The 53,561-nt window shown below is 71.9% G+C and carries 62 protein-coding genes (2 of these 62 cut by a window edge); 30 read left to right on the forward strand and 32 right to left on the reverse strand.

What is annotated here, in order from left to right:
• Nucleotides 1–463, reverse strand: the 5' portion of a protein-coding gene (locus ACZ5D2_RS23650) for an AMP-binding protein (protein ID WP_468931844.1). Its footprint begins 284 nt before the window's first position; only the first 463 of its 747 coding nucleotides appear in the window; it begins with the start codon at nt 461–463; the stop codon falls past the left edge of the window.
• On the opposite strand from ACZ5D2_RS23650, the gene ACZ5D2_RS23655 reads away from it, so the two are divergent.
• A complete protein-coding gene (locus ACZ5D2_RS23655; protein ID WP_468931737.1) occupies nt 396–911 on the forward strand; it encodes a hypothetical protein in 516 nt (171 codons plus the stop codon). The genes ACZ5D2_RS23650 and ACZ5D2_RS23655 overlap by 68 nt on opposite strands.
• 50 nt (nt 912–961) lie before the next feature.
• Here ACZ5D2_RS23655 and ACZ5D2_RS23660 read toward each other — a convergent pair whose 3' ends face one another.
• Nucleotides 962–2,623, reverse strand: coding sequence for an alpha/beta hydrolase (locus ACZ5D2_RS23660; protein WP_468931740.1), 1,662 nt, complete (start codon nt 2,621–2,623; stop codon nt 962–964).
• 150 nt (nt 2,624–2,773) lie between these two features.
• Nucleotides 2,774–4,633: an AMP-dependent synthetase/ligase gene (locus ACZ5D2_RS23665; RefSeq protein ID WP_371678102.1), complete on the reverse strand. Its 1,860-nt coding sequence runs from the start codon at nt 4,631–4,633 to the stop codon at nt 2,774–2,776.
• A 412-nt stretch (nt 4,634–5,045) separates the two neighbouring features.
• Between ACZ5D2_RS23665 and ACZ5D2_RS23670 the strand changes: the two genes are divergently transcribed.
• The gene (locus tag ACZ5D2_RS23670) at nt 5,046–5,780 is read left to right on the forward strand and encodes an LppU/SCO3897 family protein (RefSeq protein ID WP_468931744.1); all 735 of its coding nucleotides are present in this window, start codon (nt 5,046–5,048) and stop codon (nt 5,778–5,780) included.
• 216 nt (nt 5,781–5,996) lie between these two features.
• Here ACZ5D2_RS23670 and ACZ5D2_RS23675 read toward each other — a convergent pair whose 3' ends face one another.
• A complete protein-coding gene (locus ACZ5D2_RS23675) occupies nt 5,997–6,947 on the reverse strand; it encodes a DUF1648 domain-containing protein (protein ID WP_371678100.1) in 951 nt (316 codons plus the stop codon).
• Nucleotides 6,944–7,291: a GntR family transcriptional regulator gene (locus tag ACZ5D2_RS23680; RefSeq protein WP_266839684.1), complete on the reverse strand. Its 348-nt coding sequence runs from the start codon at nt 7,289–7,291 to the stop codon at nt 6,944–6,946. Before ACZ5D2_RS23680 ends, ACZ5D2_RS23675 begins: the two co-directional genes overlap by 4 nt.
• Nucleotides 7,292–7,445: 154 nt before the next feature.
• Between ACZ5D2_RS23680 and ACZ5D2_RS23685 the strand changes: the two genes are divergently transcribed.
• The 5 genes from ACZ5D2_RS23685 to ACZ5D2_RS23705 all read left to right on the forward strand — a co-directional run bounded on the left by ACZ5D2_RS23685 (nt 7,446) and on the right by ACZ5D2_RS23705 (nt 9,947).
• Nucleotides 7,446–7,973: an RICIN domain-containing protein gene (locus tag ACZ5D2_RS23685; RefSeq protein WP_468931748.1), complete on the forward strand. Its 528-nt coding sequence runs from the start codon at nt 7,446–7,448 to the stop codon at nt 7,971–7,973.
• Between the two features lie 131 nt (nt 7,974–8,104).
• Complete coding sequence (locus ACZ5D2_RS23690; protein WP_371678098.1) at nt 8,105–8,479, forward strand: VOC family protein; 375 nt, start codon at nt 8,105–8,107, stop codon at nt 8,477–8,479.
• A 213-nt stretch (nt 8,480–8,692) separates the two neighbouring features.
• Nucleotides 8,693–9,106, forward strand: a complete 414-nt coding sequence (locus ACZ5D2_RS23695; protein ID WP_371678097.1) for a hypothetical protein — start codon at nt 8,693–8,695, stop codon at nt 9,104–9,106.
• Between the two features lie 49 nt (nt 9,107–9,155).
• A complete protein-coding gene (locus ACZ5D2_RS23700; protein ID WP_371678096.1) occupies nt 9,156–9,455 on the forward strand; it encodes a hypothetical protein in 300 nt (99 codons plus the stop codon).
• 72 nt (nt 9,456–9,527) lie between these two features.
• Entirely contained in the window at nt 9,528–9,947 is a 420-nt protein-coding gene (locus ACZ5D2_RS23705; protein WP_468931752.1) for a hypothetical protein, read from the forward strand.
• 10 nt (nt 9,948–9,957) lie between these two features.
• Here the strand turns inward: ACZ5D2_RS23705 and ACZ5D2_RS23710 are convergent, their stop codons facing one another.
• Together ACZ5D2_RS23710 and ACZ5D2_RS23715 are read right to left on the reverse strand one after the other, a co-directional pair.
• The gene (locus ACZ5D2_RS23710) at nt 9,958–10,821 is read right to left on the reverse strand and encodes a helix-turn-helix domain-containing protein (protein WP_468931755.1); all 864 of its coding nucleotides are present in this window, start codon (nt 10,819–10,821) and stop codon (nt 9,958–9,960) included.
• A 327-nt stretch (nt 10,822–11,148) separates the two neighbouring features.
• A complete protein-coding gene (locus ACZ5D2_RS23715; RefSeq protein WP_468931758.1) occupies nt 11,149–11,571 on the reverse strand; it encodes an ATP-binding protein in 423 nt (140 codons plus the stop codon).
• A 154-nt stretch (nt 11,572–11,725) separates the two neighbouring features.
• On the opposite strand from ACZ5D2_RS23715, the gene ACZ5D2_RS23720 reads away from it, so the two are divergent.
• The 4 genes from ACZ5D2_RS23720 to ACZ5D2_RS23735 all read left to right on the forward strand — a co-directional run bounded on the left by ACZ5D2_RS23720 (nt 11,726) and on the right by ACZ5D2_RS23735 (nt 14,297).
• Nucleotides 11,726–12,601 carry a helix-turn-helix domain-containing protein gene (locus ACZ5D2_RS23720; RefSeq protein ID WP_468931761.1) on the forward strand — a complete coding sequence of 292 codons (876 nt, stop codon included), beginning with the start codon at nt 11,726–11,728 and terminating at the stop codon, nt 12,599–12,601.
• A complete protein-coding gene (locus ACZ5D2_RS23725) occupies nt 12,598–12,789 on the forward strand; it encodes a DUF397 domain-containing protein (RefSeq protein ID WP_371678090.1) in 192 nt (63 codons plus the stop codon). The genes ACZ5D2_RS23720 and ACZ5D2_RS23725 overlap by 4 nt, the downstream gene beginning before the upstream one ends.
• 90 nt (nt 12,790–12,879) lie before the next feature.
• Nucleotides 12,880–13,209, forward strand: coding sequence for a hypothetical protein (locus tag ACZ5D2_RS23730; protein ID WP_371678089.1), 330 nt, complete (start codon nt 12,880–12,882; stop codon nt 13,207–13,209).
• 125 nt (nt 13,210–13,334) lie between these two features.
• Nucleotides 13,335–14,297, forward strand: coding sequence for an RNA polymerase sigma factor (locus ACZ5D2_RS23735; protein ID WP_371678088.1), 963 nt, complete (start codon nt 13,335–13,337; stop codon nt 14,295–14,297).
• Nucleotides 14,298–14,397: 100 nt separating this feature from the next.
• Here the strand turns inward: ACZ5D2_RS23735 and ACZ5D2_RS23740 are convergent, their stop codons facing one another.
• The 5 genes from ACZ5D2_RS23740 to ACZ5D2_RS23760 form a co-directional block, all read right to left on the reverse strand.
• A complete protein-coding gene (locus tag ACZ5D2_RS23740; RefSeq protein ID WP_371678087.1) occupies nt 14,398–15,738 on the reverse strand; it encodes a dicarboxylate/amino acid:cation symporter in 1,341 nt (446 codons plus the stop codon).
• 431 nt (nt 15,739–16,169) lie between these two features.
• On the reverse strand, nt 16,170–16,439 hold the full coding sequence (locus ACZ5D2_RS23745; protein WP_371681239.1) for a DUF4229 domain-containing protein: 270 nt from the start codon (nt 16,437–16,439) through the stop codon (nt 16,170–16,172).
• A 146-nt stretch (nt 16,440–16,585) separates the two neighbouring features.
• The gene (locus ACZ5D2_RS23750) at nt 16,586–17,110 is read right to left on the reverse strand and encodes a GNAT family N-acetyltransferase (protein WP_371678086.1); all 525 of its coding nucleotides are present in this window, start codon (nt 17,108–17,110) and stop codon (nt 16,586–16,588) included.
• A gap of 91 nt (nt 17,111–17,201) precedes the next feature.
• Nucleotides 17,202–18,365: an aminofutalosine synthase MqnE gene (mqnE, locus tag ACZ5D2_RS23755; protein WP_371678085.1), complete on the reverse strand. Its 1,164-nt coding sequence runs from the start codon at nt 18,363–18,365 to the stop codon at nt 17,202–17,204.
• Between the two features lie 55 nt (nt 18,366–18,420).
• A complete protein-coding gene (locus tag ACZ5D2_RS23760) occupies nt 18,421–18,876 on the reverse strand; it encodes an Lrp/AsnC family transcriptional regulator (protein ID WP_030232075.1) in 456 nt (151 codons plus the stop codon).
• A gap of 122 nt (nt 18,877–18,998) precedes the next feature.
• On the opposite strand from ACZ5D2_RS23760, the gene ACZ5D2_RS23765 reads away from it, so the two are divergent.
• Nucleotides 18,999–19,133 carry a hypothetical protein gene (locus ACZ5D2_RS23765; protein ID WP_279628676.1) on the forward strand — a complete coding sequence of 45 codons (135 nt, stop codon included), beginning with the start codon at nt 18,999–19,001 and terminating at the stop codon, nt 19,131–19,133.
• Here ACZ5D2_RS23765 and ACZ5D2_RS23770 read toward each other — a convergent pair.
• Nucleotides 19,130–19,813, reverse strand: coding sequence for a UbiX family flavin prenyltransferase (locus tag ACZ5D2_RS23770; protein WP_468931769.1), 684 nt, complete (start codon nt 19,811–19,813; stop codon nt 19,130–19,132). The two genes, ACZ5D2_RS23765 and ACZ5D2_RS23770, sit on opposite strands and share 4 nt — an antisense overlap.
• A gap of 87 nt (nt 19,814–19,900) precedes the next feature.
• Here ACZ5D2_RS23770 and ACZ5D2_RS23775 point away from each other — a divergent pair, with 87 nt between their 5' ends.
• Nucleotides 19,901–20,494, forward strand: coding sequence for a rhomboid family intramembrane serine protease (locus ACZ5D2_RS23775; RefSeq protein WP_371678083.1), 594 nt, complete (start codon nt 19,901–19,903; stop codon nt 20,492–20,494).
• Nucleotides 20,495–20,498: 4 nt separating this feature from the next.
• On the opposite strand, the gene ACZ5D2_RS23780 is transcribed toward ACZ5D2_RS23775, so the two are convergent.
• The 4 genes from ACZ5D2_RS23780 to ACZ5D2_RS23795 are packed head-to-tail and all read right to left on the reverse strand — an operon-like array spanning nt 20,499 to nt 23,552.
• Entirely contained in the window at nt 20,499–20,648 is a 150-nt protein-coding gene (locus tag ACZ5D2_RS23780; RefSeq protein ID WP_371678082.1) for a hypothetical protein, read from the reverse strand.
• Nucleotides 20,649–20,692: 44 nt separating this feature from the next.
• On the reverse strand, nt 20,693–21,616 hold the full coding sequence (mqnP, locus tag ACZ5D2_RS23785; protein WP_371678081.1) for a menaquinone biosynthesis prenyltransferase MqnP: 924 nt from the start codon (nt 21,614–21,616) through the stop codon (nt 20,693–20,695).
• Nucleotides 21,613–22,098: a hypothetical protein gene (locus tag ACZ5D2_RS23790; RefSeq protein WP_371678080.1), complete on the reverse strand. Its 486-nt coding sequence runs from the start codon at nt 22,096–22,098 to the stop codon at nt 21,613–21,615. Before ACZ5D2_RS23790 ends, mqnP begins: the two co-directional genes overlap by 4 nt.
• A complete protein-coding gene (locus tag ACZ5D2_RS23795) occupies nt 22,095–23,552 on the reverse strand; it encodes a menaquinone biosynthesis decarboxylase (protein ID WP_371678079.1) in 1,458 nt (485 codons plus the stop codon). The genes ACZ5D2_RS23790 and ACZ5D2_RS23795 overlap by 4 nt, the downstream gene beginning before the upstream one ends.
• A gap of 90 nt (nt 23,553–23,642) precedes the next feature.
• Here ACZ5D2_RS23795 and ACZ5D2_RS23800 point away from each other — a divergent pair, with 90 nt between their 5' ends.
• Both ACZ5D2_RS23800 and ACZ5D2_RS23805 read left to right on the forward strand, forming a co-directional pair.
• Complete coding sequence (locus ACZ5D2_RS23800; RefSeq protein WP_468931776.1) at nt 23,643–23,987, forward strand: PLD nuclease N-terminal domain-containing protein; 345 nt, start codon at nt 23,643–23,645, stop codon at nt 23,985–23,987.
• A gap of 78 nt (nt 23,988–24,065) precedes the next feature.
• Nucleotides 24,066–24,608, forward strand: a complete 543-nt coding sequence (locus ACZ5D2_RS23805) for a hypothetical protein (protein ID WP_371678077.1) — start codon at nt 24,066–24,068, stop codon at nt 24,606–24,608.
• Here the strand turns inward: ACZ5D2_RS23805 and ACZ5D2_RS23810 are convergent.
• From ACZ5D2_RS23810 to hemL, 8 genes are all read right to left on the reverse strand, one after another.
• Entirely contained in the window at nt 24,584–25,087 is a 504-nt protein-coding gene (locus tag ACZ5D2_RS23810; protein ID WP_371678076.1) for an SRPBCC domain-containing protein, read from the reverse strand. The two genes, ACZ5D2_RS23805 and ACZ5D2_RS23810, sit on opposite strands and share 25 nt — an antisense overlap.
• Nucleotides 25,088–25,112: 25 nt before the next feature.
• Nucleotides 25,113–26,195: a c-type cytochrome biogenesis protein CcsB gene (gene ccsB / locus ACZ5D2_RS23815; RefSeq protein WP_468931780.1), complete on the reverse strand. Its 1,083-nt coding sequence runs from the start codon at nt 26,193–26,195 to the stop codon at nt 25,113–25,115.
• Nucleotides 26,192–27,928 carry a cytochrome c biogenesis protein ResB gene (gene resB / locus ACZ5D2_RS23820; protein WP_371678074.1) on the reverse strand — a complete coding sequence of 579 codons (1,737 nt, stop codon included), beginning with the start codon at nt 27,926–27,928 and terminating at the stop codon, nt 26,192–26,194. The genes ccsB and resB overlap by 4 nt, the downstream gene beginning before the upstream one ends.
• A 13-nt stretch (nt 27,929–27,941) precedes the next feature.
• Nucleotides 27,942–28,718 carry a cytochrome c biogenesis CcdA family protein gene (locus ACZ5D2_RS23825; RefSeq protein WP_468931783.1) on the reverse strand — a complete coding sequence of 259 codons (777 nt, stop codon included), beginning with the start codon at nt 28,716–28,718 and terminating at the stop codon, nt 27,942–27,944.
• 4 nt (nt 28,719–28,722) lie between these two features.
• Nucleotides 28,723–29,367: a TlpA family protein disulfide reductase gene (locus tag ACZ5D2_RS23830; RefSeq protein ID WP_371678073.1), complete on the reverse strand. Its 645-nt coding sequence runs from the start codon at nt 29,365–29,367 to the stop codon at nt 28,723–28,725.
• A 77-nt stretch (nt 29,368–29,444) separates the two neighbouring features.
• Nucleotides 29,445–30,695, reverse strand: a complete 1,251-nt coding sequence (locus ACZ5D2_RS23835; RefSeq protein WP_468931786.1) for a polysaccharide deacetylase family protein — start codon at nt 30,693–30,695, stop codon at nt 29,445–29,447.
• Nucleotides 30,696–30,918: 223 nt separating this feature from the next.
• The gene (locus ACZ5D2_RS23840) at nt 30,919–31,593 is read right to left on the reverse strand and encodes a histidine phosphatase family protein (protein ID WP_371678071.1); all 675 of its coding nucleotides are present in this window, start codon (nt 31,591–31,593) and stop codon (nt 30,919–30,921) included.
• The gene (hemL, locus tag ACZ5D2_RS23845) at nt 31,590–32,912 is read right to left on the reverse strand and encodes a glutamate-1-semialdehyde 2,1-aminomutase (RefSeq protein ID WP_356213856.1); all 1,323 of its coding nucleotides are present in this window, start codon (nt 32,910–32,912) and stop codon (nt 31,590–31,592) included. The genes ACZ5D2_RS23840 and hemL overlap by 4 nt, the downstream gene beginning before the upstream one ends.
• Before the next feature lie 133 nt (nt 32,913–33,045).
• Here hemL and ACZ5D2_RS23850 point away from each other — a divergent pair, with 133 nt between their 5' ends.
• Nucleotides 33,046–33,657: a hypothetical protein gene (locus tag ACZ5D2_RS23850; RefSeq protein WP_371678070.1), complete on the forward strand. Its 612-nt coding sequence runs from the start codon at nt 33,046–33,048 to the stop codon at nt 33,655–33,657.
• A 74-nt stretch (nt 33,658–33,731) separates the two neighbouring features.
• Here the strand turns inward: ACZ5D2_RS23850 and ACZ5D2_RS23855 are convergent, their stop codons facing one another.
• Complete coding sequence (locus ACZ5D2_RS23855) at nt 33,732–34,262, reverse strand: EF-hand domain-containing protein (protein WP_371678069.1); 531 nt, start codon at nt 34,260–34,262, stop codon at nt 33,732–33,734.
• Nucleotides 34,263–34,389: 127 nt separating this feature from the next.
• Here ACZ5D2_RS23855 and ACZ5D2_RS23860 point away from each other — a divergent pair, with 127 nt between their 5' ends.
• On the forward strand, nt 34,390–34,896 hold the full coding sequence (locus tag ACZ5D2_RS23860; RefSeq protein WP_468931791.1) for a GNAT family N-acetyltransferase: 507 nt from the start codon (nt 34,390–34,392) through the stop codon (nt 34,894–34,896).
• Nucleotides 34,897–35,007: 111 nt separating this feature from the next.
• Here the strand turns inward: ACZ5D2_RS23860 and ACZ5D2_RS23865 are convergent, their stop codons facing one another.
• Nucleotides 35,008–35,907 carry an NADP-dependent oxidoreductase gene (locus ACZ5D2_RS23865; protein WP_468931847.1) on the reverse strand — a complete coding sequence of 300 codons (900 nt, stop codon included), beginning with the start codon at nt 35,905–35,907 and terminating at the stop codon, nt 35,008–35,010.
• Between the two features lie 161 nt (nt 35,908–36,068).
• On the opposite strand from ACZ5D2_RS23865, the gene ACZ5D2_RS23870 reads away from it, so the two are divergent.
• Genes ACZ5D2_RS23870 through ACZ5D2_RS23880 form a run of 3 tightly spaced genes read left to right on the forward strand, consistent with a single transcriptional unit; the run spans nt 36,069 to nt 39,048 of the window.
• Nucleotides 36,069–36,485, forward strand: coding sequence for a winged helix-turn-helix transcriptional regulator (locus ACZ5D2_RS23870; RefSeq protein WP_371678067.1), 417 nt, complete (start codon nt 36,069–36,071; stop codon nt 36,483–36,485).
• Nucleotides 36,486–36,525: 40 nt separating this feature from the next.
• Entirely contained in the window at nt 36,526–37,260 is a 735-nt protein-coding gene (locus ACZ5D2_RS23875) for a Mut7-C RNAse domain-containing protein (protein WP_468931794.1), read from the forward strand.
• 42 nt (nt 37,261–37,302) lie between these two features.
• Nucleotides 37,303–39,048, forward strand: a complete 1,746-nt coding sequence (locus tag ACZ5D2_RS23880; protein WP_468931796.1) for an FAD-dependent monooxygenase — start codon at nt 37,303–37,305, stop codon at nt 39,046–39,048.
• Here the strand turns inward: ACZ5D2_RS23880 and ACZ5D2_RS23885 are convergent.
• Nucleotides 39,036–39,473 (reverse strand): hypothetical protein, encoded by a 438-nt coding sequence (locus tag ACZ5D2_RS23885; protein ID WP_371678064.1) that lies wholly within the window; start codon nt 39,471–39,473, stop codon nt 39,036–39,038. The genes ACZ5D2_RS23880 and ACZ5D2_RS23885 overlap by 13 nt on opposite strands.
• A gap of 138 nt (nt 39,474–39,611) precedes the next feature.
• Between ACZ5D2_RS23885 and ACZ5D2_RS23890 the strand changes: the two genes are divergently transcribed.
• Together ACZ5D2_RS23890 and ACZ5D2_RS23895 are read left to right on the forward strand one after the other, a co-directional pair.
• The gene (locus ACZ5D2_RS23890; protein ID WP_356213868.1) at nt 39,612–39,944 is read left to right on the forward strand and encodes a YnfA family protein; all 333 of its coding nucleotides are present in this window, start codon (nt 39,612–39,614) and stop codon (nt 39,942–39,944) included.
• Nucleotides 39,945–40,029: 85 nt separating this feature from the next.
• On the forward strand, nt 40,030–40,797 hold the full coding sequence (locus tag ACZ5D2_RS23895) for an SDR family NAD(P)-dependent oxidoreductase (RefSeq protein ID WP_371678063.1): 768 nt from the start codon (nt 40,030–40,032) through the stop codon (nt 40,795–40,797).
• Between the two features lie 2 nt (nt 40,798–40,799).
• Here the strand turns inward: ACZ5D2_RS23895 and ACZ5D2_RS23900 are convergent, their stop codons facing one another.
• On the reverse strand, nt 40,800–41,477 hold the full coding sequence (locus tag ACZ5D2_RS23900; RefSeq protein WP_371678062.1) for a polysaccharide deacetylase family protein: 678 nt from the start codon (nt 41,475–41,477) through the stop codon (nt 40,800–40,802).
• Nucleotides 41,478–41,613: 136 nt separating this feature from the next.
• On the opposite strand from ACZ5D2_RS23900, the gene ACZ5D2_RS23905 reads away from it, so the two are divergent.
• Nucleotides 41,614–42,129, forward strand: coding sequence for a Uma2 family endonuclease (locus ACZ5D2_RS23905; protein WP_371678061.1), 516 nt, complete (start codon nt 41,614–41,616; stop codon nt 42,127–42,129).
• Here ACZ5D2_RS23905 and ACZ5D2_RS23910 read toward each other — a convergent pair.
• Nucleotides 42,119–43,312, reverse strand: coding sequence for an RtcB family protein (locus tag ACZ5D2_RS23910; protein WP_371678060.1), 1,194 nt, complete (start codon nt 43,310–43,312; stop codon nt 42,119–42,121). The two genes, ACZ5D2_RS23905 and ACZ5D2_RS23910, sit on opposite strands and share 11 nt — an antisense overlap.
• Before the next feature lie 187 nt (nt 43,313–43,499).
• On the opposite strand from ACZ5D2_RS23910, the gene ACZ5D2_RS23915 reads away from it, so the two are divergent.
• From ACZ5D2_RS23915 to ACZ5D2_RS23925, 3 genes are all read left to right on the forward strand, one after another.
• On the forward strand, nt 43,500–44,408 hold the full coding sequence (locus tag ACZ5D2_RS23915; protein ID WP_371678059.1) for a DUF3558 domain-containing protein: 909 nt from the start codon (nt 43,500–43,502) through the stop codon (nt 44,406–44,408).
• Between the two features lie 123 nt (nt 44,409–44,531).
• Complete coding sequence (locus ACZ5D2_RS23920; protein ID WP_371678058.1) at nt 44,532–45,347, forward strand: DUF3558 family protein; 816 nt, start codon at nt 44,532–44,534, stop codon at nt 45,345–45,347.
• 98 nt (nt 45,348–45,445) lie between these two features.
• A complete protein-coding gene (locus tag ACZ5D2_RS23925) occupies nt 45,446–46,789 on the forward strand; it encodes a DUF2637 domain-containing protein (protein WP_371678057.1) in 1,344 nt (447 codons plus the stop codon).
• A gap of 80 nt (nt 46,790–46,869) precedes the next feature.
• Here ACZ5D2_RS23925 and lysS read toward each other — a convergent pair whose 3' ends face one another.
• Nucleotides 46,870–48,597, reverse strand: coding sequence for a lysine--tRNA ligase (gene lysS, locus ACZ5D2_RS23930; RefSeq protein WP_371678056.1), 1,728 nt, complete (start codon nt 48,595–48,597; stop codon nt 46,870–46,872).
• Nucleotides 48,598–48,724: 127 nt separating this feature from the next.
• Nucleotides 48,725–49,585: a hypothetical protein gene (locus ACZ5D2_RS23935; RefSeq protein ID WP_371678055.1), complete on the reverse strand. Its 861-nt coding sequence runs from the start codon at nt 49,583–49,585 to the stop codon at nt 48,725–48,727.
• Between the two features lie 220 nt (nt 49,586–49,805).
• Here ACZ5D2_RS23935 and argS point away from each other — a divergent pair, with 220 nt between their 5' ends.
• The 4 genes from argS to ACZ5D2_RS23955 form a co-directional block, all read left to right on the forward strand.
• Entirely contained in the window at nt 49,806–51,578 is a 1,773-nt protein-coding gene (gene argS, locus ACZ5D2_RS23940) for an arginine--tRNA ligase (protein ID WP_371678054.1), read from the forward strand.
• Between the two features lie 198 nt (nt 51,579–51,776).
• Nucleotides 51,777–51,950: a hypothetical protein gene (locus tag ACZ5D2_RS23945; protein WP_468931806.1), complete on the forward strand. Its 174-nt coding sequence runs from the start codon at nt 51,777–51,779 to the stop codon at nt 51,948–51,950.
• On the forward strand, nt 51,947–52,159 hold the full coding sequence (locus tag ACZ5D2_RS23950; RefSeq protein ID WP_468931809.1) for a hypothetical protein: 213 nt from the start codon (nt 51,947–51,949) through the stop codon (nt 52,157–52,159). Before ACZ5D2_RS23945 ends, ACZ5D2_RS23950 begins: the two co-directional genes overlap by 4 nt.
• Nucleotides 52,160–52,312: 153 nt before the next feature.
• A protein-coding gene (locus ACZ5D2_RS23955; RefSeq protein WP_371678052.1) for an alkaline phosphatase crosses the window boundary here: on the forward strand, nt 52,313–53,561 show its 5' portion. It continues 299 nt past the right edge of the window; only the first 1,249 of its 1,548 coding nucleotides appear in the window; the start codon lies at nt 52,313–52,315; the stop codon falls past the right edge of the window.

Here is a 53,561-nt window from a genome sequence, read left to right on the forward strand (position 1 = left end):
ATGCCCGCCGTCCCGTTGAATCGCATCCCGAGTGCGAGGGTGCCGGGGTTGCGGTCGCCCGGTCCATGGCTTCGGCCAAGCCGGGATCGCGGGTGCTCCCGCGCAGATGAGGTCCTGGCTGACAGGGCCTGCCCGTCCGGCCGGGGCCGGCGGCGTACAGGGCCTCGACCTCGGCGGCGCAGCGTGCGGCCACCGCCCGGCGGCGCAGTTTCAGGGTCGGGGTCAGCGTCCCGTCGGCGACCGAGAGCTCCCGTCCGGCACCCGGAAGGACGACCGGACGGCCGACCGTTCCGGGGCGGACGGGTCCGGGGCGGTTGAGGCTGACCACCCCGCCGGACTCGGTCATCCCGTAGCCCCCGAAGACCCGGATGCCGCAGGCCCGCAGGAAGTCGAGGGTGGCGGAGGCGGTCGGGGCGCCGCCGGTCGGCGTCGGGGAGCCGGCCGTCGGCCGCCGGCGCCCCAGCCGTACGGCCTCCCTCGAACCGCTCCCGGCCGCGCTCGGTCCCCTCGGCCAGGGCCGGCACCACCGCGTGCACCTTCTCGACCAGGCGCGGCACGGACGGCAGGTGGGTGGGCCGGGCCTGCGCCGGCTCCGCGACCACGTCCTCCACCCGGCCCCCGAAGTAGCAGAGCTCCCCGCCCCGGAGCGGGGTGGTGAACTGGATGAGCTGCGCCAGCGAGCGAGAACCTGCGCGGCCTTCCCGGAGCTGAGGCTCGACTCCTACCTCAACCCGGAGGGCCGGGCCCTCGTCGCCGGGATGAAGGAGGACTGCGTCGCCGTCGACGCGATCGCCGGCTCCTTCAAGCGGATCTCCGACCTCACCACGCGCGACCCGCTCGCGCAGCCGGACTGGCGGGCCCGCCTGGACCAGAGCCTGCTCGGCGGGACCGCCCCGGCCGCGCCGGTGTAGCAGTCTGCCGGCCGCCGCGCCGCGAGACCCGCCGTCCGCCCCGCCGGGGGTCACTCCCCGGCGGGGCAGGCGGGCGTTCCGTGCGGGAGGCGGCCGTCGGTGAGGAAGGCGTTCACGTGGCGGCGTACGCAGGCGGAGGTCCCGTAGCCGGTGTGTCCGTCGCCCTTGTGGTCCACGATCACGGCCGAGCCCAGCCGGCGGGCCGTCTCCTCGGTCCACTCGTACGGGGTCGCCGGGTCGCCGCGGGTGCCGACGAGGAGCATGCGCGGGGCGCCGGGGTGGTCGATCCGGCGGATGAAGTCGGTGCCGGCGGGGCGTCCGTAGCAGGCGAGCACGGTTCCCAGCTGGCCCGGCCCGAAGACCTCCGACACCGCGCGGAACTCCGGCTCCAGGTCCCGGATCTCCCGCTCGATGGCCGCCGGGGCGGCCCGGTCTTCGCTGCGGTCGGGGTCGTCGGCGCAGTTCACGGCGGTGAGGGCGGCCTCGGCGTTGTCGGCGGGGACCGTGGCGTGCCCGTCGCCCGCGTCGGGCACCGGGCCGGTGGGGCCGCCGAGCTGCATCAGCCCGACGGGGTCGTGCCGCCGCTCGGCCAGGGCGAGGGCGTCGGCGAGGGCGGGCCAGGCGGCCGGCGCGTACAGGCCGGTGGCGATGGCGTCGGCCGCGTCCTGTCCGGTGAACCAGGAGCCGTCGTCCCCGATGAGCGGGTTCCGGTCGAGCCGCGCGACGAGGTCGTCGACCCGTTCCTTGGCGGTGCGGGCGCTGGTGCCGTAGACGCAGCCCGGACGGTGGGCGCACCAGGCGAGGAAGCGGTCGAGGGCGCGCTGGCGGCCGCGCGCCGAGGCGAGGGCCTGTTCGGCGAGCGGTTCGCCGAGGGTGTCGACCCCGTCGAGGACCATCCGGCCGGTGCGGTGCGGGAACAGGGCGGCGTAGACGGCGCCGAGCCGGGTGCCGTAGGAGAAACCGAGGTAGTTGAGCTTCTTGTCGCCGAGCGCGCGGCGGATGGACTCCATGTCGCGGGCCACCTGGACGGTGCCGACGTACGGGAACACGGGTCCGGAGTGCAGGGCGCAGCGGCGGGCCACGGCGCGCAGGGCGGCGAGCTGGGAGGCGGCGTCGGCCGGGACCCGGTCGCCGACCTCCTGGGAGCCGCCGCAGGAGACGGGTTCGCTGAGGCCGACGCCGCGGGGGTCGAAGGTGACGAGGTCGTAGCGCTCGCCGAGCTTCGCGAAGGTCTCGGGGTCGGCGGCGAGGGAGGTGGTCCCGCGTCCGCCGGGGCCGCCGAAGTTCAGCAGCAGCGAGCCGAGGGGGTGCCGGCCGGGGGCGGTGGCCGGGATCCGGGCGAGGGCCACCCGGATGGTCCCCTTGGCGGGGTCGTCGTGGTCGAGGGGGACGGTCACGGACCCGCACGTCATGCCGTCGGGCACGGGCTTGTCGGGGCAGTCCCCCCACCGTATGGACCCCGCTGCGGGGGACGGGGTGCCGGATCCGCTCCCGGAGCCGGGGCCGGGGCCCGCCCCGAGGGCGGAGGCCAGCACGACCGCACAGGCCGCGGCGGCCCCACGCGTACGCAGCCGGGCGCGGACGGGGGTACGGGGGCGGCCGGGCGCGTCGGTACGGGAACGGCCGGGCGCGTCCGTATGGGAACGGCCGGGCGCGTCCGTATGGGAACGGCCGGGGCCGTGCGAGCGGGTACGGCGGTGGGAACGGTGCACGGCACCCTCCTCGGGTGACCCCCCGGACCGGTCAGCCCAGCTCACACTAAGCGCGCCCCGCCCCTCCCGCCCCTCGGCCGCCACCGGAGGGGTTGCCCCCGGCCGGGGACGGTCCGGGGCGGTCCGGGGCGTGCCCGGCCGGGGTCCGCCTCACCGCTCCCTGCGGTACAGCTCCTCGATCTCCCGCTCGTAGTCCCGCGCGACAGCGCCCCGCTTGAGCTTCATCGACGGCGTCAGGTGCCCGCGCTCCTCGGTGAAGTCCCCTGGCAGGACGGCGAAGCGGCGTATCGATTCGGCCCGCGAGACCAGCGCGTTCGCCTCGTCGACGGCCCGTTGGAGGTCGGCGAGCAGGGCCTCGTCGGTGAGCAGCTCGCGGATCGGCACCCCCTGCTTCTTGTGCATCTGCCGCCAGTGCGCCAGCCCGTCCGGTTCGAGGGTGATCAGGGCGGTGACGTACGGCCGGTTGTCGCCGACGACCATGCACTGCCCGACGAGCGGATGGGCGCGGAGCCAGTCCTCCAGGGGGGCGGGGGCGACGTTCTTGCCGCCGGAGGTGATGATCACGTCCTTCTTGCGGCCGGTGATGGTGAGGTACCCGTCCGCGTCGAGCTCGCCGATGTCCCCGGTGGCCAGCCAGTCGCCGGGCTGCTGCGCGGCGACGTTCCAGTAGCCGGCGAAGACGTGCGCCCCGCGCAACAGCACCTCCCCGTCGTCGGCGATGCGCACCGCCGTCCCCGGCAGCGGCCAGCCGACGGTGCCGAGCCGGGGGCGCAGCGGCGGGGTGACGGTGGCGGCCGCGGTCGTCTCGGTGAGCCCGTAGCCCTCGAAGACCTCGATCCCGGCGCCCGTGTAGAAGGCGGCGAGGCGCCGGCCGAGGGGGGAGCCGCCGCTGAGGACGTAGCGGACGCGGCCGCCTAGGGCGGCGCGGACGCGGCGGTAGACGAGCGGGTCGTACAGGGCGTGCGCGGCCCGCGTGCCCATCGGGGGCCGTCTGCCCTCGCTCTGCGCCTCGCCGACGCTCTGGGCGATGCGGGAGGCCCGGTCGAAGGAGGCGCCCTTGCCCATCTTCTCGGCGGTGGCGCGGGCGGTGTTGTAGACCTTCTCCAGGACGTAGGGGATGGCCAGCAGGAAGGTCGGCTGGAAGCCGGCGAGGTCGGCGAGGAGGTCCTCGGTGGTGATGCTCGGCGCGTGTCCGAGTTTGACGCGGGCCCGCAGGCAGCCGACGGCGACCATCCGCCCGAAGATGTGGGACAGCGGGAGGAAGAGCAGGGTGGAGGCCGGGTCCTCGCTGACCGACTTGAAGACCGGGTGCAGCAGCTCCACCGCGTTGTCGACCTCGGCGTAGAAGTTGGCGTGGGTCAGCACGCATCCCTTGGGCTGCCCGGTGGTGCCGGAGGTGTAGACGAGCGTGGCGACGGACTGCGGTGTACGGGTGGACCTGCGGGCGTGCACGATCGCGTCGGGCAGGTGCTCCCCGGCCTTGACGAGCCGGGCGACCGCCCCGGTGTCGAACTCCCACAGGTGCGCGAGCCAGGGCAGGTTGGCGCGCTCGGCGCTGATGATGCGGGCCTGCGCGGTGTCCTCGACGGCGCAGGCCACGGCCCCGGAGTCGTGGATGATCCAGCGCGCCTGGAGGGCCGAGGAGGTGGGGTAGATCGGTACGGTCACCAGCCCGGCGGCCCAGCCGGCGAAGTCCAGCAGCGTCCACTCGTAGGTGGTCCGGGCCATGATCGCGAGCCGGTCGCCCTCCTGGAGGCCCTCGGCGATGAGCCCCTTGGCGACGGCGAGCACCTCGCGGGCGAACTCGGCGGCGGTGACGTCGCGCCAGGTGCCGTCGGGCTCCTTGCGGGCGAGTACGGGCTCGTGCGGGGCCTGGCGGGCGTTCTCGAAGGGGAGGTCCCCGAGCGAGCCGCTCACCGGCATCCCGGCGAGGGCGGGGACCGCCACCTCGCGCACCACCCCGGCGACGGTCGTCTTGAGGGGCTCGACCAGTTTCGGCTCGGCTTCCACGGCTGTTCTCCTCGGTCGTTCCGGGGTTACCGCCGGTAATCTACGCACGGGTAACGACCCCGAACACCCCCCGGACCGCTTCTTCACCCACCTCCCACCCCCTGCCCACACCCACCGGGGAGAATCGGCACCCCGTCCCCCCGCCCCCCTCCTGCTGGAGGACCCGCTGCTGGACGCGTACTTCTACGACGGCGACCTGCCGCACGCCGCCCTCACCCGGCCCGCGGCGGCCAGCCGTGGCCCCCCTGCCCGCCTCCCCCGAGCGGGCGGACTTCATCGCGGCCCACGGTCGGTAACCACCTGGCAACGGCCTGCCGGAACGCCTGCGTCAGGCCTCCCCCACTGGGCAGAATCCCCCGCGGGGGCCCGGTCGACGGCTTCCGCACGCCCGTCCACCGTGAGGAGTCCGCCGGTGTCTCCGCAGGAAATCCAGTTACCGCTCACCCCACAGCAGGCCGCCGAGGGCACGATCGTCACCGTCCCCCTGCCCAACGGCACGGCCCGCCTGCGCATCCCGCCGTCGCGCGACGGCGACCTGGTCCGCGCCCGCTTCGGCGAGAACGAGGTGCTGCTCCGGGTCCGGGTCACACCGACGGGGGCGCCGCCCGCCGCACCCGCAACGCCGAAGAAGTCGAGCCCACTGGGCTGCCTGCTCGGGCTGGGCGTCGTGGCGGCCGTGATCATCGCCATCGTCGTGACGAACGACGGCAAGGACGACGACTCGAAGAACACGGCCTCCCACACCCCCACGTACTCCGCCCCGACCACCCGGGACCCGTACCCGACCCCCACCGACACCTACGCGCCGAGCACTTCCCGCCCCACCCTCCCCACCCTCCCTGCACTCCCCCTCCCCACCCCCACCACGGAAGCCCCCACCCCCTTCGACAAGGGCACCTGCCTGAACGGCCGGCTCCCGGACTCGGAGACGGCCCAGCGGGTGGACGACGTCAAGGAGGTCTCCTGCTCGGCGTCGGACGCGCACTACAAGGTGATCCAGAGGTTCCCGTTCTCCTCGGACATGGAGCAGTGCAAGAGCAACCCCGACACCGAGTACGCCTTCTCGTACCGCTACACGCTCAACGGAAGCGTCATCAACCAGTACGTGTACTGCCTGATCGGCCTCGGCTCCTACTCCCGCTCCTGACGCCCGGACTTCCCCGCGACCCCTCAGCGGGGACCCGCCTCGGGGCTGCGTCCGCACTCGCACGGGGCCGGCCCGGTGACGCTGGGGCTCGCGACGTGTCGCGGGGCGGCCGGGCGACTCCGCGGCGGACGGGGCCGTCCACCGGCTGGGCGTCGACCGGGTTCGAGCCGTCCGGTGGGCCACCGCCGCAGCGCTGCGCAAGCGGGACGGGGAGGGTTAACGCCGTTCCGCAAGGAGGGAGTTGAGCAGCGCGGCCCCCCGCTCCGCGTCGTCCACGCTGACCGCGAAGTCCCGGCCCTTCGCGCGGATGACCAGGCATTCGCCGCCCCGCAGCATCACCGTCGTGCCCAGGCCGTTGATGCGGTAGCCCCAGCCGCCCGCCCGGGACGGGGTGCGGTGTTCCGTGCGGGCCGATTCGATGTCGCGCGCCGCCCAGCGTCGTACCGGCAGCCCCAGCGGGCCGAAGGCCACCTCCAGGCCGTCGCCCGTCACCCGTGCCCGGACCGACGAGCAGAGCAGCACGGCCAGGGCGGCGAAGCCGGTCGAAGCGACCAGCCCCCACGCCGCCGCGTCGGCCAGCCCGGACAGGGCCGACAGCGCGCCGGCCACCGCCACCAGGCCCAGCACGGCACCGGTCAGCCGCAGCCACGGGTTGCTCTCGCGGGAGAGCCAGACGAGCCGTTCGCCGTCCGGGATCTCCATCCGGGGCCCGGCGGAGGGGGGTTGCGCCCCGGCCGCGCCCCGGCGGCCCGCCAGCGCCCCGCCGACCGCCGCCAGTACGGCCGCCACCACGACCCCCGCGACCCACGCCGTCACCGACCCGGCCTGCCGCCAGTCCGCCCGGTCCAGGTTGGCCCGTACGATCGCGGCCTGCCCCCCGGCCAGCCCCACCCCGGCGCCGGCCAGCGTGCCCGCGACCCAGCCGCCGCCCGGCCCCGCGAACCGCCGGCCGAGGACGACGCCCGCCACGAGGACCGCCCAGATCAGCGCCGGGAACAGCGCCGCCGCCCACAGCGGCATCGAGCCGTCCGGGGCCCCGGAGCCCGCCGACCAGTGCGTGGCCAGCCGGTCCGGCAGCCGCCCGCTCGCGGCCACCGGCATCCCCACCAGTAACACCAGCACCCCCGCGGCCCCTCCGGCCACGCCCCACCCCGTCCGCTGCTTCACGGCAACTCCCTGATCATCTCGATGAGATCGGCCTTGCTGTACCCGAGCCGCGCCCCGTCCTCCACCAGTCCGCGCACGCGGTCCAGCAGCCCCGAGCGCCCGCCCGCCCCCTCCGCGACGGTCACCCCGCGGCCCCGCCGGAACTCCAGCAGCCCCTCGTCGCGCAGGACGCGCAACGCCCGCAGGACGGTGTTGGCATTGACCCCGAGCGCCCCCGCGAGGTCCCGCGCGGGCGGGATCCGGTCTCCGGGCGCGCATTCGCCGTCGGCGATGGCGCGCCGGAGGGCTCCCGCCACCTGTTCGTGGAGGGGACGCGGGTCCGCGGTGTTCAGCCTCAGCAACATGGTGCTAGTGACCGTAGCACCATCGCCACCATGCCACCACGCGATCAGACACGCCGACGGCCGGACGGCGGGTCTCCGGGATTGTCAGTGGCCGGACATAAGGTGATCTTCGTAGCGGTGAGAAGTTCCACCGCCCAAGAAATACGGGGTAGTTGTGACCATTTCTCGTCTGTCCGCGCTGCGCACCGCAGTGCTCGGGGCCGCCGGTTCGGCCCTGCTCGTCGGCGCGATGACCGTGCCCGCCCACGCCGACGGCTCCTACACCGTCGTCCTGCGCAACGGCGCGAGCGGCAAGTGCCTGGAGGTTCCCGGCGGCAACTTCAACAACGGCGCGCCCGTGCAGCAGTGGGACTGCAACGGCGGCAGCAACCAGAAGTGGACCGTCATCTACGGCAACGGCTACTCGCAGATCGTCAACGTGAGCACCAAGAAGTGCCTTGAGATCGCGGACTGGAGCAAGAGCAACGGCGCCGTGGCCCGTCAGTGGGACTGCCACGGCGGCGCCAACCAGCAGTGGGTCGTCGCCGGCATCGACCAGGCCGGGCAGACCCAGCTCCGCAACAAGAACAGCTGGATGGTCCTGGACGACCCGGGCTCCAGCCCCTACAACGGCCAGCAGATGATCCAGTGGCCCGAGAAGCGCGGGGCCGCGAACCAGGCCTGGACCGTCGGCTACCGGTAAGCCGCGAGCGGCACCGAGCCGCCCCGAGGCGCACCGAGGCGTCCCCGCCCCACGGCGGGGGCGCCTTCCCCCGGCCACCCGGCCCGAATCTCCGTGGACAGCCTCCGCCCGGGCGGCCGATAGTGCCGCTCATGAGTTCTCTCGTGCGCCACGTGACCTTCGACTGCTCCGACGCCTACGCCCTGGCCCGCTTCTGGGCCGGGGCCCTGGACGGCTCCCTCGCCGACGACGACCACCCGGGCGACCCGGAAGCGCTGGTGACCGCGCCCGGCACCGCCCTCCTCTTCATCACCGTCGCGGACGCCAAGACCGTCAAGAACCGGGTACACCTGGACCTCCAGCCACAGGACCGCACCCGCGACGAGGAAGTGGAGCGGCTCCTCTCCCTCGGAGCCACCGTCGCGGGCGACCACCGCAACCCGGACGGCACCGGCTGGGTGACCATGACGGACCCCGAGGGCAACGAGTTCTGCGTCGAGCGCAGCGCCGCCGAGCGCAAGGCCTGACCGGCCCCCTCGGCCCTCGCCCCTGCCCCCGCGACCTGCCGGAACTGCCCTGCCGGACCTCCCGGTCCACGCGGCCGCTGCTTCTTCGGGCAGCCCTTCCCGCAGGCACCCGCCACGCGCCGGAAGGGGCCGCGGACCGCCCCTAGGGTGAACGGGCGTACGGGAGCCGACCGACCAACGGTTACCGACGTTGCACAGAAGGGCTGTTCCAGCATGAAGAAGTTGAAGGCCGTCATCCTCGCGGCCGCCGCCGTCGCCGGACTGACCGTCGCCGCCACACCGGCACAGGCGTCCACGTGCGAGGCGGGCGGCGGAGGCCTCTACATCTGCGAGTACGGGGTCACCAAGCACGCGCTCCCGGGCGGCGAGAAGGAACAGTTCCTCGTCGGCACCGACAACGCGATGTGGACGCGCTTCACCACGGCCGGCAAGTGGAGCGGCTGGGTCTCGCTCGGCGGCCCGGTCAAGAGCAAGATCTCGATCCAGGAGCGCCCCGACCCCGACCACCCGTACGCGATCACCATCTACGCCACGGGCCGGTGGGACAAGGCCTGGGGCCAGACCCGGCTGGCGCCGGGGCTGGAGTGGACCCCGTTCGACTGCCTGAAGTGCCCCGAGGCCGAGTAGGAACGGGCGGGCCACGGCGGACGTGCCCCCCATCCGGCAGTCTGGAGCCATGAGGCCCTGGAACACCGCCACCGAACGCGCCCTGCGGGGTCTGCTCAACGAGTGGGACCCGATCGGTGTCGCCGACGCGGTCGACGACGAGTACGACTGCCTGCTCGCCCCTCTGCTCGGGCGGCTGTGCAAGGGCGCCGACCGGGCGGAGATCGAGGCGTTCCTCCGGCACGAACTGGAGGACCACTTCGGCATCAGTCCCGCACTCCAGCGCACCGACGCCGTGGCGGGCCGCGTGCTCGACTGGTGGGCGTCCGCGCGTCCCGTGCCGGGAGACGGACCACAACCCATGCCCTGACGTGCGGTCAGGACGACCGGCGTGCGGGGGAACCGGCCGGCCGGCGGCTCCCCGCACATCACCGAAGGACACATGCGCACCATGAAGAAGATCAAGGCGGTCGTTCTCGCGGCTGTGGCCGTAGCCGGACTGACCCTGGCCGCCGCACCCGCGGCGCAGGCGTCCACGTGCGAAGCCGGCGGCGGGGGCCTCTACATCTGCGAGTACGGGGTCACCGACCACGCGCTCCCGGGCGGCCACAAGGAACAGTTCATCGTCGGCACCGACGAAGCGATGTGGACGCGCCACAACATGGACGGCGAGTGGAGCGGCTGGGTCTACCTCGGCGGCGTGTTCCGGGGCAAGATCTACGTCCAGGAACGGCCCGAACCCGAATACCCGTACGCGATCACCGTCTACGCCGAGGGCCCGGGGGGCAAGCCCTGGGGCACGAAGCGGATGGCCCCGGGCCTGAAGTGGACCCCGTTCTTCTGCATGCGGTGCGGCGGGTAGCAGCGGGCCGCTACGCCGCGTTCGCGTCCGTCGGCCCGCCGGGCGGCGGGCAGTCGCGGCAGCGGCCGGGGGCCGGGGCGCGGAAGGCGCGTTCGCAGTCGTCGCAGGTCTGGAACGGATCGGGCCGCCGGGCCTGAGGCGCGGGGGCCGGGGCCTCCGGCATCCGCGGCGGGATCCCGGCCCGCAAGCGGTAGCCGATCACCGCGGCCGGACTGCGCAGGTCGGCGGGCAGGTCCCCGGTGAGCGCGCGCCGTACCGCCTCCGGATCGGCGCCCCGGTCCAGCCAGGCGGTCACCTCCGGCGCGAGCCGCAGTACGTCGCGCTCCGCGAGCAGCAGCCGGGGGTCGTCGACCCGCAGCCGGACGAGCAGGTCCACGGCCTCCTGCCGGGCGGGGGCCGGGGCCTCCGGCGCTTCTACGGGTACGGGTCCGGGGGCCGCCACCGATGGGGGCGCGGGCTCCGGAGCGGGCACGGGCTGCGGCTCCGCCACCGGCGCGGCCACGGCCATGGACTCCCGCACGGGCCCCGACTCCGGCTCCGGTACGGGTGCGCGGTCCGGCGACGGCGGATTCGGCGGGTCGGGGTGCGCGCCGGGCGTCCGGGGCCGGTTGTAGGACACGGTCCGGCTCACCAGCCGCCCGTCCTCGGTCCGTACGCGGCTGCGCTCCAGGTACCCGTGGGCCTCCAGCTCCCGCAGGGCGGTGGCGATCCGGATCTCCCCCTCGGGAAACCGGCCGACGAGCGCCTTGATGCCGACCTTGGAACCGGCGGGCAGCGACTGGATGTGCAGCGCGAGACCGATCGCGACCAGCGACAACGCCCGATGCTGGGCGAGGTGGTTGCCCACCACGGTGTAGTGATCGGTGTGCTGCACGTTGACGTGGACGACACCTGGAGGGGCGGTTCCGACGCGATGCCGGGACGCGGCGCGCGAGGGCGCGCTAGGGTGCTCAAGAGCCATTGGGAAGGGTTCGACTTCCTAGTTGGTCAGGCCCTCGCCCGGGATGCCCGTCCCGGCGGGGGCCGTCTCATGTCTGATGTTGTGGGGCGAGCACATGCCCGCCAACCCTCCCGAAATCCAGCCGAGTTGGCACAGTTCACCCGTGTGAGTGAGCGGGGAGCCGGAGGGGTGGGTTGGTTGGATTTACCCCGGTACTTAGGTAGGTATACGTCGAGGAACGCCGGGTCCCGACCGTCCGCGTCACGGCCCCAGCCCCCCACCGGGCAGGTCCAGTTCCGCCCACACCGCCTTGCAGGGCGCCGCCCCCTCCTCGACCCCCCACCGGTCGGCCACGGCCGCCACCAACACCAGCCCCCGCCCGCCCTCCGAGCCGGGGTCCGCGTCGCGGGCACACGGGATCCGGTCGCCGCGCGCGTCGACGACCTCGATCCGCAGCACCCGCCCGGCCAGGCTCAGCACCACCTGGAAGTTCCGCCCGGGAACCCGCCCGTGGGTGACGGCGTTGGCGGCGAGCTCCCCCACCACCAGCCCGACCGGCCCGCTGTCCAGCCCCCAGGCGAGCACCTGTCCGACGGCGAGCAGCCGCGCCTGCCGGGCCCCTCGGGGCGCAGCGGGCAGGAGCACCGCGAACCGGGTCGCGGAATAACCGATGTGAGTATTCACGTCACTCAGCGTGGACGGCCGTGCGTACCGTGTGAAGCGGAAACGCCTCCGCGTCGGGAGTCTGTCCCGCGCTCGTCCGGTGCTGTCCCGGCTGTCCGCGAAGCCCTGCGGGGAGGGGCGTTGAGGAAATCGGCACGTCCTGAGGAGGGCACGCATGAGCGTGGACGGTGACGGCGCGGAGGCGGAAGCGGAAGCGGAGGACGCGAGCTGGGAGGTCGACCCCGACGACGAGCAGGGCATCGCGGTCCTGGCGGCGCTCGGGCGCCAGCTGAAGGTCTGGCGCGAGGAGGCGGGCATGCGGGCCGCCGACTTCGGCACGGCCGTCGGATACGGGGAGGACCTGGTCCGCAAGGTCGAGTCGGGCAAGCGGATCCCGCGCCCGGAGTACCTGGACAGGGCGGACGAGGTCCTGAACGCGGGCGGCAAGATCTCCGCGATGAGGGCGGACACGGAACAGGTCCGCTACCCGAAGAAGGTGAGGGACCTGGCGAAGCTTGAGGCCAGGGCCGTTGAGATCGGCGTGTACAGCATCCATGTCGTTCACGGCCTGTTGCAGACACCCGAGCATGCTCGCGCTCTCTTCGAGATGCGGCAGCCCGCATATGGACGGGACGAAATCGAAGGCTTCGTAGGCGCACGCATGGCACGCCGATCCGTCTTTGACCGCGAACCGGGTCCGGCACTCACCTTCGTCCAGGAAGAGGCGTCCCTGCGCCGCCCCATCGGAGGCACAATGGTGTGGCGGGCACAGCTCGAACGCCTCTTGGCGGTAGGCCGGTTGCGAAACGTGGCCCTCCAGGTGATGCCGGCTGACCGCGAGGTACACGCCGGGATGGACGGCGGGATCGAAGTGCTCAAATTCGAGAACGGTACGGCGGTGGGCCGCTCGGAAGGGGCGTTCGCGGGGCGTCCGGTCTCCGATCCGAGGCAGCTCCGGATCCTCGAACTGCGCTATGGCATGATCCGAGCCCAAGCGCTGGCACCCTTGGAGTCTCGGGACTTCATCGAAGAACTGCTGGGAGAAACGTGATCCACAACCCCGGGTTCGACTGGTTCAAGAGCAGCTACAGCAGCGGCAGCGAAGGCGACTCCTGCGTCGAAGTGGCGAACGCCCCAGCCGCAATCCACGTCCGCGACTCCAAGGACACCACGCTGCCCCACCTCACCTTCACCCCCCACGCCTGGACCGGCTTCCTCCCGCACGCCTCCGCCCGCTGAAGCCCCCGGCCGCCACCCCGCAGGGGAACGCGGCCGGAACGGCGGCATACGGCGTGCAACCGTCCGGGCCCCACGGCTGTCGTGATCACCGTGAAGACCTCGTTCCCCCCGCGCCGCGAGTCGATCGACCTGCCCGCCGACCAGGGGTGCCTGCGGTGGGTGCTGGGCCTCCCCTTGGTCCTCTTCTGCTACCTGCCCGCCGCGTACTTCTGTTACGGCGCGCTGGTGTTGCAGCCCGGCTACCCGGGCGACCGCATGCGCGACGACGCCCGGCTGCTGGCCGGGATCAGCGTCGGCCTGTGCTTCGCCGGGCTGCTGCTCACTGCCGTGCCCCTCTTCCACCGCACGCTGGGCCGCTGGTGGTACGCGGGGCCCTACCTCCTCGCGACGCTGGCGTTCCTGCGTTGGCAGACCCTTTGAGCCCCCGCCCGCCGCCGCCCACCGAGATCTTTCGAGATTTTCTTCCCCAGCTCCGTCCAAACACGGTTCCCTAGGCCTCACCCGTTGCGACCGGCCCACCCCGGGCGGTCGTGAGGAGGACCAAGATGACGAGCTTCCCGCCCTTTGCCACGCCCTGTCTGAACTGCGCGGCCCCCGTCGACCTGCTGGACGCGGAGCCCCCCGCCGGGGACGGGCCGGCGGAGTACCTCGACTCGACACGCTGGTGCGGGCGCTGCATGCGCTACCTGGACGACTGGGACCGGTTCTTCCTGCTCTACCAGCCGCGGTTGCGCAGCTTCTGCCTGCGCAAGCTCCAGGGGTTCATGCCCAACGAGGACTTCCGGCAGGTCGCGGAGGACATCGTCCAGGAGACGATGATCATCGCGTACCGGCACTTCGATCGGTGGGACCGGCCGGAGCGGGCGATCTGGCGCACGGCCCGCAACGAGATCAGCGGGCAGTGCTCGGCCTACCGCATGGTGACCGCGGACGGCTTCCCCCTCACCATCCGGCACGTCTCCCCCACCCGCCCCGAGGACTTCGGCTTCCCCCCGGCCGCGGATCCGGCCGAGGCGGTCATCGGCAAGGTCACCCTCTACTCCGCCCTCTCCCGACTGCCCCGCCCCCAACAGGAGGCGCTCCTCGTCCACACGGCGCTCCAGGTCCCCGCGGCAGCGGCGGGAGTCCTGCTCGCAAGGCCGGCGTCGACGGTCAAGACACATGCGCAGAGCGGTCGAAAGACCCTGCGGGAAGCCGCCGCCAAGGGCGCACTCGTCATCCTGCCCGGCGCCGCCCTCGTGGGGCTGTACAAGATCCTGGAGCAGGTCCCCTTCGAGGCCGCCGCCAGCGGCGGTCTCGACCTGCTCACCCGGCCCGACGTCTACCCGGTGGTGGCGGCGGCCGCGGCCAGGTACGGCATCGGGTACCTCCGCGACCGGTACCTGCGCGCCCGGTACCAGAGCCGGCCCGACGCCCCCGACACCGCTGACGCAACCGGAGCCCGCATCCGGACCACCCTCCGGGACCGCCGCACCTACGACAAGGAGCGTCACCGCGGCGCGCTCTGACGGCACCGGGCCCGCCGAACCCGCCGGCCCTGCCGGTCCCTTCACGAACGCCGCGGCCCCCGCCCGGACGGGGGGGGGGGCCGCGGCGGGTGCGTGCGCGTCAGGCCGCGACGGGGACCTTCGCCGGCTCGGCGGCGGCCGGGGCGGCGGCGGGCTCGTCGAGCGGGGAGGACGAGGCGGCGGCGTACGCCTCCTTGTCCAGGATCCCCTCACGGGCCGAGACGAGGACCGGGACGAGCGCCTGGCCGGCCACGTTGGTGGCGGTGCGCATCATGTCGAGGATCGGGTCGATCGCCATCAGCAGGCCGACGCCGGCCAGCGGCAGGCCCAGGGTGGAGAGGGTGAGGGTCAGCATCACGGTCGCGCCGGTGAGGCCGGCCGTGGCGGCGGAGCCGACGACCGAGACGAACGCGATGAGCAGGTACTCCTTGATGCCCAGCTGCACGTCGAAGATGTTCGCGATGAAGATCGCGGCGAGCGCCGGGTAGATCGCGGCGCAGCCGTCCATCTTGGTCGTGGCGCCGAACGGGACGGCGAAGGAGGCGTACTCCTTCGGGACGCCGAGGCGCTCGGTGACCTTCTGGGTGACCGGCATGGTGCCGACCGAGGAGCGGGAGACGAAGGCGAGCTGGATCGCGGGCCAGGCGCCCTTGAAGAACTGGACCGGGTTGACCTTGGCGACCGTCGCGAGGAGCAGCGGGTAGACGCCGAACATCACCAGGGCGCAGCCGATGTAGATGTCGGCGGTGAAGGTGGCGTACTTGCCGATCAGGTCCCAGCCGTAGCTCGCGATGGCGGTGCCGATGAGGCCGACGGTGCCGATCGGGGCGAGGCGGATGACCCACCACAGGGCCTTCTGGAGGAGTTCCAGGACCGACTCGGCCAGGTTCAGGACGGGCTGGGCCTTGCCGCCGAGCTGGAGGGCGGCGATGCCGGCGACGGCGGCGAGGAAGACGATCTGCAGGACGTTCAGCTCGGTGAACGGCGTGATGATGTCCTTCGGCACGATGCCGGTCAGGAAGTCGATCCAGGAGCCGTGCCGCTTGGGCTCCTTGCCGTCGGCCGGGGTGAGGCCGGTGCCGGCGCCCGGGTCGGTCAGCAGGCCGATGGCCAGGCCGATGGCGACCGCGATCAGCGAGGTGATCATGAACCAGAGCAGCGTGCGGGTGGCGAGCCGCGCGGCGTTGTTCACCTTGCGGAGGTTGGTGATGGACACCAGGATCGCGAAGAAGACGAGGGGCGCGACGGCCAGCTTCAGCAGCTGGATGAAGATGTCGCCGACCTGTTCGAGGGTGGTCTTGAGCCAGCTGATGTCCTGGCTGCGGGCGAGCCAGCCGAACAGGACGCCGAACGCGAGGCCGGCGACTATCTGGGCCCAGAACGGGAACTTGAACGAGGCCTTGGCGGGAGCCTGGGCCTGGGGGGACGCGGACACGGACACTCTCCGGGGGTGACGCACGGGGGAGGCGGAAGGTTTCTGCGGGGGATGCGGTGCGGCAGCAGCCGGAAAGGGGCCGGGCCGGCCGGGGACCGCTGCTGTATCGATTCGGCTCGACGGGGCGAGGGGAATCAGCGGCAACAGCAACAGGCCGCGGACACGCGGCGGCAGAGGTCGACGTGCAGGCGTGACACGAGCGGGACGCTCACGGTCATCGGGTGCGCTGCGACGGTCAACATGTTGAACACGCTAACACTTCTCCTTTGAGAATCTCAAAGGCGTACTTTGAGTCGAGCTCGCACGGGAGCGGAGCACACTCCCCCGGACATGCCGAAGCCCCAGCGGACCAGGGGGTGTTCCCGGTGCTGGGGCGGTTCGGTGCGGTTCGGTGGAGTTCGGCGCGTTCGGTGTGTGAGGAAGCCCACGGGCTCCCGTCAGCTCACGCGGGCGGCGTCGTCGGCCGCGTCCTCCTGGTTGCGGTTCGCGGCGAGCTTGTCCTTCGCACCCGCGACGCGTCCCGCGATCTGCTCGGACATCTCGTCACGCTGCTTGCGCAGCAGGATGAAGGAGAGCGGGGCGGAGAGCACCAGGGCGAGCAGCACGACCCAGGCGGGGTTGGCGTCGCCCAGACCGGCGGGCACCCAGCCCACGTTGACCAGGACGGCGACCAGGACCAGGCATCCGACGAAGATGCCCAGGCGCATCGCGGTGTAGCGGATCGTCGCGCTCGGCTTGAGGGACACGGTGACCCCTTCTCTCTCGTCGTCTACGGCGGCACGTGCCTCACCAGTGAAGCACGCCGGGCCCCCGCTCCGGCCCGCCGGGGTCGCCCGCCGGACTCCCCCGCCGGTCAGTGCAGCGGCAGCAGCATGGTGATGTCGTCGCGGTCGTCGCCCGGGGCCACGCGGATGGCGTCGGGGACGCGTCCGACCTCCTTGTAGCCGCACGCCGCGTAGAAGTGCTCCAGCCCGAGGCCGCCGCGGCAGGAGAGGCGGATGGCCTCGATCCCCTCCAGCGAGCGCGCCGCGTCGGCGAGGGCGGCCATCAGCTCCCGGCCGGCGCCGCGGCCCTGGAGGGCGGGGCCGACCATGACGGTGTACGCCCAGACCCAGTGCGTCTGCAACCGGTGCGTGTTGAGGGCGAGGAACGCGGCGGCCGCGACCCGGCCCCGCTCGTCGTGCCCCACCAGCAGCCGGTGGCGGCCCTCGGCCATGGCGGCGAGGTGCTTGACCAGCTCCGGCCGGATGACGTCGCGGGTGACGGGCGGTACGAAGCCGACCGCGCCGCCCGCGTTGGAGACCTCGGTCCACAGCTCGGCGAGGCCGTCGCGCAGGGCGGGATCGACCACCGGGTCGAAGGTGAAAGTAAGGGTCATCACTGAATAGTAGTCATTACTCACCCTCTCGGGCAACGCAAAAGCCCCGGTCCGCGGGGGACCGGGGCTCATCACGCGCGGGAGCGGAACCTCAGACGCGCATCGCCTGCGGGGTCTCGCGCAGGCCGGCGTCGGGACCGGGGTACTCGCGGATGACCTCGTAGCGCGTGTTGCGCTCGACCGGGCGGAAGCCCGCCTCGCGGATCAGCTCCAGGAGGTCGTCGCGGCCCAGCTTGTTCGGGGTGCCGTAGTTGTCCGCGTCGTGCGTGATCTTGTACTCGACGACCGAGCCGTCCATGTCGTCCGCACCGTGCTGCAGCGCGAGCTGGGCGGTCTGCACGCCGTGCATCACCCAGAAGACCTTCACGTGCGGCACGTTGTCGAAGAGCAGGCGCGAGACCGCGAAGGTCTTGAGGGCCTCGGCGCCGGTCGCCATCGTCGTGCGCGCCTGGAGCTTGTTGCGGACCTTGCCGTCCTGCATGTCCACGAAGTCGTGCTGGTAGCGCAGCGGGATGAAGACCTGGAAGCCGCCGGTCTCGTCCTGGAGCTCGCGCAGCCGCAGCACGTGGTCCACGCGGTGGCGCGGCTCCTCGATGTGCCCGTAGAGCATGGTGCTCGGGGTCTTGAGCCCCTTCTCGTGCGCCAGGCGGTGGATGCGCGACCAGTCTTCCCAGTGGGTGCGGTGGTCCACGATGTGCTGGCGGACCTCCCAGTCGAAGATCTCCGCGCCGCCGCCGGTGAGCGACTCCAGCCCGGCCTCGATCAGCTCGTCCAGGATCTCGGAGGCCGAGAGACCGGAGATCGTCTCGAAGTGGTGGATCTCGGTGGCCGTGAACGCCTTCAGCGAGACGTTCGGCAGCGCCTCCTTGAGGGCGGACAGCGAACGCGGGTAGTACCGCCACGGCAGGGTGGGGTGCAGGCCGTTGACGATGTGCAGCTCGGTGAGGTTCTCGTTCTCCATGGCCTTGGCCAGGCGGACGGCCTCCTCGATGCGCATCGTGTACGCGTCCTTCTCGCCCGGCTTGCGCTGGAACGAGCAGTACGCGCACGAGGCGGTGCAGACGTTCGTCATGTTGAGGTGGCGGTTGACGTTGAAGTGGACGACGTCACCGTTCTTGCGCGTGCGCACCTCGTGGGCGAGACCGCCCAGCCAGGCCAGGTCGTCCGACTCGTAGAGGGCGATGCCGTCCTCCCGCGTCAGCCGCTCGCCGGAGCGGACCTTCTCCTCCAGCTCGCGCTTGAGCCCAGCGTCCATGCCGGTGTCTCCTCTATGTGTCCCGTCCTGCGTGCAACCGCCACCCACCGTACTCTCAGCCCTCCTCGGGCAGCTCCCCGACCCGGTTCTCCCACTTCGTGGAGAGCACGATGGTGGTGCGGGTGCGCGAGACGCCCTTGGTGCCGGAGAGCTTCCGGATGATCTTCTCCAGGCCGTCGACGTCGCTGGCGCGGACCTTGAGCATGAAGGAGTCGTCGCCGGCGATGAACCAGCAGTCCTCGATCTCCGCCAGGTCGCGCAGCCGGCGCGCCACGTCCTCGTGGTCCGCGGCGTCGGAGAGGGAGATGCCGATCAGCGCGGTGACGCCCAGACCGAGCGAGGCCGAATCCACGGTCGCGCGGTAGCCGGTGATCACACCGGCCGTCTCCAGACGGTTGATGCGGTCGGTGACGCTGGGGCCGGAGAGGCCCACGAGACGGCCCAGCTCCGCATACGAGGCACGACCGTTCTCGCGAAGTGCCTGGATGAGCTGCCTGTCCACCGTGTCCATTACGTGGAGCCTTCCATTATTCGGCGTTACTGCAAGTCTAGGTATAGAATCAAAGGCGCACAGGGTCAACACCCTGTGAAATCTTTCAACAGATCAATGACGATCTTCAGGAGTGGTTCACCGTGTACACGATCGAGATGGCCTACGCGCACATGCGACAGCTCCAGGAGCTGGCCAACCGATCCCGCACCGACCAGCCGTCCGCCGCGCACCGCGTCGACAAGACCCGTAAGCCGCGCGGCGCCAAGAAGCGCTAGTCACCGGACTGGCCACGGGGGCGGGCTGCGCCAAGCTCCCCCTCCCAACGGCGGTACAGCCGGTGCGGCACACCTGCCGCGTCCAGCACCCGCCCCGCGACGAAATCCACCAGGTCCTGGATGTGCGTCGCACCCGCGTAGAACGCCGGAGAGGCGGGCAGCACGATCGCGCCCGCCTCGTCCAGCGCCACCAGATGCCTGAGCGTCTGCCCGTTCAGCGGGGTCTCCCGCACCGCGACCACCAGTCGGCGCCGCTCCTTGAGCGTCACGCTCGCGACGCGCTGGAGCAGGTCCTTCGACAGTCCCAGCGCCACACCCGCCACGCACGCCGTGGACGCGGGGACGACCAGCATCCCCTTCACGGGGTACGAGCCCGAGCTCGGACCGGCCGCGAGGTCCCCCGCCCCCCAGTACCGGACGGCGTCCAGATCCGGCACCCGGAAGGTGCCCGGCTTCCCGTCGGCCCCCCGGCCCAGCCACTCGGCGAGGTCGTCGCGCCAGTGCGCGTCCCGGAAGGCGATCCCCGTCTCGTCCAGCAGGGTCAGCCGCGAGGCACGGCTGACCACCAGGTCCACGTCCTCGCCCGCCGCCAGCAGCCCACGGACCACCGCCGCCGCGTACGGCGTCCCGGAGGCCCCGGAAACCCCGACCACCCACGGGGTGCGCTTGCGCTCTGTCATAGCTCCGAGACTATCCGGCCACGGAGCGAAGGCACTCGGTAAGGTGACCGCACGTCCCGGGGCGTGGGACGGCGCGAGGGGACGTACATGAACACGATGACCGAAGAGACCTGGTCACAGACGGACCGGGCCAGGGCCGCGGCCCGGCTGATGCTCGGCTGGGTGGCCCTGTTGTGGGCGGTCGAGGCGGTCGACCTCGTCACCGGCCACGCGCTCGACGCGTACGGGATACCCGCCCGCGACCCCGGCGGCCTGAGCGGCATCCTCTTCGCGCCCTTCCTGCACTTCGGCTTCGCCCACGTCGCCGCCAACAGCGTCCCGCTGCTGATCCTCGGCTTCGTCACGGCCCTGTCCGGGATCCGCCGCTTCCTCGCGGTGTGCGCCCTGATCATCCTGGCGGACGGCCTCGGCGTCTGGCTGACCGCGGCCCCGAACACCATCACGGCCGGCGCCTCCGGCCTGGTCTTCGGACTCTTCGGCTACCTGCTGGTGCGCGGCTTCGTGGAGCGCCGGGCCCTCGGCATCGCCGTCGCCCTGGGCGTCGCCGCCGTCTGGGGCACCACGATCGTGGTCGGCGTCCTGCCGACCGACACCACCGTCAGCTGGCAGGGCCACCTGTGCGGCCTGGCCTCGGGCATCGCGACGGCCCTGTTCTTCCGCCGCCCGCCCCGGGCCTCCTGACGGATCAGCCGGCCGTACCCGGGTCCACGGGGAGCTCCGCGGTCTCGACCGTCAGCTTGCCGATGCCCGCCTCGACGACGACCGCCCCGCCGTGCGGGATGTCCTCGAACCGGCTGAGCTGCGAGTGCGGACGCTCGCTGTCCGAAACGGTCATGTCGGCCTCCCTGTCCGAGCACCCGGCGACAGGCCGCACTCCGGCTAGAGCGTCAGACCCCGCACCACCAGATCCAGCAACGCACACACGAACAGGGCGATCCCGATGAAGCCGTTGACGGTGAAGAAGGCCCGGTTCAGGCGGGACAGGTCGTGCGGCCTGACGATGGTGTGCTCGTAGCAGAAGGCCGCCACGACGACCAGCAGCCCGAACCAGAACAGCGGGCCCGCGTCGGTGAGCAGCGCGTACCAGACCAGCAGGGCCGTGGTGACGACGTGGGCGCCGCGGGCGCCCCACAGGGCCGCCGGGACCCCGAAGCGGGCCGGGACGGACTTGACGCCCTCCGCCCGGTCCGCGGCCACGTCCTGGCAGCCGAAGATCAGGTCGAAGCCGCCGATCCACACGCCGACGGCGAGGCCGAGGACCACGGCCTCCCAGGACCACTCGCCCGTGACGGCGAGCCAGGCGCCGATCGGCCCCATCGCCTGGGCCAGGCCCAGGATGGCGTGCGGGAAGTCCGTGAACCGCTTGCCGTACGGGTAGACCACCATCGGGACGACGGCGACCGGCGCGAGCGCCAGGCACAGCGGGTTCAGCAGCGCCGCCGAGCCGAGGAACACCACGAGCGCGACCCCGGCCCCGGTCCACGCGGACCGCACGGACACCGCGCCGGTGACCAGCTCGCGCCCCGCGGTACGCGGGTTGCGGGCGTCGATCTCGCGGTCGATGATCCGGTTCGCGGCCATGGCGAAGGTCCGCAGGCCCACCATGCACACGGTGACGAGCAGCAGCTCCCTCCAGTGCACGCGCCCGTCCAGCCGGAACATCGCGGTGAAGGCGGCGATGTAGGCGAAGGGCAGCGCGAAGACCGAGTGCTCGATCATCACGAGCCGCAGGAAGGCCTTCACCTTGCCGGCGGACTGGGGCGCGGGGCCCGGCCCGAGGACGTCCTCGGCTGCCGATGTCATCCGAGGGACCTCCGGAACTGTTCGAGTTCGGCGCGCAGGTCCGTGATGGACGACGGGCCGATCTCCACCTCCAGCAGGGGCGTTCCCTCGGAGGGCGGCGGGACGACGCTGGCCAGGAAGGCGAAGCCCTCGCCCGCCGGGCGGCCGTCGAGGCGCAGCACGTCGTGCGCGGCGACCGTCAGCACCTCGGTGAACTCGGCGTCCGGGTCGGCGATCGCGGCGAGCAGCCGCTCCGCGAAGGCGCCCGCGTCGGCGTCGGAGAGGTCGTTCAGGGCGATCTCCCGCCCCTCGCCGTCGGTGCGGTCGGCGATCAGCTGCCACTGGTCGGACGGTCCGGCGAACTCCTCGGGCGTGACTCCGGCGCGCTTGGCGGCCTCCTTGACCGCCGGCTGGGCCGGGTCGATCGTGGGGCGCACCAGGGCGACGCAGGGGGTGTCGCTGCCGATGAAGAGGGCGGGACCGCCCACGGCGATGGGGCTCACAGGCCGTACTCCTTCCATCGGCGGTCCACGAGGGCCGCCGTCGCGGGATCGGACTCCACCATGTCGGGCCAGCCGCCGTCGCGCGTGTAACCCTCCTCCGGCAGTTTCTTCGTGGCGTCGATTCCCGCCTTGCCGCCCCAGAACTGCTGGTACGAGGCGTGGTCCAGGTGGTCCACCGGTCCCTCGACGACCGTGAGGTCGCGGGAGTAGTCGGTGTTGCCCAGCGCCCGCCAGGACACCTCGTGCAGGTCGTGGACGTCGCAGTCCTTGTCCACCACGATGATCAGCTTGGTCAGCGACATCATGTGGGCGCCCCAGATGGCGTGCATGACCTTCTGCGCGTGCTTGGGGTACTTCTTGTCGATCGAGACGATCGCGCAGTTGTGGAAGCCGCCCGACTCGGGCAGGTGGTAGTCCACGATGTCCGGCACGATGATCTTGAGGAGCGGCAGGAAGAAGCGCTCCGTCGCGCGGCCCAGCGGACCGTCCTCGGTCGGCGGCCGGCCGACCACGATGGACTGCAGCAGCGGACGCTTGCGCATCGTCACGCAGTCGATCTTCAGTGCGGGGAAGGGCTCCTGCGGGGTGTAGAAGCCGGTGTGGTCGCCGAAGGGGCCCTCGGGCAGCATCTCGCCCGGCTCCAGCCAGCCCTCGATCACGACTTCGGCGTTGGCCGGGACCTGGAGCGGGACCGTCTTGCAGTCGACCATCTCGATCCGCTTGCCCGCGACGAACCCGGCGAAGAGGTACTCGTCGATGTCGCCCGGCAGCGGCGCGGTCGACGCGTACGTCACGGCGGGCGGGCAGCCGAAGGCGATCGCGACCGGCAGCCGCTCACCGCGCGCGGCGGCCACGGCGTAGTGGTTGCGGCTGTCCTTGTGGATCTGCCAGTGCATGCCGATGGTGCGCTTGTCGTGGCGCTGCAGGCGGTAGAGGCCGAGGTTGCGCACGCCCGTCTCGGGGTGCTTGGTGTGGGTGAGACCCAGGTTGAAGAAGGAGCCGCCGTCCTTGGGCCAGGTGAAGAGGGCCGGCAGCTGGTCCAGGTCCACGTCGTCGCCGGTGAGGACGACCTCCTGGACGGGTGCGGACTCGCCCTTCACCTTCTTCGGCGGGACGTGCACCATCGAGCCGAGCTTGCCGAAGGCCTCGCGGACGCCGATGAAGCCCTGGGGCAGCTCGGGCTTCAGCAGGCCGCCGATCTTCTCGCTGATCTCGCCGTACGACTTCAGGCCGAGGGCCTTGAGCAGGCGCCGGTCGGTCCCGAAGACGTTCATGGCGAGCGGCATCGCCGAGCCCTTGACGTTCTCGAAGAGCAGGGCCGGGCCGCCGGCCTTGTTCACTCTGTCGACGATCTCCCCGATCTCCAGGTACGGGTCGACTTCGGCCTTGATGCGCTTGAGGTCGCCCTCCCGCTCCAGAGCCCGGAGCAGCGAGCGGAGATCGTCGTAAGCCATGGGGCCCAGTATCCGTCACCAACTACCCTGGGGACGTCACCGGGGCCCGACGCGGGCCCGCCGCCACTGCTGGGGAGTCGGTCCCACACCGTGCTGCGCTATCTGCCGTTCCTGCTGATCATCGCGCTGACCATCTACACCTTCATCGACTGCCTGAACACCCCCGAGGAAGAGGTCAAGCACCTCCCCAAGGTGGTGTGGGTGATCATCATCCTGATCTTCTCGATCGTCGGGCCGGTGGTGTGGCTGTTCGCGGGCAAGAAGCGGGCGGGCGTCGGCGGCGGCCGCCCGGGGCGCACCCAGTGGGTGGCGCCGGACGACAACCCGGAGTTCCTGAAGTCCCTGGGCGAGGAACGCGAGAACCGGGAGAACCGCGAGAGCGGCGAGAAGCGGGAGAACCGGGAGAACCGGGACGAGAAGGACAAGGACCAGTAGGACCGGGGGCCACCGGGGCGGCAAAATGTGACGCAAAACTTGATTGAACGCGTTCAATAGGGCTGTCAGAATGGGCCCATGCCACTGCCACGGGCCCCACGCGAGCGCGGGCCGCGGATCGTCGACACGATCCTGCGCAATCTCCTCGCCTACGGGGTGCTCGTCGCCGCGCTGCTCACCATGACCGGGTGGAACCCCCAGCAGGGCACGCCACCCGTCCCCGCCGTCTACGACGCCGACCTCTCCGAGATCGTCGGCACCTGGCGCTGCGTCGACGGCACCGAGGTCGTCTTCCGCACCGACGGCAGCGCCTCCGTCACCCTCCTCGACGGCCAGGAACGCGACTACGCCGCCGGCTGGCGGCTCTCCGGCCCCGGCCGCTGGCGGCTCACCGAGGACCGCGACTCCGGCCGCAGCCTCGGCCAGCACCTGCGCCTGGTCCTGCCCGCCGCCACCGGCACCGCCACCCGCGCCGGCACCGTCACCCAGGCCCCCGGCCGCTACTCCTGGACCTTCGAGCTGCGCCGCGACGCGCACCGCTCGCTGGAGCTGTACTTCTTCTTCGGCGACGGGACCGGACCGGGCCGGCGCGGGGCCTACGTCCTGGAGAAGGACGCGTAGGAGGCCCGCAGCTCCGCCCGGCGGGCCTCGGTACGGCCCGCCCAGTCGACGGGCTGCCCGCCCAGCGCGGCCTCCAGCCCTTCGAAGTGCTCGTGCCAGGCGGCCAGGCAGTCCAGGCGCTCCGCGTCGGAGCCGCCGCGCTCGTTGAGGAAGCGGACGACCGTCGAATCGGTGCCCACCGCGTCCAGGTGGAAGCGGATCCGCCCCTCGCCGGTGACCGTGTACTCCACGACCCGCTCGGCGTCCCAGGCCGTGACCTTCCCCGACACCGTGATCCCGGTGTACGGCCGGCGCAGGGTGACGGCCCCGCCGAACCGGCGTTCCAGCACGTCCACCGCCGCCAGCCAGCCGTACAGCCCGTCCGCCGTGGTCAGGGCGGCCCAGACGGCCTCGTAGGCGAAGGGCACGTGCGTCTCGAAGCGGACGATCCAGCGTCCGCCCTCACGCGGCTCGCTGGTGGCATGGCTCACAGGAGGCATACCACCAGCGTCGCACCGCCCGCGCTCAGACGCCCGCGTACGAGTGCTTGCCGCTGAGCAGGATGTTCACGCCGTAGTAGTTCCAGATCCAGCAGGCGAAGGCGAACAGCGCCAGGTACGCCGCCTTGCGGCCCTTCCAGCCCGCGGTGGCCCGCGCGTGCAGGTAGCAGGCGTACGCCACCCACGTCACGAAGGACCAGACCTCCTTGGGGTCCCAGCCCCAGTAGCGGCCCCAGGCGTCGCCGGCCCAGATCGCGCCCGCGACGATGGTGAACGTCCACAGCGGGAAGACGGCCGCGTTGATGCGGTACGAGAACTTGTCGAGCGAGGCCGCCGAGGGCAGCCGCTCCATCACCGAGGAGCGGAAACGGCCGGGCGTGCGGCCGGCCTCCAGGTGGGCCTCGTAGCTGTCGCGGAACAGGTAGAGCACCGCGCCCGCCGCACCGATGTAGAAGACGGCGCCGCAGAAGATCGCGGTCGAGACGTGGATCCACAGCCAGTACGAGTGCAGGGCCGGAACCAGCTGGTCACTGGCGGTGTACAGCCAGGTGGTGGCGATGCCGAGGTCCAGCAGGACCGTGGTGACCAGGATCAGACCGAGCCAGCGGACGTTCTTCTTCAGCGCCAGCAGCAGCAGGTACGCGCCGACGGCCACCGTGGAGAAGGTCACCGAGAACTCGTACATGTTGCCCCAGGGGGCCCGCTGCACCGACATCGCGCGGGAGACCACGCCGACCGCCTCGATGAGGAAGCCGAGGACGGTCAGCGAGACCGCGATCCGTCCGTAGAGGTCACCCTTCTCGGTGCCGCCGGCCGCGCCGGGACCGTCCGGGACGTCCCGGGTGCCCGCGGCGGAGCGGGTGACGACCTGCGGCCTGTCGAGGACGGCCGTGCCGCCGCCCTTGGTCCGCACCTGCACGGCGGGAGCCGCGCCGGCCGCGGCCGACGTCAGCGCGGCGGCCGTACGGCCCACCTTGCTGCGGCTGCCGAAGACCCATTCGGTGATGTGCGCGAAGAAGGCGAGCGTGTAGACCGCCATCGACGCGTACACCAGCTTGTTGCTGAGATCGGCCAGGCTCTCGTTGGTAGCGGCCGCGAGCAGCGTCATGCGCGCTCTCCTTCGTGGGCTTCATCTGCGGATGACGCGGATCCTGTGGATTGCGCGTCTGCGGGGGGTGCTGCGGCGGGCGCGGAGGGCGCCCGCTCGAACAGGGCGGCCGAGAGCGCCGACAGCTCCTCCGGCAGCTTCGCGGACTCGCTGCGGCCCAGGCCGGCCATCTCGACGACGGTCACCCCGTCCTCGCCGCGCACCGCGCGGACCCAGACCCGGCGGCGCTGGATGAACAGGGAGGCGGCCAGACCGCCGATGGCGGCCATGGCGCCCGCGAGGGCCAGCCCGCTGGCCGGCTGCCGGGTGACCGAGAAGGTCGCCCAGCGCTCGACGCCCTCGAACCTGACGGTGCCCTCGCCTCCCGGGAGCTCCATCGCCTCGCCGGGCAGCAGGCGCTTCTTGAACAGCTGCCCGTCGGCGTCCTTGAACTCCTGGAGCTTGGAGGTGTTCAGCTGGTACACGTTCTGCGGCAGGCCCGAGTCCACGCCCAGGCTGCCGTGGTAGGCGCTCAGCGCGAGGACGGGGAAGTCCAGCGCAGGGAACTGCGAGAGCATCGTGCCCTTGCCCTCGCCCGCGAACGTCGGCACGAACATGGCGTTGAAGCCGAGCTGCTCCTTGTCGCCGTTCTTGTTGCGGTAGCCGTCCGGCACCTTGACCGCGCCCGAGGAACTCAGGTTCGCGTCGAAGGGCAGCATCGGGACGGCGTCCTTGTAGATCACCTTCCCGGCGGGGTCGGTCACCGAGATGACGGGCGCGTACCCGTGCCCCAGCAGGAAGATCTTGGAGCCGTCGATCTCCAGGGGCTTGTTGACCTCGATCTCGGCCTTGTGCGGCGCGCCGTCGGCGCCCTCGCTGTAGGTGACGTAGGCCTTGAAGTCGCGCGCGGTGCCCTTCTGCGGGCCCGTCTTCTCGTACGTCGCGTCGAACTTGTCCAGCGTGAACGAGAACGGCGCCAGGTCGTCCGAGGAGAAGAGGCTGCCGTACTTGAAGTCGTCGTACTGGGTGAGCGTGTTGGAGAAGCCCTTGCCGCGCAGGACGAGCTTGCCGCCCTCGGACTTGAACAGCTGACCGGCGGCGAACGCCACCAGCATCACGATCAGGGCAATGTGGAAGATCAGGTTCCCGGCCTCGCGCAGGTAGCCCTTCTCGGCGGCGACGGAGTTCCCGCCCGCCTCCGTACGGAAGCGGCGCCCGCCCAGGACGCCCTTCGCCGAGGCGAGCACCTCGTCCGGGGACTTCTCCGTACGCCACGTCGTGTACGCCGGCAGCCGGTCCAGGCGCCGCGGCGCGCCCGGCGGGCGGCCGGTGAGCTGGCCGACGAACTGCCAGGTGCGCGGAACGATGCAGCCGATCAGCGACACGAACAGCAGGATGTAGATCGCGGAGAACCACACCGAGCTGTAGACGTCGAAGAGCTGGAGCTTCTCGGCGGCCGGCACCCAGAACTCGTGGGTCTTCTTCCAGTCCGCGACCTTCATCGCGTCGACCTGGGTCTGCGGGATGAGGGAGCCGGGAATGGACCCGAGCGAGAGCAGGAAGAGGAGGATCAGCGCCACCCGCATGGAGGTGAGCTGACGCCAGAACCAGCGGGCCCAGCCGATCACGCCGATGCCGACGGGGGCGGCGGGGCCGTCCTCGACGGGGGCGGTGGACAGCTGCGCGCCGGCCGCCTCGTCGGTGGGGTCGGACTCGTGCGGCGCCTCGGCGGGCGCCTTGTCGGTCGTACTCATGTGCGTGTAGTCCTCAGATCCCCACCGTGAAGCCTTGGGTCCAGCCCTGCATCTCACTGACGATGCTGGCCCACATTCCTGTGACGAGCAGCAGACCGGTCACGATCAGCATGCCGCCGCCGATGCGCATCACCCATGCATAGTGCTTCTTCACCCAGCCGAAAGCGCCCAGCGCCTTGCGGAAGGCCAGCGCCGTGGCGATGAACGGCAGGCCCAGCCCCAGACAGAACACCACGGTGAGCAGGGCCCCGCGGCCGGCGGTCGCCTGGTCGATGGAGAGGGTGTTGACCGCCGCGAGCGTCGGACCCATGCAGGGGCTCCAGCCGACCCCGAAGAGCACGCCGAGCAGCGGCGCCCCGAGCAGGCCGGCCGCCGGCTTCCGGTGGAAGCGGAACTCGCGCATCGTCAGACCGGGGATCCACCCCATGAAGAAGAAGCCGAGGAGGATCACCACCCCGCCGAGCACCCGGGAGATGGCGTCCTTGTTGGCGGCGAGGGTGTCCCCGAAGTAGCCGAAGAGCGCGCCGGTCGAGACGAAGACGGCGGTGAAGCCGAGCACGAACAGGCTCGCTCCCGCCAGCATCCGGCCGCGGCGCGCCTCGGCGAGGTCGGCGCCGCCGACGCCCGTCACGTAGGACAGGTAGCCGGGGACCAGCGGCAGGACGCAGGGGGAGAAGAAGGAGACCAGCCCGGCCAGCAGCGAGAGCGGCAGGGCCAGCAGCAGCGCGCCGTTGAGCACGGTGGTGTTCACACCGGTGGCTTCGGCGGCGAGGAGGTGCAGGGCGACCACCGTGTCACTTCTCCGCGAGGAGCGGGTCGATCATCGAGCGCAGCTGCTCCTCGTTGACCGCGACGAGGGTGCGGGCGGCGATCTTGCCCTCCTTGTCGAGGACGATCGTGGAGGGGATGGACTGCGGGTTGAGCGTGCCCTTGGGGAAGCGGAGCATCAGTTTCCCGTCCGGGTCGAAGAGGCTCGGGTAGGTGATCCCGAAGTTCTCCTCGAAGGCGGTGGCGTTCTGCTTGCTGCTGTCGCGGGTGTTCATCCCGACGAAGGCGACGTCCTTGCCGGCGTCGGCCATCTCCTTGGAGACCTTCGCGAAGTACGGCGCCTCGGCCCGGCACGGCGGGCACCAGGAGCCCCACACGTTGAGGACGACGACCTTGCCCTTGAGGGCGGTGGTGTCGGCGGTCTTGCCGTCCACGGTCTCGCCGTCGAGCTTGGGGGCGTCGACGCGGTCGGCCTTGGCCACGGTGGAGATGCCGTTGGGGCCGGTCACGTAGTTGCCCCCGGCCGAGCCGGAGGGCTTGCCACCGCCGTCCGCGTCGCTGCACGCCGACAGGGCGAGGGTGCTCGCGAGGGTCACCGCGGTCAGCAGGACGGCGCGGCCGCCGGCAGAGCGGCTGCTACTACGACGGACACGGGCGCGGCTAAGGCTCATGTGAAAAGTTTCGCATGAGCGATTTGCCGATCTTCCGCACCCCCCGACGGGGTTGTCAACGCGCTGGTCAGTACCGGTCAGGCGGCCGAAAGGTACGCGGACCAGCCTCCGGGAGGGGCCTGTCCGGGGGCCAGGGTCCGCAGCCTGGCCAGCAGTTTCCCGTCCTGGACGTCGAGCCAGTCGGTGAACTGCCGGAAGGATACGAGGCGTACGTCCTTTTTGTCCGACATGGCCTTGAGGGCCTCCTCGACGGCGTCCATGTAGATGCCGCCGTTCCATTCCTCGAAGTGGTTGCCGATGAAGAGGGGAGCGCGGTTGGTCTCGTAGGCGCGGCGGAAGCCGCCGAGGTAGGTGGCGGTCGCCTGGGAGCGCCAGGCGGGGTAGTTGGCGGGCACGCCCCTGGTGGTGTTCTGCGACTGGTTGGCGAGGATGTTGTAGTCCATGCTCAGCACCTCGAACGTGTGCCCGGGGAAGGGCAGCGACTGGAGGGGCAGGTCCCAGACGCCCTCCTTCTTCGCCGGCCACTGCTGCAGGCCGCCGGACGAGCTGGAGTCGTAGCGCCAGCCGAGGCGGGCGGCGGTCGGCAACAGGCCCTCCTGGCCCAGGAGACAGGGGGTGCGGGCGCCGATGAGCTCCTTGCGGTAGTCGAAGGGCAGGGGTTCGAGGTCGGTGAAGCCGGTGTTGGTGCGCCAGTCGGTGACGAACGACACCGCCTGGTCGATCTCCGACCGCCAGTCCTCCGGGCCCCAGTGCGCGACGGAACCGGAACCGCCGCAGAAGTGGCCGTTGAAGTGGGTGCCGATCTCGTGGCCGTCGAGCCAGGCCTGGCGGACGAAGTGGAGGGTGTTGCGGACGTTCTCGTCCTTGAGGTAACCGATGTCGGAGGCGCCGACGGGGTTGTTCGGGGGGTGGTACAGGCCGCTCTTCGACTCCGGCAGGAGGTAGAGGCCGGAGAGGAAGAAGGTCATCGCCGCGCCGTGGTCGTTGGCCAGTTTGAGGAAGCGGGGGAAGAGGCCGTTGCCGACCTCGCCCGCGCCGTCCCAGCTGAAGACGACGAACTGCGGCGGGGTCTGACCGGGTTCCAGGGGGACGGGCCGGGGCGGCTGGTGGGGCTGTGGTCCGGTGTCGGCGGTGGAGCCGTCGCCGATCACGCGGACCGCGGCGGGCGGCGCGGAGCCGTCGCCGGCCGTTATCGGGCCGTGCCTGCCGGAGCCGGATCCGGACCTGCCGCCATCACCGCCACCGCAGCCGGCGAGCCCGATCGCCGCGGCGGCACCGAGTCCGAACCCGAGCAATCCCCTTCGACTGACGTCGCGTACGTCGCTCATGAAATGTCATATAAACGGACAATCCCGCGACGTCGACCCACCGACACGTCACCACGTGCGCAACTTGTATGAAATTAGGCCTGCCCATGACCCGGCTTTGCCCTTGGGGCCCGGGGGCGGGGGGGGCCGGGGGCACGAGGCCGGAGGGCCGGGGGCACGGGCGGGCGCGGAGACGCCCGCGGGCCCGCCCCCGGGTGGGGACGGGCCCGCGGAGGAGGCGGAGTCAGGCGCCGAAGGCCTTGGACTTGCCCTTCACCGGCTTCGCTCCGGCCAGCAGGTGCGCCGGGACCAGGTCCCGCGCCGGCTCGCTGTAGCCCACCGACACCAGCTTGTCGCCCTGGTACGTGAACGACGTCAGCGAGGCCAGCGTGCACTGCCGGCGCCGCGGGTCGTGCCACAGCCGCCGCTTCTCCGCGAAGCTCCGCACGATCCAGATCGGCAGCTGGTGGCTGACCGCCACCGCCTCGTGCCCGCGCGCCGCGTCCCGCGCCGCCTCGATCGCGCTCATCATCCGCACGACCTGCTCGACGTACGGCTCGCCCCACGACGGCTTGAACGGGTTCGTCAGGTGCTTCCAGTTGCCCGGCTTGCGCAGCGCACCGTCGCCGACGCCGAAGGTCTTGCCCTCGAAGACGTTGCCCGCCTCGATCAGCCGGCCGTCCGTCGCCAGCTCCAGGCCGTGCACCTTCGCGATCGGCGCGGCCGTCTCCTGCGCCCGCTCCAGCGGGGAGGCCACCACGTGCGTGACGTCCCGGTCCTGGAGGTGCTCGGCCACCCGGTCGGCCATCTGCCGGCCCAGCTCGGAGAGGTGGTACCCGGCCCGGCGCCCGTAGAGCACCCCGTCCGGGTTGTGCACCTCGCCGTGCCGCATCAGGTGGACGACGGTCATGTCGCTCATGCGGTCGCCTCCGCGGCGGCTCGGGCGGCGGCGGGCAGCGCGGCCGCGATGCGCTCCACGGCGCGCTCGTCGTGGGCGGTGGACACGAACCACGACTCGAACGCCGACGGCGGCAGGTAGACGCCCTGCGCCAGCATCGAGTGGAAGAACCCGTTGAAGCGGAACCCTTCCTGCTTCTTCGCGTCGTCGTAGTTGCGGACCTCGTCCTCGGTGAAGAACACCGAGAACATGTTGGAGGCCGTCTGCAGCCGGTGCGCCACGCCCTCCTTGGCCAGCGCCGCCGTCACCAGACCCTGGATCTCCGCGGAGACCGCGTCGACCTTCTCGTACGCCGCCGCGTCCAGCAGCCGCAGCTGCGCGAGACCGGCCGCGGTGGCGATCGGGTTACCGGAGAGCGTGCCCGCCTGGTACACCGGGCCGGCCGGGGCCAGGTGGCCCATGACGTCCGCACGGCCGCCGAACGCCGCCGCCGGGAAGCCGCCGCCCATGACCTTGCCGAAGGTCATCAGGTCGGGCTTGACCCCGTCCACGCCGTACCAGCCCGCGCGGGAGGTACGGAAACCGGTCATCACCTCGTCGGAGATGTACAGCGCGCCGTTCTCCCGGCACAGGTCGGCCAGCCCCTGGTTGAAGCCCTCGCCCGGGGTCACCACGCCCATGTTGCCGGGCGCGGCCTCGGTGATCACGCAGGCGATCTCGCCCGGGTGCGCGGCGAACGCCGCCCGCACCGCGTCGAGGTCGTTGTAGGGGAGCACGATCGTGTCGCCGGCCTGCGCGCCGGTCACCCCGGGGGTGTCCGGCAGCGCGAAGGTCGCCAGGCCGGAACCTGCGGCGGCCAGGAGCGCGTCGACGTGACCGTGGTAGCAGCCGGCGAACTTCACGACCTTGGCGCGGCCGGTGAAGCCGCGGGCCAGCCGGATCGCCGACATGGTCGCCTCGGTGCCCGAGGACACCAGGCGCACCTGCTCGACGGGCTCGATGCGGGCGACGATCTCCTCGGCGAGCGCGACCTCGCCCTCACCGGGCGTGCCGAAGGAGGTGCCGCGGGCGACTGCGGCCTGCACGGCCTCGATCACCTCGGGGTGGGAGTGGCCGAGGATCATCGGCCCCCACGAGCAGACCAGGTCGACGTACTCGCGCCCGTCGGCATCGGTCAGATAGGGACCGGTACCGGACACCATGAACCGGGGCGTACCGCCCACGGCACGGAAGGCGCGCACGGGAGAGTTCACGCCGCCGGGGGTCACGAGGGACGCGCGCTCGAAGAGCGTCTGCGAAACTGGGGCTTCATACGGGTACGGGTAGCTCACACCAGCCATGGTCTCAGAGGCCGCGACAGACTTGCGGACGGGCGTTTCACCGCGCCGCCGCGGGGGAGGTCACTGCCATGATGATCAGGCTGCGTGGCGGGGGCCGCGGGGCCGGGGCAGGCAATACGTGTCGGGTGGAGATATGCAACGCGGTGGTGGACCGGGCGAGGGTACGGACGGCCTGGACCCGCAGCGCGCCCGTGACGCCCGAGCCCGTCGCGGCAAGCACCGGCGCCGAGGCGCCGAGGCGGCCGATCCCGTACCTGGTCCCACCCGGACGCCGGACGGCGGGGACGGCCTCCCCAAGGGCCGCGGCATGGGAGTGACGTACAAGTACTTCGGCGCCCCGGACGGCGCCACGGCCGCGCGGGTGCCCCAGACGATGCGGCCCGAGGAACTGGGCGGCGACGAGCTCGGCATGGGCGGCATGTTCACCAAGATCAAGCCGGAGACGGTCGCCGCGATGGTCCTGACCGGCATCGAGGGCATACCCCTGCACAAGGTGCCCCCGCTGGAGCTGGTCGTCCTGCACCCCGACTACGCCGTGGTCAAGCTCCCGATGACGGTGGTCGACCCGCTGCGCGGCGTCGGCGAGGAGTCGGTCGGCGCGGCCGCCTTCATCTGGTCGACCGTCCCGGACCGGGGCGGCCCCCGGGACGCCTTCAACGTCTACCAGCTGCTGCACGAGTGGCAGGACTTCTCCCACCGCCTCCACGAGGCCGGCCACCAGCCGTACTGCCTCGTCTGGCCCTGACCGGCCCGCCCCGCCGCGGTCGCGCGGCGGGGCGGCGTCGGCGCGGCGGGGCGGGGCGGCGGCGGTGCGGCTGGTCAGCGGGCGGCGGCGGCCGTGTGCAGTGCCTCCGCCATCGGTGACGTGCCCTCCGTGACGTAGCTGCGGATCGAGGCCAGGTAGGCGTCCCGGCCGACGCGCCCGTGGCCGCCGGCGGCCTCGTCCAGCGCGTCGAACGCCGGACCGGCGTTGTCGGCCGGATTGCCCAGCGCCTCGCGCAGCCGCGTGAACTCCGCCCGGTCCAGCGCCCCGTCGCCGTCCGCGTCGGCGAGGTCGAACAGCGAGCCGAGCGCCTGCCGGCAGACCTCGTCGAAGGCCTCGGCGCCCGCCCAGGCCGCGTACTCCTCGAAGGTCACCGCCCCGTCGCCGTCCGCGTCCATCGATGCGAACACCCGCTCGTGGGCGGTGCGGGCGACCGCGACCCGCGGGTCGTCGCCGCCGCGGCCCATCGCCGACGCGGCCCGCTCGGGGCGGGACAGGTACTCGTGACGGGAGATCACGCCGTCCCCGTCCACATCGAGCATGGTGAAGATGTGGCGCTTTGCCATGAGGGAGGTCGCCGTGTCCATGAAGATTCCTTTCGCGTACTTCGGACTGGCCCGTTACCCCTCCCCTCACCCCCTCACCCGCTCCGCGCGCCCCACGCGCCCCCTCTCACCTCTTTCCGCCCCCCGGCCCACGGGGCAGAGTGGCCGCATGGAGACACGCGTACGGCTGGAGCCCTGGGGCGAGGACGACTTCTGGCTGCTGTCGCGGTGCAACTCGGCGGAGATGACCGCGCACCTCGGCGGGCCCGAGTCCGAGGAGAAGCTCATCGCCCGGCAGCGCCGCTACGAGGCCCTGAGCGCGCGGGAGCCGGCCGCCGGGCGGATGTTCCGGGTGGTGCTCGGCACCGAGAGCGTCGGGTCGATCGGCTTCTGGGAGCGGGAGTGGCGCGGCGAGCCGGTGTACGAGACCGGCTGGGCGGTGCTCCCGGAGTTCCAGGGCCGCGGCCTGGCCGCGGTCGCCCTCGCCGAACTCGTCGCGCACGTCCGCGCCCACGGCTCCCGCCGCGCCCTGCACGCCTTCCCGGGCACCGACCACCCGGCGTCCAACGCCGTCTGCCGCCGGGCGGGCTTCGCGTGCCTGGGCCGGGTCGACTTCGAGTACCCCCCGGGCACCCCGCACCCGAGCAACGACTGGCACCTGCCCCTCACCCCCTGACCCCGCCCTCCCCGCCGACGTCCGGGCCGCGAGGGCCGGGCCGCGCAGGCCGGGCCGGAGCCCCGCGGCGGCCGGCCCTCCAAGCCGTCAGACCCTCCAGCCGTCAGGCCGTCAGGCGACCGTGAGGACCAGTCGGCCGCGCGTGCCCGGGGTGCCGAGGGCGGCGTGCGCCTTCGCGGCGTCCGAGAGGTCGAAGGTGTCCGCGACCCGGAGCGTCAGCTCCCCCGCGTCGACCAGCGCGACCAGCCGCCCCAGGTGCTCGCCGTCGGGGGCGACCTCCTGCTCCTCGACCCGGATCCCCCGCTCCGCGGCCGGCCCGCCGTGGGGGCGGAGCCCGACGTAGACCCCTCCGTCACGGACGAAGGCCAGCGCGGCCTCCCCCAGGACGGCCGCGTCCAGGACCCCGTCGACCGGGGCGGTCGGCGCCCCGCCGCGCTCCACGAAGGCGCTCGCGCCGAGCGACCGTACGAAGGCCTCGTCCTCCGCGCCCGCCAGGGCGGTCACCGCCAGTCCGGCCCGGACGGCCAGCTGGACCGCGAGCCCTCCGACCACCCCGGCCGCGCCGGTGATCAGCACGGACGCGCCGGGGGCCAGTCCGAGCAGGTCCACCGCGCGGGCGGCCGTCAGCCCGCTCAGCGGCAGCGCCGCCGCGGCCGCGTCGTCCGCCGTCCCGGGGGCCGGAGCCAGCGCCGAGGCGTCGAGCACCACGTACTCGGCGTGCGTGCCGAGCGGCTTCACCGGGCCGTAGTGCAGGCCCACCACCCGGCGGCCCACCGTCCAGCCGTCCACCTCCGGGCCGACCTCGTCGATCTCGCCCGCCACGTCCCAGCCGAACCCGAGCCGCTGCCCGGCCCCGCCGAAGACCCCCACGCGGACCGCTCCGTCGACCGGGTTCACCCCGGCCGCCCGGACCCGGATCCGGACCTGGCCGGCTTCCGGGCGCGGCACCGGCACCCGCTCCACCCGCACCTGCTCCGGGCCGCCGAAGGCGTCGACGACCGCTGCCCGCATGGTGTGCGTCTGCTCGCTCATTCTCTTTCTCCCCTGTGTGTTTTCGGCTCGGGTTCGCCGGGCGGTTCCGCCCTTCCCGATGACCACTAACTTAGGGAGAGGTACTCTCTTTTCGTAAGTACGTACTTCGGAGTGCGTACCCGACCCGGAAGTGGGTAACCATGGCCACCCGCACCGCCGCCGCCCGCCGCGACGAGGCCCGCGCCGCCTACGACGCCTTCGTCAAGGAGTGCCCCACCAGCCAGCTCCTGGCCCGTATCAGCGACAAGTGGGTCGGCCTCATCCTCAGCGCCCTCGGCCAGGCCGAGACCGGCTCCATGCGCTACAGCGACCTCGGCCGCAAGATCCCCGGCGTCAGCCAGAAGATGCTCACCCAGACCCTCCGTTCCCTCGAACGCGACGGCCTCGTCAGCCGCACCGTCACCCCCACCGTCCCCGTCCGCGTCGACTACGCCCTCACCGAACTCGGCGGCAGCCTCGGCTGTCTCCTCTCCTCCGTGAAGCGCTGGGCGGAGAACCACTTCGACGACGTCAGCGCCCACCGCGACGCCTACGACGGAGCCCTCGCGACCACGTAATTCGGCCGCGCCACCAGGCCCCCGATGGCATGCTGGGATCGTGAACGGTCCCGGCATTCAGCTCACCCTCGCCCCCGAACTGCGCCTCTTCGTCCCGCCCAGCCGGCGCGCGGATCGCGTACCGACCGCCACCGACGGCGCCTCCAGCATCGGCCACGTCGTCGAATCCGCGGGCGTCCCCCTCACCGAGGTCGGCCGCCTCCTCGTCGACGGCCACGAGGTGCCCGTCTCCTACGTGCCCCAAGCGGGCCAGTCCGTCGAGGTGTTCGGCGTGGAGCGCCCGCAGCGGCTCCCCGAAGCCCCGCTGCGTTTCCTCCTCGACGTCCACCTCGGCACCCTCGCCCGTCGCCTGCGCCTGCTCGGCGTCGACGCCGCCTACGAGAACGAGGACATCGGCGACCCCGCGCTCGCCACCCGCTCCGCCGCCGAACGCCGCGTCCTGCTCTCCCGCGACCGCGGCCTGCTGCGCCGCCGCGAGATCTTCGCCGGCGCCTACGTCTACAGCGACAACCCGGACGACCAACTCCGCGACGTCCTCGGCCGGTTCGCCCCCGACCTCGCCCCCTGGACCCGCTGCACGGCCTGCAACGGCCCCCTGCACGAGGCCGACAAGGACAGCGTGGGCGACCGTCTGGAGCACGGCACGCAGCGCTCGTACGACGTCTTCGCGCAGTGCACCGACTGCGAGCGCGTCTACTGGCGCGGCGCCCACCACGCCCGGCTGGAACGGATCGTCAGCGAGGCCATGGCCGAATTCGGCGGCGCCGCAGCCTGACCCCCACCCCCCGGAGGGTCCCGTCCGGCAGACTCTCCGGCCATGACCGCAGCCGAGAACACCTCGCACGTCATGGACCCCGCCACCGCCGCGACCGACCCCGGGTCCGCCGCCACCGCGGACCCCCGGACCGTCGTCGACGTCGTGGTCGTCGGCGCAGGACCCACCGGACTCCTGCTCGCCGGCGACCTCGCCGCCACCGGACTCTCCGTCACCCTCGTGGAGCGGCGCCCCCGCACCGCCGCCAACCTCACCCGCGCCTTCGCCGTGCACGCCCGCACCCTCGAACTGCTCGACGCCCGCGGACTCGCCGACCCGCTCGTCACCACCGGCCGCCGGATCGACCGCATACGCCCCTTCGGTGGCATGCCCCTCTCCCTCCAACGCCTGCGCTCGCGCTACCCGTTCGCGCTCGTCACCCCTCAATATGAGACAGAGAAACTCCTGGAGCGCCGCGCGTTGTCCACAGGGGTGGACATCCAGTACGACAGTCGGGTCATCGGCCTGCATCAGGACCGCGACACCGTCACCCTCGACCTCCACCCCACCACCCCGGACACCCGGGACACCCGGGAGACCCCGAGCACCTCCCCGGGCACCTCGGACACCCCGAACTCCGCAGGCACCTCGACGGGCACCCCCGGCGCCGCCCCCACCCGCCGGATCCACGCCCGCCACGTCGTCGGCGCCGACGGCGTCCGCTCCACCGTCCGCGAGGCCCTCGGCCTCCCCTTTCCCGGCCGCGCCGTCGTCCGCTCCATGATCCTGGCCGACGTCCGCCTCACCGACCCGCCCGAAGACGCCCTCGCCGTCAACGGCGCCGCCGACGCCTTCGGCTTCCTCGTCCCCTTCGGCGACGGCTGGTACCGCGCCATCGGCTGGCGCCGCGACGCCGACGCCCCGGACACCGCCCCCGTCGGCCTCGACGAACTCCGGGACATCCTGCGCGACGCCCTCGGCACCGACCACGGCATGCACGACCCCCGCTGGATGTCCCGCTTCCACAGCGACGAACGTCAGGTCCCCCACTACCGCGTCGGCCGCGTCTTCCTCGCCGGGGACGCCGCCCACGTCCACTCCCCCGCCGGCGGCCTCGGCATGAACACCGGCCTCCAGGACGCCGCCAACCTCTCCTGGAAACTCGCCGCCGTCCTCCACGGCCGGGCCCCCGACCCCGAAGCCCTCCTCGACAGCTACCACCGCGAGCGCCACCCCGTCGGCCGCCTCGTCCTGCGCGTCAGCGGCACCATCGTCCGCGCCGCCATGGCCGCCACCCCGGCCCACCGCACCGCCCGCGCCCTCGGCGCCGCCCTCCTCGCCCACATCGGCCCCGCCCGGGAACGCGCCCTCGGCATCGTCTCCGGCATCGGCATCGCCTACCCGCCCCCGCCGGGCACCCGCCGCCCCACCCCCGCCGGCCGGCGCGCCCCCGACCTCGCCCTCGCCCACGGAGAGCGCCTCTACGAGGCCCTGCGCACCGGCGGCTTCGTCCTCGTCACCCCGCCCGGCACCGCCACCCCGCCCGGAACCCCCCTCGCCCACCGCCGCTGGGCCTCCGGGACGCGCACCGCGTGCGTCCTCGTACGCCCCGACGGGTACGTCGCCTGGAGCGCCCCGCGGCCCACCGACGCCGAGCTCACCGCGGCCGTCGCCGCCTGGCTGCTGCCCCGCCCCCTGCCGGGACCCGGCGGCCCCCGGGTCCCCCAAGGCCCCCAGGCCCCTCAAGGCCCTCAAGGCCCTCAAGGCCCTCAAGGCCCTCAAGGCCCTCAAGGCCCTCAGAAGGCGTAACCGTCGCCCGTGTCCAGGGCCAGCACCACGAGCTCGTTGTTGCCGCGGTTGCGGTCGGTCGCCCCGCCGTTCCACCACGTGTCGATGCGCACCACCACCTCGGCCGGCCGCTCCCGCAGCCCCAGCGACAGCCCGATGTGCCGCCCCCTGCCGTGCTCCGGCAGCTCACCCGTCTCGCAGACCACCTCGCGCTGCCCCGCCCGCGCGCACCCCTCGGCCAGCTCCTGCCGGTCCGCGAGGTCCACCGACAGCCGCACCCGCACCGTCGCGTTCGGCACCCCGGACGGCCCCTCGTTCTGCGGCACCATCCACACCTTCAGCCGGCCATGGGCCAGGGACACCCGCCCGTGGTAGGCCACGTCGGCCTCCGGCCCGGCCCACGCACCCGCGGGCCCGGCCCCGCCCAGCACCAGCAAGCCCGCCACCACCACACTCCGTACGGCACCACGGCGCACCGCCACCACCTCCTCGCGCGGACGCTAACCAGCCCACCCACCCACCGGTCGGACCATCACACGAACGAGGGCGAGCCCTCACCCATTCGCCTGCGTAGGCTTCCGGCCATGCTCATCGCACGCTCCGCCGCCCTCTTCGCCCTCGCCGCCGTCCTGGAGATCGGAGGCGCCTGGCTGGTCTGGCAGGGGGTGCGCGAACACAAGGGCTGGGCCTGGATCGGCGCCGGCGTCATCGCCCTCGGCCTGTACGGATTCGTCGCCACCCTCCAGCCCCAAGGCGATTTCGCCCGCGTGCTGGCCGCCTACGGCGGCGTCTTCGTCGCCGGATCCCTCCTCTGGGGCGTCGTCGCCGACGGCTACCGCCCCGACCGCTGGGACGTCACCGGCGCCCTCGTCTGCCTCGCCGGGATGGCCGTGATCATGTACGCGCCGCGCCGCTGACCCGGCCTATGCTGGCGAGGATTCGCCCGTACGAACGAACGACCCCGCGGACGAACGTCCCCACGATCGAACGAGGAGCCCGCTCATGAGCACGCGCACGGCCACCCGAACCGCCGTAGTCACCGGCGCGAGCAGCGGAATCGGCGCGGCCACCGCCCGGCAGCTCGCCGCGGCCGGCTACCACGTCGTCCTCACCGCCCGCCGCAAGGACCGCATCGAGACCCTCGCCGGCGACCTGACCGACGCGGGCTACGAGGCCACCGCCCACGCCCTCGACGTCACCGATCGCACCGCCGTCGACGCCTTCGCCGCCTCCCTCGACCGCTGCGACGTCCTGGTCAACAACGCCGGCGGCGCCATCGGCGCCGAGTCCGTCGCCACCGGCGACCCGGCCGACTGGCGCACGATGTACGAGGTCAACGTCATCGGCACCCTCAACGTCACCCAGGCCCTCCTGCCCGCCCTCACCGCGAGCGGCGACGGCACGGTGGTCGTCCTGTCCTCCACCGCCGGCCACTCCACCTACGAGGGCGGCGCCGGCTACGTCGCCGCCAAGAACGGCGCCCGCGTCCTCGCGGAGACCCTCCGCCTGGAGATCGTCGGCCAGCCCGTCCGCGTCATCGAGATCGCCCCCGGGATGGTCAAGACGGAGGAGTTCGCCAAGACCCGCTTCCGCGGCGACGCGACCAAGGCCGAGAAGGTCTACGAGGGCGTCGCCGAGCCCCTCTCCGCCGACGACGTCGCCGACACCGTCACCTGGGCGGTCACCCGCCCCAGCCACGTCAACATCGACCTCCTGGTGGTCCGCCCCCGCGCCCAGGCCTCCAACACCAAGGTCCACCGCGAGCTGTAGCCCTACGGCACCAGTCCGGCCGCCTTCAGCTGCGGCATGAGGGCCGCCGGTTTCAGCCCGGCGGCCTTCGCCGCGTCCAGGGCCCGCCGCAGGTCCGCCGCCAGCGTCGGCGTGAAGTGCAGCAGCACGATGTCGCCGGCCTCCAGCCGCGGCGTCGGCGGGGTCTGGCTCCAGGTGGTGAAGTCGTACGTCCACGTCACCAGCGCCTTCACCCCGCACGCCTTCGCCGCCGCCCGCACGGCGTCGTCGACCGCCCCGTACGGCGGCCGCAGCAGCCTGGGTTCCTTCCCCCCGAAGGCCGCCGCCAGCCGCTCCCCGGCCCCGCACACCTCGGCGTCCTTCCCGGCGGCGTCGAGGGTCGTCAGGTCGGGGTGGTTGACGGTGTGGTTCTCCACCGTCGCCCGGCCCTGCCCGGTGAGCTCCGTGAAGTACCCGGTGTCGTACGCGGTCGCGCCCGGCAGCAGGAACAACGACACCGGCACCCGCTTCTCCAGCAGGATCCGGGCGGCCTCCGGGTCGTGGTTCCAGCCGTCGTCGATGGTGATGAAGACGACCTCGTCCCGGGTCGGCACGTGCGACACCACGGGCGGCAGCCCCACCCCGGCCTGCGCCGACCCGGCGGCCCCGAGGGCGAGCGACAACGACGCGAGCGCGGCGGGAAGCGCGCGGGATCTCCACATGCGGCACACCTTGGTCTAGACCAACTCTGCCAGTCAACCCCCTTGCCGGACAGGAGAGTTGGGCCCGGCGCATCCACCAAGCCCGTATGGGTGAATCCATACGAATTGTCGGCGGACACCGCTACGCTCCGAAAGCGTGGTTCGCGAAAAGGAGGAAGCCATTGGCCGTGATACGGCACGAGACCACGATCGCGGAGGCCGCCGATCGACTCTCCAGGGAGCTTCCCGGGCACCGAGTGGAGATTCTCCAGGGGAGGCTCATCGCGACACCACCACCCGCCGACGGACGTCACGCACGCACACCGACCCGGCTCGTCGTGGCGTTCCACGAGGCCGGGGCGATGAAAGCGGGGCTGGAATTCCTCCAGGGCATCGGCATCTGGCTGCCCTCGCCCTCGTCACCGAGGACTTCCTGGACTTCAAGGGGCGGAACAACTGCTACTCGCCCGAGGTGTTCCGCCTCATCGTCGAGGTGACCTCGTCGAACTGGTCGGACGACCTCGGCTCCAAGGTCGACTGCTACGCCCAGGCCGACGTCCCGTTCTACGTCATCGCCGACCGCCGCCACGACGAGGTCGTCGCCTGCCGCGAACCGCGCAACGGCACCTACCGCCACCGGTCCGGGCCCCCGCGTTCCGACCTCAGCCCTTGACGCAGATGACCTGCTTCAGCTTCGCCACGACCTTGACGAGGTCGCTCTGCTGGTCGATGACCTGCTCGATCGACTTGTAGGCGGCCGGGATCTCGTCCACCACACCTGCGTCCTTGCGGCACTCCACGCCCTGCGTCTGCTCCGCCAGGTCCCGCGCCGAGAAGCGCTTCTTCGCCGCGGTGCGGCTCATCTTGCGGCCCGCTCCGTGCGAGGCGGAGTTGAAGGACTTCTCGTTGCCGAGGCCCTTCACGATGTACGAGCCGGTTCCCATCGAGCCCGGGATGATCCCGTACTCACCGCTGCCGGCGCGGATCGCGCCCTTCCGCGTGACGAGCAGGTCCATGCTGTCGTACCGCTCCTCCGCCACGTAGTTGTGGTGGCAGCTGATCTCCTGCTCGAAGGAGACCTTGGCCTTGCGGAACTCCCTGCGCACGACCTCCTTGAACAGGCTCATCATGGCCGCGCGGTTGAACTTCGCGTACTCCTGAGCCCAGAAGAGGTCGTTGCGGTACGCCTCCATCTCCGGGGTCGCGGCGAGGAACACCGCCAGGTCCCGGTCGACCAGTCCCTGGTTGTGGGCCAGTCCCCGAGCGACGCCGATGTGGTGTGCGGCGAGCTCGTTGCCGATGTTCCGGGATCCGGAGTGCAGCATCAGCCAGACCGAACCTGACTCATCGAGACAGAACTCGATGAAGTGATTTCCGGATCCGAGCGTTCCAATCTGCTTTGTGGCGCGTTCCTGACGGAATTTGATCGCGTCCGTGAGGTGGTCGAAGCGCTTCCAGAGGTCCTCGTACCCCTGCACCGGGAACCCGTACAGCCGCCCCGGGTCCACCGCCTCCCTGTGCATCCCCGCCCCCACCGGGATCGCCTGCTCGATGCGGGAGCGGAGCTTCGAGAGGTCGCCCGGGAGGTCGTTCGCCGTGAGGGAGGTCTTCACCGCCGACATGCCGCAGCCGATGTCGACGCCCACCGCCGCCGGGCAGACCGCGTCCTTCATGGCGATGACCGAGCCGACCGTGGCGCCCTTGCCGTAGTGGACGTCCGGCATCACCGCCAGGCCCTTGATCCAGGGCAGGCCCGCCGTGTTCTGCAACTGCCGCATGGCGCTGTCCTCGACCGACGCCGGATCGGTCCACATCCGGATCGGGACGTTCGTCCCGGACACCTCTACATACGACATATGACGTCAATCCCCCGGAAACCACAGAAAGTCACAGAAAGCTCGGAATACGCAAAAAGCCTCGCTCATCGCCCCAAAGCAGTCAGGGAACCGGCGCCGGCACCAGCGTGTGCGATAGACATTGTGTCCATCCGTGTCCGAGTCGCGGCAACGGATTTTCCCGAGGGGACCAAGGGAGCCAGTGGACGTGGAGCGCAAGGCGGTACGCCGACGGGTCCTGCCCGGTATCGCGATGATCACCGCACTCGCGGCCGGCGTGACCGGTCTCGCCGGATGCACCGACGGCAACGGCATCGGGGGCACCAGCGACCAGAAGGGCGGCGGGAGCACCGCCGCGCCCGCCCAGCCCGGCAAGTACCGCAGCCTGCCGCAGCCCTGCAAGGCCGCCGACGCCAAGCGCCTCAAGGCCATGCTCCCGGCCGCCGACTCGCTCACCACCCAGCAGCGCGAGCAGCTCTACGCCGGAACCGCGGAGCCCTCCTTCGACGGCGACCGGCACGTCGGCTGCCGCTGGAACGCGCAGGCGCCCGAGGGCACCATGCTGCTGTCGGTCACGTTCGAGCGCGTGGTCTCGTACGACCGTGCCGCCGCGAGCGACGACGACAAGGCGCACACGGTGTTCGTACGCCGCCTCACGGACGCGCACCTGCCCTTCCCCGGCATCACGGGCTCCCCCTCCCCGAGCACCGCCCCGGGCGCCACCCCCGGTGGCGCCCCCGGCACCGCCCCCGGCACCGCCGAGACCCCCGCCCAGCCTTCCGCTTCCCCCTCCGCCCTCCCCTCCTCCGCTTCCGCCCCCGCCTCCGCCTCCGCTTCACCCTCCGCCCCGGCCTCCCCCAGCACCGCTCCCGAGCTCGGCTCGCGCGTTCTGGAAGGGCTCGGCAACGAGGCGTACCTGGACGACAAGCTGAGCCCGGCCGGGGCGAGCGCCGCCCAGTCGCGCACCGTGCGGATTGTGTTCCGCACCTCCAACGTCCTCGTCACCGTCGAGTACAGCGTGCAGCCGTCCGGACCCGGCACGATCCCCTCAAGTGCGGAAACGCAGGACAAGGCGCGCCAGTTGGCACAGGCCCTGGCCGAGCGTTTCAACGAGTGAGGCCCCCGCCCCGCGAGGGCGTGCGGGGCCGTCGTGACGGCGCGCACAGCAGCCGGGCGCCCGGTCGGGCTACCGTTGCCCGGGTCCCGCGCCCGTAAGAAGTCCCCAACGTCTGAAGGAACCATGCACCGATCAGCCTCGCGTCTCACCCGTGTTCTCGCCTGCGCAGCCGTCGTCCCGGTGATCCTCACCGCCGCCGGGTGCTCGTCCGACTCGGAGAAGTCCTCGGGCTCGGAATCCGGCAAGAAGTCCTCGGCCTCCTCGTCCGCCAAGCCGAACTCGAAGGCCCCGGCCGCCCTGGAGAAGGTGGCGTTCGCGAAGCTGCCCGACCCCTGCAAGGCGATCACGTCGAAGACCATAGATTCGGTCGTTCCGGAGGCGAAGGAGAAGAACGGTACGGCCGCGAAGTCGAACGACCTCGCCAACCGGGCCAGCTGCTCCTGGAACGGCCTGCAGACGGACGGCGTGAAGGGCTCGCAGTACCGCTGGCTCTCCGTCTCCCTGGTCCGCTACGACTCGCACGCCACGCTCGGCGGCGGCGACAAGCGCGCCGAGGAGCAGTACAACAAGCAGATCGAGCTGGCGAAGACCGTCGAGGGCGCGCACGACGTCAAGGTGGAGCAGGCCGGCGGGATCGGCGACCAGGGTTCCTCGGTCGCGTACGGGGTGAAGAAGGACGTCGACTTCCTCAACACCACCCTCGTGGTCCGCACCCACAACGTGGTCGTCACGCTCGACTACAACGGCGCCGCCTACGAGGGCGCCGGCGCCCCCGACCAGGCGAAGCTGCTCCAGGACGCCGTCGCGGCGGCCCGTGACGCGGTGAACGCGGTCGACTCCGCCAACAAGGGCGACGCCGCTCCCGAGCAGGCCCCGTCCGGTTCCGCTTCGCCTTCCGGTTCGGCTTCGCCGTCGGGTTCCGCTTCCCCGCAGCAGTAGGCGACGGGCGGTAAGGGGCCCTAGGGAACGGGTGACGCGCAGTCACCCGTACGCTGTGCCTGCCGTAGCTCGACAAGGGGAGGTCGCGGGTGGCCGCGATGCAGCTGACTCGTACGCACCGGATACTCATCGGTGTCGTGGTCGCCGGTGCCGTGGTCATCGCGGGCATCGGTTTCGCGGGATCGTACGCCGCGGTGCGCGCTCTGGCGTTGCAGAAGGGCTTCGGCAACTTCTCGCTGGTGTTCCCGATCGGCATCGACATGGGCATCTGCGTGCTGCTGGCACTGGACCTGCTGCTGACGTGGATCCGCATTCCGTTCCCCCTGCTGCGCCAGACGGCGTGGCTGCTGACGGCGGCGACGATCGCGTTCAACGGCGCGGCGGCCTGGCCGGACCCGCTGGGCGTGGGCATGCACGCCGTGATCCCGATCCTGTTCGTGGTCACGGTCGAGGCGGCCCGGCACGCCGTGGGCCGGATCGCGGATATCACCGCGGACCGGCACATGGAGGGCGTCCGCATCACCCGCTGGCTGCTCTCGCCCGTCCCCACCTTCAAGCTGTGGCGCCGGATGAAGCTGTGGGAGCTGCGCTCCTACGAGCAGGCGGTCGGCATGGAGCAGGACCGGCTGATCTACCAGGCGCGGCTGCAGGCCCGGTACGGGCGGGCGTGGCGGCGCAAGGCGCCGGTGGAGGCGCTGATGCCGCTGCGGCTGGCCCGGATCGGCGTGCCCTTGTCCCAGACGGCCCCGGAGGGGCTGGTGGCGGCGGGCATCGAGCCGGTGCTGCTGCCCCCGGCGGGCCCGGCGGCCCCGGCCCTGGAGGCGGCGTCCCCGGAGACCGCGGCCCTGGAGGCGGCGGCCCTGGAGAGCGCGCCCCGCGAGGCCGCGGCCGGCTCGAAGGCCGCGGAGGTGCTGGTTCCGCAGCAGGCGGGTCCGGCGTCCGCGTCGGGCGCGGGCCCGTCGGCGGTTCCCCCCGTCACGCACGCCCCGCCGGCGTTCGCGGTGGATCCCACCGCGATGCCGGCGGCGCACGACAGTGCCTGGTTCGCGGCGCCGCTGGCCCCGCAGGCGGCGTACGAGGGCGGATACAACCCGCAGTACGTGGAGGGCCTGGAGCCGACCCCGGTCATGCCGCCGTCCGGCCCGGAGGAGCTGCTGGAGCAGGAGCCGCCCCGGAAGCCGTCGCAGCAGCTGCTGCCGGACGAGGAGGTCGACGACTCCGGGGCCGACCTCGACGAGGTGAAGTTCACGGAGGCGGCGTACGAGGTCTTCCGGACGTACATCGAGGAGAACGGCAAGGTCCCGAGCCCCGAGCAGGTCGACATATACCTCTCGGACCGGCACGGTATCGCGCACCCGCGCAGTTTCAGCACGATCAGCCGGCTGATGCCGGACCTGAAGCAGCGCTACCAGCGCGACCTGGAGAACGAGCACATCGCCTGATCGTCCGGGCACGCGGAAGGGCCCCGCACCCCCGAGGGGGTGCGGGGCCCTTCCGTACGGCCGGTACGCCGCCGGGTGACTCAGACGGCGAGCAGCTTGCGCACCCGGTCCGCGCCGACGGCGAGGAGCAGGGTGGGCAGGCGCGGTCCGGTCTCCCGGGTCACCAGGAGGCGGTAGAGCAGGGCGAAGAACTCGCGCTGGGCGACCTTGAGTTCGGGCGTCGGCTTGGCGTCGGGCTCCAGCCCGGCCAGCACCTTGGGCACGCCGTACACGAGGGTGGTGAGCCCGTCGAGGGACCAGTGCGAGTCGAGGCCCTCCAGGAGGAGGCGCAGCTGCTCGCGGCCGTTCTCGTCGAGGGAGGACAGCAGCTCGGTGTCGGCGTCCTCGCGGACGAGGGTGCGCTGGTCGGCCGGGACCTGGCTGGTGATCCAGTTCTCGGCGCGGTCCAGGCGCGGGCGGACCTCGTCGAGGGAGGTCAGCGGCTGCGTCGGGTCCAGGTCGGTCAGGATGCGCAGGGTCTGCTCGTCGTGCCCGGCGGTGATGTCGACGACCGACGCGAGGGTGCGGTACGGCAGCGGGCGCGGGGTGCGGGGCAGCTCGTGGGAGGCGACGCGGACGGCGCGGGCGTGCGCGGCGGCGTCGGCCGGCAGCACGGTGCCGTCGGCGACCTTGCCCTCCAGCTTGTCCCACTCGTCGTACAGCCGCTGGATCTCCTGGTCGAAGGCGATCTTGAAGGACTGGTTGGGGCGGCGGCGCGCGTACAGCCAGCGCAGCAGCTGCGGCTCCATGATCTTCAGCGCGTCGGCCGGGGTGGGGACCCCGCCCTTGCTGGAGGACATCTTGGCCATGCCGCTGATGCCGACGAAGGCGTACATCGGGCCGATCGGCTGCTCGCCGCCGAAGATGTGCACGATCTGGCCGCCGACCTGGAAGGACGAGCCGGGCGAGGAGTGGTCGACGCCCGAGGGCTCGAAGATCACGCCCTCGTGGGCCCAGCGCATGGGCCAGTCGACCTTCCAGACCAGCTTGCCGCGGTTGAACTCGCTCAGCTTGACGGTCTCGGTGAACTCGTCCTCGGTGCAGACGTAGGTGAGCTCGGTGCTCTCGTCGTCGTAGGCGGTGACCTTGGTGAAGTCCTTGCCGCACTCGCCGCAGTAGGGCTTGTACGGGAAGTAGCCGCCCCCGTCGCTGCTGCCGTCGTCCTCGGCGGCGGCGCCGGAGCCCTCGGCGGCCTCCAGCTCGGCCTCGTCGACCTGCTTCTGCTGGGGCTTCTTGCCGCCCGGCTTCTGCTTGGTGCGGTACTGGTCGAGGACGGCGTCGATGTCGCCGCGGTGCTTCATCGCGAACAGGACCTGCTCGCGGTACGCGCCGGAGGTGTACTGCTCGGTCTGGCTGATCGGGTCGTACTCGACGCCCATCTCGGCCAGGGCCTCGACGAAGGCCGCCTTGAAGTGCTCGGCCCAGTTCGGGTACGCGGAGCCGGCCGGGGCGGGCACGGAGGTCAGCGGCTTGCCGATGTGCTGGGCCCAGGACTCGTCGATGCCGGGGACGCCGGCCGGGACCTTGCGGTAGCGGTCGTAGTCGTCCCAGGAGATGAGGTGGCGGACCTCGATGCCCCGGCGGCGGATCTCGTCCGCGACCAGGTGCGGGGTCATGACCTCACGGAGGTTGCCCAGGTGGATCGGGCCGGAGGGGGAGAGTCCGGACGCGACGACGACGGTTTTGCCGGGTGCTCGGCGCTCCGCCTCAGCGATGACCTCGTCCGCGAAACGGGAGACCCAGTCGGTCTCGGTGCTGCTCTGAGCCACGACACGTCCTTCTATCTCGAAATGCTGGCTGCCGCCATTCTCCCAGACGGAAGCGGGCCCTCCGAGGTTGCCTGCGCGGCGCGGACCGGTGGGGCCGGCCGCCGGGTGGCGGCCGGCCCGTGCCGTGTCAGCTGTTCTGGTAGTTCTCGAAGTGCGCGTGGGTCAGCCGGTGCTCGGTGCCGTCGCGCGTCATGCCGATGGTCCACTGGCGGCCGTCGGCGTCCTGGACCTGGCAGTTCTTCCCGTAGGCCACGGTGCGCGCCGTGTAGAGGTCGATCGCCGCGTCGCACGCCGCCAGGAGGGTCTGCAGGTACTCCAGCGGGGTGTAGCGCCGGACGTTGGCGAAGAAGACCGCGGTCTGTTCCTTGCGGGAGCGCTGGTACTCCAGGAAGTGGCGTACGGCGCTGTCGCCCTGGTCGCTGAAGTAGCAGGCCCGCCCGCGCGGTGTGGTGAACCGTCGCCCCTGCGCCATGCGCGCGGCGATCTCTTCCGCGGTGGGCCCGTCGGGCACCTGCTGCCGCTGTGCCTGCTGGGGGGCGGCGGGCGCGGTCCGCCCGGTCTGCCGCTGTACGGGTACGGGTGCGGGCCCTTCGTCGTCGGAGTCCTCCCAGCGGTTGGTCCTCGGCTCCTCGGTGTCGGCGTCCTCCATCGAGGAGGAGGACGTGGCGGCGGCCACGGCCGGCCGCCGGGCGGCGGCCGCGACGGCCCGTACCGCCTCGGCGATCTCCAGGACGGCGGCGAGGACGGCCCTGCCGCCGACCCGGTCGGCGAGGACCATCCGTCCGCCCCGCCGCAGGCCGTGCAGCCGGCTCGCGTCCATGTGCTCCGGGCCGCCGGTCCCCACCGACACGGCGAGCGGGACGTGGAGGGTCGGGTCCACGCCGAGGACGACCGTTTCCACCATCCGTCCGTCGGAGGTCTCGTAGTACGTCCGCAGGTTCTCGTCCGACAGGTTCACGTAGGTGCCGCCCGACGACATCTCCGTCATGTCCCCACCCTTCGACCGGACCGTCAAATCGGGCGGAGCCTATCCGGCGGGTGGGGGCTTTGCCGGGCAAACCGGGAAAGATACGCCGTCATCTCCCCCCTCCCCCTCTCCTCCGCCTCCCCGCCGGGACCGGCCGTCGCCGCGGACAAATCCCGGGATGTGGACAGGTGCACCGTGGGATACTCGACGGGCATCAACCGACTCACAGGAACGGCAGCTCATGGCCTCGGTCCCTTCCCTCGCTTCCTCCGTCGAACAGCGCGTCGCGGACGCCCTCGCCTCCGCCCTGCCGGAGGCCGGTGCGACCGACCCGCTGCTGCGACGAAGCGACCGGGCCGACTTCCAGGCCAACGGCATCCTGGCGCTCGCGAAGAAGGCCAAGGCCAACCCGCGCGAGCTGGCGACGACCGTGGTCGAGGGCATCCCGACGGGTGACCTGATCCGGGACATCGAGGTCTCCGGCCCCGGCTTCCTCAACATCACGATCACCGACCGGGCGATCATCGAGACCCTGGCGGCCCGCGCCGCCGACGACCGCCTCGGCGTGCCGCTGTCGCCGTCCGCCGGCACCACGGTGATCGACTACGCGCAGCCGAACGTCGCCAAGGAGATGCACGTCGGGCACCTGCGCTCCGCCGTGATCGGCGCGGCGATGGTGGAGATCCTGGAGTTCACGGGCGAGACGGTGGTGCGGCGTCACCACATCGGCGACTGGGGCACCCAGTTCGGCATGCTCATCCAGTACCTGCTGGAGCACCCGCACGAGCTGGACCACAAGTCGGACGAGGAGGTCTCCGGCGAGGAGGCCATGTCCAACCTCAACCGCCTCTACAAGGCCTCGCGCGCGCTCTTCGACTCCGACGAGGAGTTCAAGACGCGGGCGCGGGCGCGGGTGGTGGACCTCCAGGCGGGCGAGCCGGAGACGCTGGCCCTGTGGCAGCGGTTCGTGGACGAGTCGAAGATCTACTTCTACTCCGTCTTCAACAAGCTGGACATGGACATCCAGGACCCGGACGTGGTCGGCGAGTCCGGTTACAACGACATGCTCGCGGAGACCTGCAAGCTGCTGGAGGACTCGGGCGTCGCCGTCCGCTCCAACGGCGCGCTGTGCGTGTTCTTCGACGAGTACAAGGGTCCGGACGGCAACCCGACCCCGCTGATCGTGCAGAAGTCCGACGGCGGTTTCGGCTACGCGGCCACCGACCTCTCGGCGATCCGCGACCGGGTGGGCAACCTGAAGGCGGACACGCTCATCTACGTCGTGGACGCGCGCCAGTCGCTCCACTTCAAGATGGTCTTCGAGACGGCCCGCCGGGCCGGCTGGCTGAACGACGAGGTCAAGGCCGTCCAGCTGGCCTTCGGCACGGTCCTCGGCAAGGACGGCAAGCCGTTCAAGACGCGTGAGGGCGAGACGGTGAGGCTGGTGGACCTCCTCGACGAGGCCGTCGAGCGGGCGACTTCGGTGGTCCGGGAGAAGGACGAGGAGCGCGGGCTGCTGACCGAGGAGGAGATCGTGGAGAACGGTCTCCAGGTCGGCATCGGCGCGGTCAAGTACGCGGACCTCTCCACCTCGGCGGCGCGCGACTACAAGTTCGACCTGGACCAGATGGTGTCGCTGACCGGTGACACGTCCGTGTACCTCCAGTACGCGTACGCCCGGATCCGGTCCATCCTGCGCAAGGCGGGCGACCGCGGCCCGGTCGCCCACCCGGAGCTGGAGCTGGCTCCGGCCGAGCGTGCGCTGGGCCTGCACCTGGACGGCTTCGGCGCGCTGGTCGAGGAGGCCGCGGCGGAGTACGCCCCGCACAAGCTGGCCGCGTACCTCTACCAGCTGTCCTCGCTGTTCACGACGTTCTACTCGGAGTGCCCGGTCATCAAGCCGGAGCCCGAGCTCGTCGTCGGCGAGAACCGCCTGTTCCTGTGCGAGCTGACCGCCCGCACCCTCTCGAAGGGCATGTCCCTCCTGGGCATCCGCACCCCCGAGAAGCTCTGACGCACCACCCGACGGCCCCCGGCGCGACCACCCCGCGCCGGGGGCCGTCGCGCTCCCTCGTGGAAGGCGTCCGATCCGAGGAGGAGCCGGGAATGACGACCGCGACGCCTGCGCCCGGTGGATCCGTACCGCCGATGCCGGAGTACACGCCGAAGGCCCATCTGCGATGCCTATGACATCGGTCCGGTCCCGGCGTTCATGGCCCGCTGGTGGGGCGAGTACGCCCTCGCGCGCGACCCCGAGCTCGACCGGCACGTCGCCGACCTGGAAGCCAGGGCCGCCGACGCCATGGACGTCGGCACGGCCCACGGCCTCCTCGACGCGGCTTCCCGCATCCGCCACCGGCTGCGTGCCCTGGAGCCGGGCGAGTGAGCGAGGAGTTCACGGGGCCGCCGTGGGCGGTGGACTACACCCAGGACGCCGAGAAGTACCGGATCGGCCTGCCCGACGAGCCGCGCTCCACCGTCCCCCGCGGCCCGCACATCGCGTACTTCGACAGCAACCGCGGGTGGATCCGGTTCACCTTCCTGCCCCGTGTGGCCGAGCCGCAGATCGTGGTGGAGGAGATCTTCTGGCAGTAGGTGGCCGGCGCCACCCCGAACGGCCTTCGCGTGACCGTGTCCTGTCATGCTTTCCGCGTTCGGCCGGGCAATACCCGGTGGTGGTGTCCCGTTCACGCGGCCCTCCTACGGTCGGCCCGATCGTGCCGAACACCCGAGGGGGATCTCCCGCACATGCGCCGCAGACCGTTGAAGACGCTCACCGTCCTGGCCCTGGCCAGCGCCGTGGCCGCCGGCACCGCCGTCACCGCGAACTCCGCGCCCCAGCAGAGCGACTCGCACCAGGACGTCCGGAACGTCATCTACCTGCTCGGTGACGGAATGGGCCGCACCCACGTGACGGCCGCGCGCGACCGTTACGCGGGCGCCGCCGGCAAGCTCACCATGGAGACCCTCCCGAACACGGGCGCGGTCGCCACCTACGCCGTCGAGAAGAACAGCGCGAAGCCGGCCCTGGTCACCGACTCGGCCAGCTCCGCGACCGCCTGGGCCTCCGGCGTGAAGACCTACAACGCGGCCATCGGCGTGGACGCGTACGAGAAGAAGGTCGCCACGCTGATGGAGCAGGCCCACGCGGCCGGCTTCGCCACCGGCAACGTCTCCACCGCCGAGATCACCGACGCCACCCCCGCCGCCCAGTTCAGCCACGCGCTGCTGCGCGGCTGCCAGGGCCCGGCCTACTCGGACGCCGCCTGCCTCCCGAAGAAGGACGACGGCAGCTACGAGCAGGCCCCGGCGGACAAGACGCTGATCACGCCGATCGCCGAGCAGATCGCCCGCAACGGCACCGCCGACGTCATCCTCGGCGGCGGGCTCGCCCGCTTCGAGCCGGACGACCAGAAGGCCCTCCAGGCCCAGGGCTACCAGGTGCTCGGCAGCTTCGGCGACCCGGCGCTGCCCGCGCAGACGGCCGCCAGCCAGAAGGTCGCCACCAAGTCCGACCTGGACAAGGCGGGCGGCAAGAAGGTCATCGGCCTGTTCAACCGCGGCAACCTGACGGTGGAGCAGAACAAGGCCGCCCTGCCGGCCGGCGCCCCGCAGAAGCAGGAGCCCTCGCTCGCGGACATGACCCGCAAGTCGATCCAGCTCCTGAACGACCGCAAGCAGGGCGGCTCGTACGACCGCGGCAAGTCGAAGAAGGGCTTCTACCTCCAGGTCGAGGGCGCCCAGATCGACAAGCGTTCGCACGCGAACGACGCCGCGCAGACCCTCGCCGAGGTCAAGGCCTTCGACGACGCGGTGAAGGCCGCCTACGAGTTCGCGAAGAAGGACGGTCACACCCTCGTGGTCGTCACGGCGGACCACGAGTGCGCCGGCTTCAACATCATCGAAAAGGGCAGCTACACCAACGCCGAGGCCGTCGCGCCCCCGGCCAACACGGACGCCGGCAACACGGCCAACAACAGCGTCCCCTCGCGTGCCG

The sequence above is a fragment of the Streptomyces sp. NPDC031479 genome (genome assembly GCF_055581065.1).

Coding starts and splice junctions, on each gene's coding strand:
- ACZ5D2_RS23680 (WP_266839684.1), bottom strand. CDS start 7,291: ATGTTGCTGAGGCTGAACACCGCGGACCCGCGTCCCCTCCACGAACAG.
- ACZ5D2_RS23690 (WP_371678098.1), top strand. CDS start 8,105: ATGAGTTCTCTCGTGCGCCACGTGACCTTCGACTGCTCCGACGCCTAC.
- ACZ5D2_RS23695 (WP_371678097.1), top strand. CDS start 8,693: ATGAAGAAGTTGAAGGCCGTCATCCTCGCGGCCGCCGCCGTCGCCGGA.
- ACZ5D2_RS23700 (WP_371678096.1), top strand. CDS start 9,156: ATGAGGCCCTGGAACACCGCCACCGAACGCGCCCTGCGGGGTCTGCTC.
- ACZ5D2_RS23705 (WP_468931752.1), top strand. CDS start 9,528: ATGCGCACCATGAAGAAGATCAAGGCGGTCGTTCTCGCGGCTGTGGCC.
- ACZ5D2_RS23720 (WP_468931761.1), top strand. CDS start 11,726: ATGAGCGTGGACGGTGACGGCGCGGAGGCGGAAGCGGAAGCGGAGGAC.
- ACZ5D2_RS23735 (WP_371678088.1), top strand. CDS start 13,335: ATGACGAGCTTCCCGCCCTTTGCCACGCCCTGTCTGAACTGCGCGGCC.
- ACZ5D2_RS23745 (WP_371681239.1), bottom strand. CDS start 16,439: ATGCGCCTGGGCATCTTCGTCGGATGCCTGGTCCTGGTCGCCGTCCTG.
- ACZ5D2_RS23750 (WP_371678086.1), bottom strand. CDS start 17,110: ATGACCCTTACTTTCACCTTCGACCCGGTGGTCGATCCCGCCCTGCGC.
- mqnE (WP_371678085.1), bottom strand. CDS start 18,365: ATGGACGCTGGGCTCAAGCGCGAGCTGGAGGAGAAGGTCCGCTCCGGC.
- ACZ5D2_RS23760 (WP_030232075.1), bottom strand. CDS start 18,876: ATGGACACGGTGGACAGGCAGCTCATCCAGGCACTTCGCGAGAACGGT.
- ACZ5D2_RS23770 (WP_468931769.1), bottom strand. CDS start 19,813: ATGACAGAGCGCAAGCGCACCCCGTGGGTGGTCGGGGTTTCCGGGGCC.
- ACZ5D2_RS23775 (WP_371678083.1), top strand. CDS start 19,901: ATGAACACGATGACCGAAGAGACCTGGTCACAGACGGACCGGGCCAGG.
- ACZ5D2_RS23780 (WP_371678082.1), bottom strand. CDS start 20,648: ATGACCGTTTCGGACAGCGAGCGTCCGCACTCGCAGCTCAGCCGGTTC.
- mqnP (WP_371678081.1), bottom strand. CDS start 21,616: ATGACATCGGCAGCCGAGGACGTCCTCGGGCCGGGCCCCGCGCCCCAG.
- ACZ5D2_RS23795 (WP_371678079.1), bottom strand. CDS start 23,552: ATGGCTTACGACGATCTCCGCTCGCTGCTCCGGGCTCTGGAGCGGGAG.
- ACZ5D2_RS23805 (WP_371678077.1), top strand. CDS start 24,066: ATGCCACTGCCACGGGCCCCACGCGAGCGCGGGCCGCGGATCGTCGAC.
- ACZ5D2_RS23810 (WP_371678076.1), bottom strand. CDS start 25,087: ATGCCTCCTGTGAGCCATGCCACCAGCGAGCCGCGTGAGGGCGGACGC.
- ccsB (WP_468931780.1), bottom strand. CDS start 26,195: ATGACGCTGCTCGCGGCCGCTACCAACGAGAGCCTGGCCGATCTCAGC.
- resB (WP_371678074.1), bottom strand. CDS start 27,928: ATGAGTACGACCGACAAGGCGCCCGCCGAGGCGCCGCACGAGTCCGAC.
- ACZ5D2_RS23830 (WP_371678073.1), bottom strand. CDS start 29,367: ATGAGCCTTAGCCGCGCCCGTGTCCGTCGTAGTAGCAGCCGCTCTGCC.
- ACZ5D2_RS23835 (WP_468931786.1), bottom strand. CDS start 30,695: ATGAGCGACGTACGCGACGTCAGTCGAAGGGGATTGCTCGGGTTCGGA.
- ACZ5D2_RS23840 (WP_371678071.1), bottom strand. CDS start 31,593: ATGAGCGACATGACCGTCGTCCACCTGATGCGGCACGGCGAGGTGCAC.
- hemL (WP_356213856.1), bottom strand. CDS start 32,912: ATGGCTGGTGTGAGCTACCCGTACCCGTATGAAGCCCCAGTTTCGCAG.
- ACZ5D2_RS23850 (WP_371678070.1), top strand. CDS start 33,046: ATGCAACGCGGTGGTGGACCGGGCGAGGGTACGGACGGCCTGGACCCG.
- ACZ5D2_RS23855 (WP_371678069.1), bottom strand. CDS start 34,262: ATGGACACGGCGACCTCCCTCATGGCAAAGCGCCACATCTTCACCATG.
- ACZ5D2_RS23860 (WP_468931791.1), top strand. CDS start 34,390: ATGGAGACACGCGTACGGCTGGAGCCCTGGGGCGAGGACGACTTCTGG.
- ACZ5D2_RS23865 (WP_468931847.1), bottom strand. CDS start 35,907: ATGCGGGCAGCGGTCGTCGACGCCTTCGGCGGCCCGGAGCAGGTGCGG.
- ACZ5D2_RS23870 (WP_371678067.1), top strand. CDS start 36,069: ATGGCCACCCGCACCGCCGCCGCCCGCCGCGACGAGGCCCGCGCCGCC.
- ACZ5D2_RS23880 (WP_468931796.1), top strand. CDS start 37,303: ATGACCGCAGCCGAGAACACCTCGCACGTCATGGACCCCGCCACCGCC.
- ACZ5D2_RS23890 (WP_356213868.1), top strand. CDS start 39,612: ATGCTCATCGCACGCTCCGCCGCCCTCTTCGCCCTCGCCGCCGTCCTG.
- ACZ5D2_RS23895 (WP_371678063.1), top strand. CDS start 40,030: ATGAGCACGCGCACGGCCACCCGAACCGCCGTAGTCACCGGCGCGAGC.
- ACZ5D2_RS23900 (WP_371678062.1), bottom strand. CDS start 41,477: ATGTGGAGATCCCGCGCGCTTCCCGCCGCGCTCGCGTCGTTGTCGCTC.
- ACZ5D2_RS23910 (WP_371678060.1), bottom strand. CDS start 43,312: ATGTCGTATGTAGAGGTGTCCGGGACGAACGTCCCGATCCGGATGTGG.
- ACZ5D2_RS23920 (WP_371678058.1), top strand. CDS start 44,532: ATGCACCGATCAGCCTCGCGTCTCACCCGTGTTCTCGCCTGCGCAGCC.
- ACZ5D2_RS23925 (WP_371678057.1), top strand. CDS start 45,446: ATGCAGCTGACTCGTACGCACCGGATACTCATCGGTGTCGTGGTCGCC.
- ACZ5D2_RS23935 (WP_371678055.1), bottom strand. CDS start 49,585: ATGACGGAGATGTCGTCGGGCGGCACCTACGTGAACCTGTCGGACGAG.
- argS (WP_371678054.1), top strand. CDS start 49,806: ATGGCCTCGGTCCCTTCCCTCGCTTCCTCCGTCGAACAGCGCGTCGCG.
- ACZ5D2_RS23945 (WP_468931806.1), top strand. CDS start 51,777: ATGGCCCGCTGGTGGGGCGAGTACGCCCTCGCGCGCGACCCCGAGCTC.